Origin of the sequence: Sinisalibacter aestuarii, assembly GCF_027923545.1 — a bacterium.
GTDB lineage: Bacteria > Pseudomonadota > Alphaproteobacteria > Rhodobacterales > Rhodobacteraceae > Sinisalibacter > Sinisalibacter aestuarii.
This window is the reverse complement of sequence record NZ_BROH01000001.1, coordinates 806696-860356: the sequence shown is the minus strand read 5'-3', so window position 1 is coordinate 860356 and position 53661 is coordinate 806696. Positions and strand designations below refer to the sequence as shown.

Below are 53661 nucleotides of genomic sequence, written 5' to 3'. Positions count from 1 at the left end.
TTCATCGCTCCCGTGCGCCCCGGCGACGTGGTGCGCGCCGAGGTGACGGTGATGGAAATCGACTATTCCAAACGCCGGGTGCAGCTGAAAACCGAAGCCTTCGTCGGCCACAAGCTGGTGCTGAAAGGCGAGGCCACGGTGCTGGCGCCCTCGGGCAAGTTCGACTGACTGGCGAGCGGCGGCAAGGCTGAGCCGCTCCTGCACTGGCTGGAAACGCACACCGGCACGGCAAAGCAGCATCGCTCTCCTTAAAGGCGAATCTTCGTTCGGAAGGCGCCGATTGAGTTGCGCCTGAATTCCCAGAAAATTCTTGATTTATTAATGTTGTAGTGATCTTTTCATTGCACAACCTTGTGTGGAGTAAAACATGTTGCGTACCCGTTTGGCTGCTTTGGCCGTGCCAGTTCTTCTTGCGTCGTGCGGTGTCTCCGTCGACAACCTTCAACCGGTCGTTTCTCAGTTCAACGGCGACAGTGTCAGCATTCAGTTGAACGGCAACGTGTTCGAGTTCTTGGCAGCGGAAGACAAGCAGGTGGCGCTGAACAAGGCAGATGCAGAAGCGGCACGCATTTGCGCCAAAGGCCCAAAAAAGAAAGCGGAGTTTGCGAGTTTTCGCAACGTTCCCACCGGCCAGTATTCCTACGTGATAGAACGCCTGTATCTTTGCCTGCACTAGCCATCGGCACGCAAAGCGCACCGGCGGGCGCGACTGTGGCTTGCACGCGGGCGGGGGCCGGGCTAACTCGCTTGTCATGCGGATTATTCGAGACTGGCAATTCGTCGAAGATCAGGACCGGGGCGCGTCGGCGGCCATCGGCAATTTCGACGGTGTGCATCGCGGCCATCAATATGTGATCGACATCGCCCGGACCGAGGCGGAGCGCCTTGGCGCCCCGCTCGGGGTGATGACCTTCGAGCCGCATCCGCGCCAGTATTTCGCGCCCAAGGCCCCGCCCTTCCGGCTGATGAACGCCGAGGCCCGGGCCCACCGGCTGGACTGGCTCGGCGTCGACAAGCTCTATGAGCTGTCGTTCAACGACACGCTTTCAACGCTCTCGCCCGACGAGTTTGCCGGGCGGGTGATCGTCGACGGGCTCGGGCTGCGCCACGTGGTCGTCGGCGAGGATTTCCATTTCGGCAAGGGCCGTGCGGGCAATCCCGAAACGTTGCAGGCGCTCGGTGAGGAGCTTGGCTTCGGCGTGACCGTCGCGCCGCTCATGCATGACACCGGCGAAGAAATCAGCTCCACCGCCATCCGCCAGGCGCTGACCGAGGGCCGCCCGCGCGATGCCGCGCGGATGCTCGGCCACTGGCACCGGATCGACGGCAAGGTGATCCGCGGCGACCAGCGCGGCCGCGATCTTGGCTTTCCCACAGCCAATATGTCGATCAGCGGGCTGCACCCGCCAAAATTCGGCGTCTATGTGGTGAAGGTCGATGTGCTCACCGGCCCCCATGCCGGCGCATATGGCGGGGCGGCGAGCATGGGCGTGCGGCCGATGTTCGGGGAAAACCTGCCGAACCTCGAAAGCTTCCTGTTCGACTTCAAGGGCGATCTCTACGGTGAACACCTCTCGGTGGCGCTGATCGACTATCTGCGCCCCGAAGCGAAATTCGAGAGCCTCGACGCGCTGATTACCCAGATGAACGCCGATTGCGAACAGGCGCGCGGCGTGCTGGCCGCCCTCTGATGGCCCGGCTGCGCCACCGCTTCTGGGAGCTTCCCCTGCGCCAGCTCACGCCCGAGGAATGGGAGGCGCTCTGCGACGGCTGCGGCAAATGCTGCCTCAACAAGCTCGAAGACGAAGAAACCGGCGAAATCGCTTTTACCCGCGTCGCCTGCCGCCTGCTCGACGGCGCGACCTGCCGCTGCGCCCAATACGATATCCGCCTGCAATTCGTGCCCGAATGCATCGTGCTCACGCCCGAGACGATGGACAAGGTCGCCTATTTCATGCCCTCTACCTGCGCCTACCGGCTGCGCCACGAAGGCGAGCCGCTGCCCGACTGGCACCCGTTGCTGACCGGCGACCCCGACAGCGTGCACGAGGGCCATTCGGTGCGCGGCTGGACCGTGCCCGAATTCGAGGTGGATGAGGAAGATTGGGAAGATTACGTGATCGAGGACCAATAATCATGCATTTCGCTTCCGACAATTCCGGCCCGGTCCATCCGAAGGTGATGGCCGCCCTCACCGCCGCCAATGACGGCTATGCCATGCCCTACGGGGCCGACGATCTGATGAATGCGCTGCGCAGGCAGATGCGTGAGCTGTTCGAGGCGCCCGAAGCGGCGATCTACCTCGTCGCCACCGGCACCGCCGCCAATTCTCTGGCGCTGGCCACGTTGAGCCAGCCCTTTGAAACGGTGTTCTGCTCGCCCGTCGCCCATATCCATGAAGACGAGTGCAATGCACCGGAATTCTACACCGGCGGGGCCAAGCTCACGCTGGTGGGCGACAGCGAGAAGATGCTGCCCGGCGCGCTGCGCGCCGCGATCGAGGCGGAAGAAAGCCGTGGCGTGCACGGGCCGCAGCGCGGGCCGGTGTCGATCACCAACGTCACCGAGCGTGGCACGGTCTACACGGCAGCCGAGATCGGCGCGCTGGCGGCAGTGGCGAAGGAATATGGCCTGCCCGTGCATCTCGACGGCGCGCGTTTCGCCAACGCCTTGGTAGCAACCGGCGCAAGCCCGGCGGAGATGACCTGGAAAGCCGGCGTGGATGCGCTGAGCTTTGGCGGCACCAAGAACGGGCTGATGGGCGTGGAAGCGGTGATCCTGTTCGACCCGGCGAAAGCCTGGGAATTCGAACTGCGCCGCAAGCGTGGCGCGCATCTCTTCTCCAAGCACCGCTTCCTCTCGGCACAGATGCTCGCCTATCTCGAAGACGGGCTCTGGCTGGAAATGGCCCGCGCCGCCAATGCCGCCAATGCCCGGTTGGTGCGCGGGTTGAGGCAACTGCCCGGTGTGAGCTTTGCCCATGAACCGCAGGCGAATATGAGCTTCGCCGGCTGGTCGCGGGCAGGCCACCGGCGGCTGCACGAGGCCGGGGCGCAATATTACCTCTGGGCAGGGCATCTGGAGGGCAACGACCCGGACGAGATGCTGACCGCCCGGATGGTCTGCGACTGGTCGGCCAACGACGAGGATATCGACCGTTTCGTCGCGCTCGTGCGCGGCTAAAGGCCGAGAAACCGCGCGATCTCGCCGGCCACCGCCTGCGGGTGGGTGACGGGTGACATATGCCCTGCCCCCGCGATCACCGCACGCCGCGCAGCCGGCAACCGGGCGGCGAGCGCCGACATGACCTCGTCCATGATCGGCGGCGAAAGATCTCCCCCGATCAGAAGGACGGGCCGGTCAACCGCGTCAAGTCCGCCCGGCGCGAGCAGGCCGGCAATATCGTCCAGCGTCACCGGGTTTTCATCGGCGATAAGGTGAATGCGCCGCGCCAGCCCGGCGCGGGCGGCTTGCGTCATCTCGCTCCACGGGCTTTCCGGGCTGAGCGCGGCGTTGAAGATTTCAGCGGCCTTCATCCGGTCGCCTGCCGCTAGGGCGGCTTCAAACCGCTCCATCGCCCCTGCATGGGCGGCAAAGCGCGGGCCGCCCCGGATCGCGGCGAAGAGCGGCGGCTCGATCAGGGTCAGGCTGCGCACGAGGTCGGGCCGTGTGAGCGCCAGCCGCAGCGCCGCGATGCCGCCGAAGCTGTGGCCCACGATATCCGCCCCCTCGCCCGCAAGCGCCCCCGCGATCCGCGCGGTCAGATCGAGCAGCCCCGCCGCGCCACCCTCTCCATCCCAAGCGCCGCTGCGCCCGTGACTGGGCCGGTCGAAGCAGACCATGTCGAGCCTCTCGGCCAGCACCGCCTGCGCCGGCGCCCAGGCCCCGCTATGGGCGAGCGAGCAATGCAGGAACACCGCCCGCCGCGCCCCGGAACCGGAGCGCGTGACATGGGTGGGAAAGCCTGCAACCAGCGGAACCGGCATCAGCCCTGCGCAAGATGGTCGGCGAGATCGTCGAGCCGGTCCTGCCCCCAGAACAGCGCCCCGTCGCCGGTAACGAAGCTCGGCGCGCCAAACACACCGGCCTGCACCGCATCTTCCAGGTTGCGGCCATAGATCTCGGCGCCGGTGAACAGCCCGGTATCGGCCAGCGCCGGATCGAAGCCCGCACCGGCCAGCGCCGCCTTCACCACCTCGTCTTCGGCGATGTTCTTCTCCCCCGCCCAGCAGGCGGCCAGCACCGCCTCGACAAGCGCGAACATATCGCCGCCGCCCGCCTGCTGCGCGGCGATGATTGCGTAAGAGGCCGGGGCCGGGTTGGTGGGGAAGAACGCAGGCTCCACATTGATCGGCATCCCCGCGCGCTTCGCCTGCCGGGCGAGGTCGGCCAGCCGGTAGGCCTGCCGGGAGGGGTGGCGCTCAGCCGGCAGCGTGCCGCCCGTGCGCCCGTAGAGCGCGACGATATCGAAGGGCTTCCACACCACATCGAGCCCGTATTCCGCCACCACTGCCCGAAAGCGCGGCAGCGACAGGTAGGTGTAAGGGGAAATCGTGCTGAAATAGACGTCGATCCGTGGCATTTTGTGTCTCCCCGCGCGCCTTGTGGTGGTCATGACCCTAGCCCGGTGCTAAGCGGTGTCAACGACGCGCCGTCGCGATTCTGTTACATGAAACGACCCGCCAGGGATGCCAGAATGCCAGCCATCAACGAACCCAAGCTCATCTCGGGCAATGCGAACCTGACCCTCTCGACCGCCGTTGCCCGGCGGATGTCGATCCATCGCGGTGCGAAGGTCGACCTCGTGAATGCCCGGGTCGAACGGTTCAACGATCAGGAGATCTTCGTCGAGATCCACGAGAACGTGCGCGGCGAAGACATGTTCATCATCCAGCCGACCTCGAACCCGGCGAATGACAACCTGATGGAACTCCTGATCATCGCCGATACGCTGCGCCGCTCCTCGGCCGCGCGCATCACCGCCGTGATCCCGTATTTCGGCTATGCCCGGCAGGACCGCCGCACCAAGGCCCGCACGCCGATCAGCGCCAAGCTGGTGGCCAACATGATCGCCCATGCCGGCATCGAGCGGGTGCTGACGATGGATCTTCACGCCGCCCAGATCCAGGGCTTCTTCGATATCCCGGTGGATAACCTCTATGCCAGCCCGATCTTCGCCCTCGACATCAAGCATCACTTCAGGGACTGCCTCGACGAAGTGATGGTGGTCAGCCCCGACGTTGGCGGCGTGGCCCGGGCGCGAGAGCTTGCCAAGCGGATCAACGCGCCGCTCTCCATCGTCGACAAACGCCGCGAAAAGCCCGGTGAAATCGCCGAGATGACCGTGATCGGCGAGGTCAAGGACAAGCGCTGCATCATCATCGACGACATTGCCGACACCGCCGGCACACTGGTGAAGGCCGCCGAGCTTCTGATGGAATACGGCGCCAAGGAAGTGCATGCCTATATCACCCATGGCGTCATGTCGGGCCCGGCGGTGGAACGGGTAACCGGCTCGGTGATGAAGAGCCTGGTGATCACCGACACGATCGAGCCGACCGCCGCGGTGCGCTCTGCGGCGAACATCCGCGTGGTGCCCACCGCGCCGATCTTTGCCCAGGCGATCCTCAATATCTGGGGCGGCACCAGTGTTTCGTCGCTGTTCGAAGACGCCACGCTCGAACCGCTGTACGAAACGCATTACTCCTGAAGCCGGTCGGGCCGCTCAGGACGACAATTCCCAATCGTCCTCATGGGGCACCTCGCCCAGCGCGATCCAGTCGGCGCGCACGCGGGCGATGCGGGAATCGCCCCAGGTGCGGAACACCAGGTCGAACCCGTCGGCGCCGACATTCTCGGCACTGATATCCATCCGCTGGTTGGTGCTGTGATCGACATCCCACATCGACAGGCTCACCTTTACCGCCGGTGCGGTCAGGAAGGGTTCGGAAAAATCCACCGCCATCCGGAACTCGCGCTCGCCCTCGCCCGACCACATCCTGCCATTGTGCTTATAGTCGGAAAACAGGACCTGGCTGCCCTGGTCGATCCCCATCCGATGGGTTCTGATCTTCCACATCCGCTCATCTGCTCGTTTGAATAATCGGGGCGACAATGCCCAAGACTCGCAGGGGCTGCAAGCCTCAGGGGGCGGCCCGCTTTCGCTGCGGGTTCAGCGCGAGGAAGGCGGGAAAGACAAGGATCAGCAGCAGGCCCGAGGCTATGAAGGGCGCCCCCGGCATGTAGAGCCGGGCATCCTCCGCCGCGAAGGCATGAAACAGCGGCGTCACCAGCAGCGGCGCCACCACGGCGGCGATCGAACCGAGCGAGGCGATCACCCCCTGCAAGAGCCCCTGCCGGTCTTCCGGCACCTGGTTCGACATCATCGCCGTTGCCGTCGGCGGCACCATATCCGACAGACAGGCGAGCGGGATCAGCGCGAAGACGACCCAGGCGAAGGGCGCAACGCCAAGCCCGATCAGCGCGGCAATGGCCGCGATGGCACCGAAGATGAGAGTGCGGAACTCACCGATGCGGGGGATCAGGACGGGCAGCACCGCGCCCTGCGTGACGGCCACGCCGATGCCATAGACGGCGAAGGACGTGCCGATCACCGCCGCGCTCCAGCCAAAGGTTTCGCGCGACCAGAAGGCCCAGAGCGTGGGGTAGACCATGTTGGCGAACTCGAAGGTAAACAACACCATCAACGGCAGTGCGAGCCCCGGCAGCCGAAACGCGGCGCCGATCGCGCCGAACGGGTTGAGATCGGCCCGGGTGAAGCGGCGGCGGCGCTGCGGCGGCAGGCTCTCGGGCAGCACCAGCAGCCCAAGCGCCACATTGGCCGCCGCGAAACAGGCCGCAACCCAGAACGGCGCGGTGAGGTGCCACGCCGCCAACAGCCCGCCCAGCGCCGGCCCCATGACGAAGCCGATCCCATAGGTCGCGCCGATCAGGCCGAAATTCGCCGCGCGTTTCTCCGGCGGCGAAATATCGGCGAGATAGGCGGTGGCGGTAATATAGGTCGCCCCGGCAATGCCCGCGAGCACCCGGCCGACCAGCAACAGCCAGAAGCCCTGAGCCAGCGCCATGATCACGTAATCCACCGCCAGCGTGGCCAGCGCGATCAGCAGCACCGGCTTGCGCCCCAGCGCATCGGACAGCCCGCCAATCAGCGGTGCAAACAGAAACTGCATCGCCGCATAGGCGGCCATCAATATCCCGCCGAGCAGCGCACCCGACGCCGCATCGGCTGCACCCACCCGTTGCATCAGGTCGGGCATCAGCGGAAAGATCAGGCCGACCCCGATCGCATCGAGCAGGATCGTGGCCAGGATGAACAAGAGAGCATGGCGCGGCGTTTCCATGCCGCGACTTAGCGTGCGTAAAGTGCAGGCGGCAAGGTAAAGGTTTGATCTGACGCAAGGCCGGGGTCCATCATCGCGGTAATGTTGGAGCGTTCACCGAAGGAGGATCCGCTCATGAGAGTCTTCACCGTTTTGGGACCGTCCCACTCCGGCAAATCAACACTCGTCGAGGCCCTGGTCGGTCTCGACGGGTCTCCCGGCAAGGCATTCGACATCCCCGGCGTCGCACAGGTTCGCTCCTTCGGGTTCATGGGCGAGGACTGGGCAGCGATAGATATCGCCGGCGGATCGGAAAACCTTGCGCCGGTGGGCGGCGCTCTGGCGGCCTCTGACGCCGCCGTGCTCTGCGTACCCGCCGATGCCGAAGGCGCGGTGCTGGCCGCGCCCTATCTGCGGATGATCGAGGAGGCGGGCGTGCCCGCCCTCATCTTCATCAACAAGACCGATATGCCGGTGAGCCGGATGTCGCAAACCGTTTCGGCGCTGCAGACCTATTCGCGCCATCATATCGTGCTGCGCGAAGTGCCGATCCGGCAGGGCGAAGAGATCGTCGGCATGGTCGATCTGGTATCGGAACGGGCCTGGAAGTTTCATGACGGATCGCCCTCGACGCTGATGGAGATCCCCGAAGCCGTGCGCCCGCGCGAAGAGGAGGCGCGCGCGGAACTGCTCGAAAGCTACGCAGATTTCGACGATGCGCTGCTGGAAGAGATCATCGAAGACAAGGCGGTGATGGCCGAAGAGGTCTATGAAGTCGCCACCCGTACCCTTCAACACCATGACCTCGTGCCCGCCTTCCTCGGCAGCGCCGAGCACCGCAACGGGATCACCCGGCTGATGAAATCGCTGCGCCACGAGGCCCCCGGCGTCGAGGTCGCGGCGGCACGGCTGGCGGGCGGCGCGCTCGGTGTGGGCGCGATGGCGGATGTGGTGAAACACCTGGGCAAGACCGTGCTGGTGCGCGCACTGGGCGGTGAGATTGCCGGCGGCCAGCCGCTTGGCGGGGCCAATGTCGGATCGCTCACCGATCTGGACGCGAAATCCGGCCTCGCCACGCTCGCGGCGGGTGGTCTCGGGCTGACGGTGAAATCCGATCACCTGGCGGCCGGCCGCGCCTTCACCGCGACGGCGGCGGACAGCCTGCCGGACTGGGCACGCCCCCATGCCTCGGCCTTCCGCCGCCTGATAAGCCCGGTCCATGACAAGGATGACAGCCGCCTCTCCACCGCGCTGGAACGGCTCGATGAGATCGACGCGGGCCTGTCCGTCAGCCAGGACGAAAAGACCGGCAGCCCGGTGCTTGCCACCCAGGGGCCGCTGCATCTGCGCCGTGTCATCCAGAAACTCGCCGACGATTTCGGCGTCGAGGTCGAGGAAGCGCCGGTGCCGCCCGCCCTGCGCGAGACGATCCAACGCGGAACCGAAATCCATCACCGCCACCGCAAGCAATCCGGCGGCGCGGGGCAATTCGCCGATGTAGTGGTGGCGCTGAAACCGGAACAGCGCGGCTCGGGCTTCGCCTTCACCGAAACCGTGAAAGGCGGCGCGGTGCCGCGCAACTACATCCCCTCCGTCGAGGCGGGCGCGGTGGATGCGCTGACCGAGGGGCCGAACGGCTTTCCGGTGGTCGATGTGTCGGTCGAGCTGAAGGACGGCAAGGCGCATTCGGTCGACTCGTCGGACTACGCCTTCCGCACCGCCGGCAAGAACGCGATCAAGGAGGCGCTGGCGGAGGTCGGCACGGTGTTGCTGCAGCCGATCATGAAGGTCGACATCCATGTGCCGAGCCTGTTCTCGGGCGGGCTGGTGCCGATCGTCTCGGGGCTGAAGGGCCAGGTGCTCGGCTTTGAGGCTCATGACAGCGCGGCGGGCTGGGATGTGTTCCAGGCGCTGCTGCCGATGGCGGCGGAGGACGAATTGTTCAACGCTCTCGCCGGGGCGACGCGCGGTACGGCCTGGTTCTCGTCATCCTTCGATCACTATCAGGAAGCGCGTAAGGAGGAGCTGGCCGCGTATCTCTAGCCGGTCAGAACGCGCTCCAAAGGCGGGCCGGTGGCCGCGTCGGGACCACCACCCGACCGGCATACCGGCCCGTTTTCTTTGAGTGAAGGGCGGCCTGGTTCAATCGCGCGGCCACGCCGTTTTACAGGGTAGCAATATCTCCAGAAATCCGGTTTTCCGGTTTTCCGGTTTTCCGGTTTTCCGGTTTTCCGGTTTTCCGGTTTTCCGGTTTTCCGGTTTTCCGGTTTTCCGGTTTTCCGGTGAATGTTTGCCTGACACCCTATTGGTCAATAGTTTTTTGGCAAAGTCGCAGCCCATCCCACAGAACCAGCGAGGGCAAAACTCCCCACCAAACACGAAAAAGCCCCGCGCTATGTCAGCACGGGGCTTTTCCTGATTCATCTCGCGGTCGCTGGTATCAGCTCGCCTTGGCCTGCAGCCCGAGCTCAGCCGCCACCTGGGCGATATCGCCGACCTGCTTGGCAAGCTGATCGAGCATCTCCGGCTGAGCGTTATCGCGGGCGGCAACGGCGGCGGTGACGAACTCGTCCATCACCTCCTGCGTCACTTCCGAAACCGGCATCGCCCGTTCGGCCAGAACCGAGGTGCCCGAGGGCGAAATCTCGGCAAAGCCGCCGGTGACCACGTATTTCTCTTCGCCCGACGCCCCCTGCACGGTGACGATGCCCGGCCGCAGCGTGGCGATGGTCGGCGCATGGTTGGCCATCGCCGTGAAATCGCCGTCAGCGCCGGGAATCTGCACCGCGCTGGCTTCACCCGAAGCGAGCCGCCGCGCGGGCGAGACCAGGTCGAATTGCATCATGTCAGCCATGAATGGCCCTCCTTAGGCAGCCTCCGCCGCCATTTTCTCGGCCTTGGCGATCACCTCTTCGATGCCGCCCACCATGTAGAAGGCGCCTTCCGGCAGGTGGTCGTATTCGCCGGCGACAACCGCCTTGAACGACGAGATCGTGTCTTCCAGCGGCACCTGGACACCGTCCGAGCCGGTGAACACCTTGGCCACGTCGAAGGGCTGCGAGAGGAAACGCTGGATCTTCCGGGCGCGGGCCACGGTCAGCTTGTCCTCTTCGCTGAGTTCGTCCATGCCGAGAATGGCGATGATGTCCTGAAGCGACTTGTAGCGCTGCAGGATGTTCTGCACGTCACGCGCCACCTGGTAGTGCTCTTCACCGACGACCGCCGGGTCGAGGATCCGCGACGACGAGTCGAGCGGGTCCACGGCCGGGTAGATGCCGAGTTCCGAAATCGCCCGGCTCAGAACGGTCGTGGCGTCGAGGTGGGCGAAGGTGGTCGCCGGGGCCGGGTCGGTCAGGTCGTCCGCGGGCACGTAGACGGCCTGGATCGAGGTGATCGAGCCGGCTTTCGTCGAGGTGATGCGTTCCTGCATCGCGCCCATGTCGGTGGCCAGCGTCGGCTGGTAGCCCACGGCCGAGGGGATACGGCCGAGAAGGGCCGACACTTCCGAACCGGCTTGCGTGAAGCGGAAGATGTTGTCGACGAAGAAGAGCACGTCGGTGCCCGACTGGTCGCGGAACTGCTCGGCCAGGGTCAGGCCGGTGAGCGCGACGCGGGCACGGGCCCCCGGAGGCTCGTTCATCTGGCCGTAGACGAGGGCCACCTGGCTCTCTTCGAGGTTATCGGGCTTGATAACGTTGGATTCGATCATCTCGTGGTAAAGGTCGTTGCCCTCACGGGTCCGCTCACCCACGCCGGCGAACACGGAATAGCCCGAGTGCACCTTGGCGATGTTGTTGATGAGTTCCATGATGAGAACGGTCTTGCCCACGCCGGCGCCGCCGAACAGGCCGATCTTGCCGCCCTTCGAGTAGGGGGCGAGAAGGTCGATCACCTTGATGCCGGTGACGAGGATCGCGGTTTCGGTCGCCTGCTCGTCGAATTCGGGGGCGGGCTGGTGGATCGCGCGGCGCTCGGTCGCGACGACCGGACCTTTCTCGTCAACCGGCTCGCCGATGACATTGAGGATGCGGCCCAGGGTGGCGTTGCCGACGGGCACGAGGATCGGCTCGCCCACATCGGTCACTTCCTGACCACGCACGAGGCCCTCGGTGGCGTCCATCGCGATGGTGCGCACGGTGTTCTCGCCAAGGTGCTGAGCCACTTCGAGCACCAGACGCTTGCCGTTGTTATCGGTTTCGAGGGCGTTCAGAATCGCCGGCAGGTGATCCTCGAACTGAACGTCGACAACGGCGCCGATGACCTGGGTCACTTTGCCTTTTGCATTTGCCATGTGTTTCGTCTCCGGTTCCGGTTAGAGCGCCTCGGCGCCCGAAATGATTTCAATCAGCTCGTTGGTGATGACGGCCTGACGCGAACGGTTGAATTCGATGGTCAGCCGGTCGATCATATCGCCAGCGTTGCGCGTCGCGTTGTCCATCGCGGACATCCGCGCGCCTTGTTCCGAGGCAGCATTTTCCAGCAGTGCCGCAAAGATCGCGGTGGCCACGCCCGAGGGCAGCAGGGTCGCGAGGATCTGCTCTTCCGAGGGCTCGTAATCGTAGACCAGGCCGGTGTGCTCGGCTTCGGTCTCGACCTCGTCGAACTTGGCCGGAATCACCTGCTGCGCCGTCGGGATCTGGCTGATCACGCTCTGGAACTCGTTGAAGAAGATCGTCGCCACATCGAATTCGCCGGCATCGAACCGGGCGATCAGATCGGCCGCGATCTTCTGGGCGTTGTCATAGCCGATATTGCGCACGTCGCTGAGATCGACATGGGCGATGAAGCGGTCGGCATGGTCACGCTTGAGCTGCTCACGGCCCTTTTTGCCGACGGTGAGGATCTTCACCGTCTTGCCCTGGGCGATCAGCCGGTCGGCATGCGAGCGCGCGAGTTTCACGATCGACGAGTTGAAGCCGCCGCACAGGCCCCGCTCGGCGGTCATGACCACCAGGAGGTGCACCTTGTCGTCACCCGTGCCCCGCAGCAGCTTCGGCGCGGCTTCGGACCCTGCGGCAGCCTTGGCCAGCCCCGCCAGAACGGCGTTGAACCGTTCGGTGTAGGGGCGCGAGGCCTCGGCTGCATCCTGGGCGCGGCGGAGCTTGGCCGCCGCGACCATCTGCATGGCCTTGGTGATCTTGCGCGTCGACTTGACGCTCTCGATCCGGTTTTTCAGGTCCTTAAGACTTGGCATTGCCAGCCTCCTCTCCGGTCACCACCAAACTTACGCGAAGCCGTTGGCGTAAGCGTCGAGCGCGGCTTTGATCTTGTCGGCCAGCTCGTCTTTCACCTTGCGGTCGTTGTTGGTGATGTCGTCGAGAAGCGCCTTCTCGTTGGTGCGCAGATGCGTCAGCAGACCCTGCTCGAAGCGGCCCACATCCTTCACGTCGATCTTGTCGAGGTAGCCGTTCACGCCGGCATAGATGACGCAGACGATCTCGGCGTTGGTCAGCGGCGAGTATTGCGGCTGCTTCATCAGCTCGGTCAGGCGCGCACCGCGGTTCAGCAGCTTCTGGGTCGCGGCGTCGAGGTCGGAACCGAACTGAGCGAAGGCCGCCATCTCGCGGTACTGGGCGAGCGACAGTTTCACCGGACCGGCGACCGAGGACATCGCTTTCGTCTGGGCCGAGGAGCCCACGCGCGACACCGACAGGCCGGTGTTCACGGCCGGGCGGATGCCCTGGTAGAACAGCTCGGTTTCGAGGAAGATCTGGCCGTCGGTGATCGAGATCACGTTGGTCGGGATAAAGGCCGACACGTCGCCGCCCTGGGTTTCGATGATCGGCAGCGCCGTCAGCGAGCCCGCGCCGTGATCTTCGTTCAGCTTGGCCGAACGTTCGAGCAGGCGGGAATGCAGGTAGAACACGTCGCCCGGATAGGCTTCACGCCCCGGCGGACGGCGCAGCAGCAGCGACATCTGACGATAGGCGACGGCCTGTTTGGACAGGTCATCGTAGATCATCAGCGCGTGGCGGCCATTGTCGCGGAAGAATTCGCCCATCGCGGTGGCGGTGTAGGGGGCGAGATATTGCATCGGCGCCGGGTCCGAGGCGGTGGCGGCCACGACGATGGAATATTCCATCGCACCCGCTTCCTCGAGCTTCTTCACCAGCTGGGCCACGGTCGAGCGCTTCTGGCCGACAGCGACGTAGACGCAGTAGAGCTTTTTCGATTCGTCGTCGCCGGCGGCTTCGTTGTAGCTCTTCTGGTTGAGGATCGTGTCGAGCGCCACGGCGGTCTTGCCGGTCTGGCGGTCGCCGATGATGAGTTCCCGCTGGCCACGGCCGATCGGGATCATGGCGTCAACCGACTTGAGGCCGGTCGCCATCGGCTCGTGCACCGATTTACGCGGGATGATGCCGGGCGCCTTCACGTCGGCAACCGAGCGCTCTTTCGACTTGATCGGGCCTTTGCCGTCGATCGGGTTGCCGAGCGCGTCGACGACGCGGCCAAGCAGTTCGTTGCCCACCGGCACGTCCACGATCGAGTTGGTGCGCTTGACGGTGTCGCCTTCCTTGATGTCGCGGTCGGAGCCGAAGATCACGACGCCGACATTGTCGGCTTCGAGGTTCAGCGCCATGCCACGGATGCCACCGGGGAATTCGACCATCTCGCCAGCCTGGCAGCTGTCGAGGCCATGCACGCGCGCAATACCGTCACCGACGGACAGCACGCGGCCCACTTCGGCCACCTGGGCCTCCTGGCCAAAGTTCTTGATCTGCTCCTTCAGGATCGCAGAGATTTCGGCTGCTTGGATACCCATTGTCTTATCCGACCTCTTTCATGGAATTCTGCAGTGCATTCAGGCGCGAGCGGATCGAGCTGTCGATCATCTTCGAGCCCACTTTCACGACAAGACCGCCGATGAGGCTTTCATCGACGGCCAGATTGATTTTCACGTCTTTGCCCACCGACGCCTTGAGCGCCTTGGCGAGCTTGTCTTGCTGCGCCTTGGTCATCGCCTTGGCGGCGGTGACATCGGCGGTGACTTCGCCCTTGTCTTCGGCAATCTGGGCGCGCAGCGCGGCGAGCAGTTGCGGCAGCACGAAAAGGCGGCGCTTCTCGGCCATCACACCCAGCGCGCCCGAGAGCGCGGGCGAGAGTTTCATCTTGGCCGACAGGGCGGCAACCGCCTTGGCCATGTCTTGACGGGAATAGACCGGCGAGCCGATCATCGCCGAAAGCTCGGCACTGTCGGCCAGAGCCGCTTCAAGCGCGTCGAGGTCTTTTTCCACGGCGGCAAGCGACTTGCCTTCCTTGGCCAGTTCGAAAACAGCCGTTGCGTAACGCTGGGCGATGCCAGTCGAGATCGAAGCTTCGGACACGTCCACCCTTCCGATGTCTTTAGCCCCATCGTGCTCTGCCTTTGCAGAACGGGGCGGCCTCTTCGATGCCGCGCGGTTGCGAGCCATCTGAAATCGGCGTGGGTCTAGCAGAGGCTTCCCCGTCCCGCAACACTGTTGCGCAGGTTTAACGCCAACATACGCTTTCTGATCCCAAGGGGTTGCGGGCACAGCGCCAAACTGCGCGTTTTTGCCGCTCGCCCCTGCCCGGATTTTGGGCGGATTCGCTGGCGATTCCCTGCCCGTCCGGGCTCAGGTCTTGCGCGACGGTTCCGGCAGGCCGAGGCCCTCCAGCACGCTCAGCGGCCGTTTCACCCGCTCGCCCAGACCCGGGCGCCTGGGAGCGGGCACCTGCTTGGTCGCCTCGACCATCAGAACGCCACCCGCAAGCGCCATCGACAGCCGGCGCCCGGTGCGTTCCCAGACCGGCCCGGTCTTGAGCCAGAATCGCTTGTCCGATGGCGGCTGGAACAACGCGGCCGTGTGGCGTTCGACCGAAAAGCCATGCAGCCGCAATTGCGCTTCGAGCTGGCCGATGCTGAACGGGCGGCCGAAGCCGAACGGCGTGGTGTCGGAGCGCGACCAGAGACCGGCCCGGTTCGGCACGATAAACACGCCCCGCCCGCCCGGCCCCAGCGCCCGGTAGGTTTCGGCCAGCAGGGCATCGGGGCCGGTCGAGCCCTCCAGCCCATGCATCATCACCAGCTTGTCGACGGCGCCGGTGTCGACCGGCCAGAGCGCCTCTTCCGACAGCACCGACACATTGGGCATCCCCGCCGGCCAGGGCATCACCCCCTGCGGCGCGGGCATCAGCCCGATCACCCGGCGCGCTTCGCCCAGAAAGGGGCGCAGGAGCGGCACGGCAAAGCCGAAGCCCACCACCGTCTGCCCCTTCGCATCGGGCCACCAGGCGCGCAACTGCTCGCGCACGGCACGCTGCGCCGCGCGGCCCAGTGCGGAGCGGTAGTAAAAGGCTTTCAGGTCGCGCACATCGAGATGCATGGCGCGACAGTAACCCATCGCGGGGGATTCGCCAGAGACCAGATCGGCCCGTGGCCTGCCGGGCGGGTCAGCCCCGCACCAGCGCCACGATCAGGTTGTTCGCCGGCATCTCGATCACGGCCCGGCGGCGCAGCCCGGCGGCGGCGGCAATCTCCTCGATCCATTCGAGGTCTTTGTACCCCATCCCGGAATCCGCCGCCGCGAGGCGGGCGTGGAACGCCGCATCGCTTTCCGAGCGAAACCCGCCGCCGGTGCGAAACGGGCCATAGGCGAAGAACATGCCGCCCGGCACCAGCACCCGCGCCGCCCCCCGGATCACATTCGCCGCCGCCGCAGCGGGCAGCAGGTGGAACAGGTTGGCGAGATAGACAATATCGACCGGCAAGACCGCCCAGTCGGGCGTCGTCGCGTCGAGCCATTGCGCCACGCGCATATTGGCAATCCCCTCGGCAGCGCGCCAGGCATCGACGCTCGCAAGCCGCTCGGGCGCGATGTCGCTGGGCTGCCAGTCGAGGCCGGGGAAGGCCCGCGCGAGCGCCACCGCATGCTCGCCGGTGCCCGCCGCGATCTCCAGCACCCGGCCCCGTTCGGGCACCAGCGGCGCAAGCGCGGCGACGATGGCAGGCGCATTGCGCACGGCGGCGGGGGCGGAGAGCCGCCCGTCTTCCAGCACATCGGCATTGCTATGCACTGGCGTCATGCCCGTTTTGTTTACCATGTCATCATGTTGCACCTGCCGCCCGGTTTCGGCAACATCCGATCAATCGCAAGGAGCCCCGCATGACCCTTGAAGTCGAAACCGTCCCCTGCCTCGCAGACAATTACGCTTTTCTCGTTCACGACCGGAAGACCGGCGCCACCGCTCTGTTCGATGCGCCCGAAGCCTGGCCGATCCAGCGCGAGCTGGAAAAGCAGAACTGGCAGCTCACGCACATCTTCATCACCCACCATCACGGCGACCATATCGACGGTGTGGGCGAGCTTGTGGCCGCCTTCCACCCGGAAGTGATCGGCGCCGCGCGCGACGCTCACCGCCTGCCGCCGCTCGACACTGCGGTGGAGCCCGGCCAGATCTACGACATGTGGGGCCGCGAGGTGCATGTAATGGAGGCCTCCGGCCATACTGTCGGCCATGTCGCCTATTACCTGCCGCGCGCCGGCGCGGTGTTTACCGGCGACAGCCTGATGGCGCTGGGCTGTGGGCGGCTGTTCGAGGGCACGCCCGCACAGATGTGGCAAACGCTCTCCGGCCTCGCCGCCCTGCCCGACGATACGCTGGTCTGCTCCGGCCATGAATACACCACCGCCAATGGCCGCTTTGCCGCAACCATCGAGCCGGACAACGCCGCCCTCGCCCGCCGCAACGACGAGACCGCGCGCGCCCGCGCGATGAACGTGCCCACCGTGCCCTCGGCCCTGGCGCTGGAAAAGGCCACCAACCCGTTCCTGCGCGCCGCGCTGCCCGAGGTGAAGGCCGGGCTGGGTATGGCGGACGCGGCGGATGTGGACGTCTTCGCCCATATCCGCGCGGCAAAGGACAAATTCTGAGCGGCGCAGCCTAAATTTGCGGCCACTCGCATTCACGTGACGGCCTTTTTCACACAAAAGGCTTGAAGACGCGCCGAGAAACCCGAAGTCTGGTAGTATCGGAACAGGGTCGAATTCGCCCAATCCTTGGGCGACTTCCCAACGCGAACCAGGAGGGAACAAGGTGCCAGCCTTTTCCAATACGCTAGAACAGGCCATCCACGCAGCGCTCGCACAGGCCAACGAGCGGCGGCACGAGCTCGCCACGCTCGAACACCTGTTGCTCGCGCTCATCGACGAGCCCGACGCGGCGCGCGTGATGAAGGCCTGTAGCGTGAACCTCGAAGAGCTTCGCGCGACACTGGTGAAATATATCGACGAAGATCTGACCACGCTGGAAACCAATATCGAAGGCTCCGAAGCGGTGCCCACCGCCGCCTTCCAGCGGGTGATCCAGCGCGCCGCGATCCATGTGCAAAGCTCCGGCCGCACCGAGGTGACCGGCGCCAATGTGCTGGTGGCGATCTTCGCCGAGCGCGAATCCAACGCCGCCTATTTCCTGCAGGAACAGGACATGACGCGCTACGACGCGGTCAACTTCATCGCCCACGGCGTCGCCAAGGATCCGTCCTACGGCGAAACCCGGCCAGTGAGCGGCACACCGGAATTCGAGGAATCCGGCAGCGACGCCTCGGGCGGCGACGACGAACAGCAGGGCGACACGGCGCTCGGCAAATATTGCGTCGATCTCAACACCAAGGCCCAGAAGGGCGATATCGACCCGCTGATCGGCCGCGATTTCGAGGTCGAGCGCTGCATCCAGGTGCTCTGCCGCCGCCGCAAGAACAACCCGCTGCTGGTCGGCGATCCCGGCGTCGGCAAAACCGCCATCGCCGAGGGCCTCGCCTTCAAGATCATCAAGGGCGATGTGCCGGAAGTGCTGTCGAAAACCACGATCTACTCGCTCGACATGGGCGCGCTTCTGGCCGGCACGCGCTACCGCGGCGATTTCGAGGAGCGGCTGAAGGCCGTGGTGAACGAGCTTGAGGCCCACCCGGACGCGGTGCTGTTCATCGACGAAATCCACACCGTGATCGGCGCCGGCGCCACCTCGGGCGGCGCGATGGATGCGTCCAACCTGCTCAAACCGGCGCTGCAGGGCGGCAAGCTGCGCACGATGGGTTCGACCACCTACAAGGAGTTCCGCCAGCACTTCGAGAAGGACCGCGCGCTCAGCCGCCGGTTCCAGAAGATCGACGTGAACGAGCCCTCGGTGGAAGACACGATCAAGATCCTCAAGGGGCTCAAGCCCCATTTCGAGGAGCATCACCACATCAAATACACCAATGATGCGATCAAGACGGCGGTGGAACTGTCCGACCGCTACATCAACGACCGCAAGCTGCCCGACAAGGCCATCGACGTGATCGACGAGGCCGGCGCGGCGCAGCACCTGCTGGTGGCCTCCAAGCGCAAGAAATCCATCGGCGTGAAGGATATCGAGGAGATCGTCGCGAAGATCGCCCGCATCCCCCCGAAAAACGTCTCGAAGGACGATGCCGAAACGCTGCGCGACCTTGAGAAGAAGCTCAAGCGCGTGGTCTTCGGCCAGAACGATGCGATCGACGCGCTCGCCAGCGCCATCAAGCTGGCCCGCGCGGGCCTGCGCGAACCTGAGAAGCCCATTGGCAACTACCTGTTTGCCGGGCCGACGGGCGTTGGCAAGACCGAAGTGGCGCGGCAACTGGCCGACAATCTCGGGGTGGAACTGCTGCGCTTCGACATGTCGGAATACATGGAGAAGCACGCGGTTTCGCGGCTGATCGGCGCGCCGCCGGGCTATGTCGGCTTCGATCAGGGCGGGCTGCTCACCGATGGCGTCGACCAGCACCCGCATTGCGTGCTGCTGCTCGACGAGATCGAGAAGGCGCATCCGGATGTCTACAACATCCTGTTGCAGGTGATGGATCACGGCGAGCTGACCGACCATAACGGGCGGACGGTGAACTTCCGCAATGTGGTGGTGATCATGACCTCCAACGCCGGCGCGCAGGAACAGGCGAAAGAGGCCATCGGCTTCGGCCGCTCCCGCCGCGAAGGCGAAGACACCGCCGCCATCGAGCGCACCTTCAGCCCGGAATTCCGCAACCGCCTCGACGCGGTGATCAACTTCGCGCCGCTCGGCAAGGAGGTGATCCTGCAGGTGGTCGAGAAATTCGTGCTGCAGCTCGAAGCCCAGTTGATGGACCGCAACGTGACCATCGAACTCACCAAGAAGGCCGCCGAATGGCTGGCCGACAAGGGCTACGACGACAAGATGGGCGCCAGGCCTCTGGCCCGTGTGATCCAGGAGCACATCAAGAAGCCGCTGGCGGAAGAGCTGCTGTTCGGCAAGCTCACCAAGGGCGGGATCGTCAAGGTGGGCGTGAAGGACGGCAAGATCGACCTGCGTGTCGAAGAGCCGGAAAAAGCCCGCATCACCTCGAAGAAAAAACCGCCGCTGCTCACCGCCGATTGAGTGCGGCGCGGCAAACAGGAACGGGCCGGCCTCCGGGCTGGCCCGTTTTCGTTTCTGGTGACGGGAACTCCACCGGCTGCCGCCTGGTGGAATGCCCGGCGCCATATCCATGTCACCACCCCCGTCCCCCGCCGGACCATTCCGGCCCGATGCGCGATTTCGCACCGCGATGAAATGTGCTAGGCTGACCCGGTCAAAACGGAGCTTTGATGCTTGTCGCCTGAACCATAGGGGCGCGGCCATACCGGCCATCGCCCCACCGAACGGCGCCTATGGGCGCTTTCAACGTGGTTCTCACGAGGCTGAAGTATTGACACAACATTCCCTCTCTTCTTTGGGCTGGTCCGCCGATTTCCTGCGCCAGCTCGCGATTGACGAAATCGGCGTCCTGCCGCCCGCCCGCGTCAGCGCCGTTCACCGAGACCGGCTCGACGTGCTCACCGAAACCGGGTCCATGAGCCTGCATCTGCCGCCCGGCCTCACCACCGGCGAGGTCGCGGTGGGCGATTGGGTGCTCGTCGATCCCGACCGGGCCCGCGTCGCGCGCGTGCTCGACCGCAAAAGCCTGCTTCACCGCCGCGCCGCCGGGGTGGACGCGCGCGACCAGCTCATTGCCGCCAATGTCGACACGCTGTTCATCGCCACCTCGATGAATGCCGATTTCAACCCGGCCCGGCTGGAGCGCTATCTGGCGCTGGCCTATGACGGCGGGGTCGCGCCGGTATTCGTGCTGACCAAGGCCGATCTCTGCGACGATCCCGCGCCGTTCCATGCGGCGCTCCGGCAGATCGCAGCCGCCGTGCCGGTCGTCACCCTCGATGCGCGCGACGGAACGACGGTGCTGGCGCTGGCCGATTGGTGCGGGCCGGGGCAGACGGTGGCGCTGCTTGGCTCGTCTGGCGTGGGCAAGTCCACCCTGGCCACCACGCTCACCGGCGCGGAGATCGCCACGCAGGGTATCCGCGAAGACGATGCGAAGGGCCGCCACACCACCACCTCGCGGGAATTTCACCCGCTCGCGCAGGGCGGCTGGCTGATCGACACGCCGGGGATGCGCGCCTTGCGGCTCGCGGGCGTCGAGGCCGGGATCGACGCGGTGTTCGACGATATCGCGGAACTGGCCGGGCAATGCCGCTTTTCCGATTGCCAGCACGAAAGCGAACCGGGCTGCGCGGTGCAGGCGGCGATCACCACGGGTGCACTCGATCCCGACCGGCTTGGGCGCTGGCAAAAGCTGCGGCGCGAAGATGCGCGCAACGCCCGCTCCATCGCCGAAGCCCATGCCCATGACCGCGCCTTCGGGCGCATGATAAAACAGGTGATGAAGGACAAGCGGCGCTAGCTTGTACAAAACGGCTCCATACGCTATCGTATCTCTACGCATACGTATGGAGCCGTCATGCCTGACCCCAAACGCCGCCTCAGCGCCGATGACTGGCTGCGCGCCGGACTTTCGGCCCTGGCCAAAACCGGCCCCGAGGCGCTGAAAGCCGAGCCGCTGGCCCGCGCCCTCGGCGCAACGAAGGGCAGTTTCTATTGGCATTTCAAAGATGTACCGGAGTACCGCGCCCGCCTTGCCACGCATTGGGAAAAAACCGCAATCGCCGCGCTGTCGCAGGCCGCTGAAGCAAGAGCCACACCCGCCGAGCGGCTTCACGGCCTCGCCGCGATCAGTGGCGACAGAGCGCAGGAAGCCGCAATGCGTGCCTGGGCGCAGTTTGACCATACGGTGACGAATGCCGTTGCCGAAGTGGACCTTGCCCGCCTCGCCTATATCGGATCGGTGCTGCATGCGCTCGGCCTCACCAACCCCGATTTTCCCCGGCTGCTTTACAGCGCCTTTCTCGGCATGCAGGTGCTGCCGGGCGATGCCGCGGCGAATGACAGCGCATTGTCCACCCTCACCGCCGCGCTGCTGGCCTTGCAGGACGCCTGAGCGCCGCCCTGCTCAGCGCTTTCGGCTCAGCCGGTCCACCAGCCGGGCGCGGGCATCGGGCAAGGGCCGGTCGCCCAGCGAATGGGCCAGCCCGGTTTCAAGGAAGAAGCCCGTGGTGCGCAGCCCGTCGGCAAGCCCCGCGAGGTCGTCCGTCACCACCCCCAACAGCTCCGGCGGCAGCGGCAGCAGCCGGTCGGCCCATTCCCCCGCCCCTTCGGCGCTCACCGCGCGGCCCGATTTCGGGCTGACATAGGCAAGGTCGTCCGCCATGCCCGTGACCGCGCAGGCGGAAAGATCGAGGCCAAAGCCCAGCTCTTCCAGCAAGGCGAGTTCCCATTGCAGATACGCCACCGGCCAGGCCCCGGTTTGCCCCAGCAGATCGAACATCTGCACGCTTTGGGCATAGAGCCGGGGATGCGGCTCGCGCTCGGGCAGCGCGAAGGCGAGCAGCGCCGTCATCGCATTGAGCCCGGCCAGCGCCGCGCGGTCGCCCATCACCGCCGCCGCACGGCTTTTCAACGGCTCCACGGTGAAGGCACCGATATGTTCCTCGAGCCGCGCGCGCCAGCTCACGTCAAGCTGCGCGCCGGGCTGGAGCACGGGAGCGATCTTGCGCGAGGTGCCGCCGCGCACCACGCCCGCATGCCGCCCGTGAGCGGCGGTAAACACCTCGATGATCGCCGAGGTCTCGCCATGCCGTCGCACGCTCAGAAGCGTGCCTTCGTCGCGCCAGTCCATGCCCGCATCTTCCATGCCCCCGGCCGGCGCGCAAGGGATTGTACGGGGGCCGCAGCGCCACGATACTCGCGGCGATGACTCGCGCCCTCGCCACCCCCGCCCGCCTTGCCGCGGGCCTCGTCGCCCTCACCGGGCTGGCCGCGCTTGCGGCGCAATGCGCCGTGAGTCACGCCCTCACCGGCGGCATCGGCGCAACGCTCTGGCTGCTCGCGGGGTATTTCACCGTACTGACCAATGTGCTGGCCACGCTCAGCTTTTTCGTGATCGCCTGGCGCGGCGCGAGTCTCGGCCCATCCTGGCTCGCGGGCCTCGCCCTCTGGATCGCCATCGTCGGCGTGGTCTACCACCTGTTGCTGGCGCGGCTCTGGGCGCCCGAGGGGCTGGCCTGGTGGGCCGATCAGGGGTTGCACAGCGCCATGCCGCTGCTCACCCTCCTCTGGTGGCTCGCTTTCGCGCCAAAGGCCGGGCTGGGCCTGCGCGACGCTCTGCTGTGGCTGATCTGGCCGCTTGGCTACACGGCTTACGCGCTGATCCGCGGTGCCATCACCGGGCAATACCCCTATCCGTTCCTCGATGTCACCACGCTCGGCTATGGCGGGGTGGCGTTGAACGGGGCGGGGTTGGCCCTGGCCTTCTTCCTCGCCGGGCTGGCAGTGCTGGGCCTCGCCCGCGCGCTCACTCGCTGAGGCCGGGTTCGTCCAGCATATGCCGCCCGCGGGCATCCTCCACCTCGATCACCCACAGGTCGGGATCGAACCCGCGCTGTCGGGCGATAGCGGCGTCGACCTCGCACTCCGCGCCTTCGGCCAGCACATCCCATTTCCGCGTGCCCGCCAACAGATCGACGACGCGCTGATAAGCCACCGCCTGCCCGTCCATCGTGGCCAGCTTGACCAGAACGGCGCCTGCCGTTTCGTCGCCCCGCGCGACGACGTAGACCGGGATCCCCTCCGCCTGCAGCCGGGCGAGGTAGGCCCCGACCCAGATACCGGCGGCGAGCCGGCTCACGAATTGCCGTCCTTGAAATCCAGCCCCATCTCGGAATAGCGCTCGGCCTCTTCAAGCCAGCCGGGCCGCACCTTCACCTGCAAAAACAGATGCACCTTGCGGCCAAGAAACTCTTCCAGTTCGGCCCGCGCCGCCTGGCTCACCGCTTTCACCGTCTCGCCCTTCTTGCCCAGCACGATCCCCTTGTGGCCGTCGCGGGCGACGTAGATCAGCTGGTCGATCCGCACCGAACCATCCTTGCGCTCCTCCCAGTTCTCGGTCTCGACCGTGAGCTGATACGGGAGTTCCTGATGCAGCCGCAGCGTGAGCTTCTCGCGGGTGATCTCGGCGGCAATCATGTAAAGCGGCACGTCGGCGATCTGGTCTTCGGGGTAGAGCCACGGCCCTTCCGGCATCCGCTCTGCCAGCCAGGTCCTGAGCGCGCCCACGCCATGCCCCTTCTCGGCCGAGATCATGAAGGTCTCGGCAAAGGGGTAGCGGTCATTCATCGCCTTGGCGAGTGCAAGCAACTCCTCGGCTTTCACCTTGTCGATCTTGTTGATCGCCAACGCCACAACCTGCCCTCTGGCAAGTTCCCCCAAGCCTTCGAGGATGCGCTCGACGCCCTCGGTCATGCCGCGATGCGCCTCGATCATCAGCACCACCACATCCGCATCCGTCACCCCCGCCCAGGCGGCGGCCACCATCGCCCGGTCGAGCCGACGGCGCGGGCGGAACAGACCGGGCGTATCCACCAGCACGATCTGGCTCTCGCCTTCGAGAGCAACGCCACGAATGCGCGCCCGTGTGGTCTGCACCTTGTGCGTGACGATGGAAACCTTGGCCCCCACCAGCGTGTTGGTAAGGGTGGATTTGCCCGCATTGGGCTCTCCGATCAGGGCGACGAAGCCCGCGCGCGTGGTCATGTGGCGTTTTCCTTGGGTTCTCCGCCCGCGCCATATCCCATTTCCGCCAGCCGGGCCAGCACCTCCGCTGCAAGCCGGTCAGGCGGCTGGCGGGCATCGAGCCGGAGCACCGGCACGGTTTGCTCGGCCAGCCAGGTCTCATGCCGCAGCCGCGAGCGGCCGGGAAAGCCGGTATCGTCATATTGCGAGGCCCAGACGAGAAAGTTCGCGTGCACCCCCTCCATGTCGCCCCCCGGCGCGATCCGTTCGCCGAAGCGCCGCCGCTCCCGGGCCTTCAGCCGGGCCAGGCGCATCGCGGTCGGCGCGGTGAGGAAGACGATCAGATCGGCCCCGACCAGCAGCGGATCGCCCCAGCCGTCGATCGAGCCCGAAATGATCCAGCCGTCCTCGCCCATCGCCTCCTGCATCAGCGCGATCCGTGCCGCTGCCGGGCGTTTGTCGGTGAAGGGCGGATCGGTGGGCCGCCAGTAGAAATCGTCGGTATCGAGCAGCGGCACGCCCAGCGCCTCGGCCAGATGGCGGCCAAGCGTTGTCGCCCCCGTGCAGGCGGCGCCGGTGATGTGGAGTTTCGGGCCCGCCACGTCGAGCTCTCCCGTCCTACCCTGCGCCGATTATGCTGCATGTGCGAAAGAGCGCAAGGTGCGTTCCGCCGCAAGGCGCGCGCAACCGACGGGGCGGTCAGCGCAACACCGGCGGCGCGCCGCGAACCTGGCCGCGCTGGGTCACGCCATAACGCAGCCCCTGCCCGATCCTCTCGGCCAGCGCCGACATATTCGCGGCCTTCTCCGGGCTCAGCACTTCTGCTGCCGTGATGTGGAACAGATCGAGCCAGGTTGAAAACATGCCGGGCCGCACGTCCGGGTTTTCGACATGCACGCGCATCGGGTTGCCGTCATAGGCACGGTCCAGCCCCACGGCATTGCGCCAGAACGCGGCGATCTTGGCCTCATGCGCGCGCCATTCCGGCCCGTCTTCCTCGGCGATCGCGCGGGCGAAGATCGGCCCCAGCATCGGGTGCCAGCGGATGCGCTTGTAGAACAGCGCAACGAGCTGGTCGATCTCCTCAGCGGTGATGTCGAATTTCGGCAGCGGCGTCGCGGTGCTCATGGGGCCCCTTCCAGGCTGGCGGCGCGGGCAAGATCACGCGCCCGGCCAGTGCGCTTGAGAAGCGAGATAAGCTCGGCACGGTCCGGTGTGAAGACCTGGCGGCCATCGCCGAGGTCGATCGCCACCCGGGTTTTCGGCTGCATCGGCACCCAGCGCCCGCCCAGATGCTGCTCGGCCCAGACCATCAGCCGCGCCTCGATCCCGCCAAGCGGAAGCGACAGCGACTTGCGGGCGCGCTGGAGCGCCGTCGCCGGGCCGCGCGCCAGGTCAAGGCCCCGCGCCTCGGCCAGCCGCCGGGCATCGCCGGGCGAAACGATGACCTCGAACCGCGTGTAGCTCCCCGCCTCGCCACCAAGCAGCGCCACCGCCGCCGGGCCGATCAGCCACCACGGCTGATGCGCCTCGGCCAACAGGCCGCTCAAAAGCTTCAGTGCCGCCCGTTCGCCCGGTTCCATCGCCTATCCGCCCAGCCGATCCAGAAGCGCTTTCGCGGCCGCCTGTTCGGCAACGCGCTTCGAAGGCGCCCGGGCCGTCTCGGCCTCGCCATTGTCCAGACGCGCCTCGATGGTGAAAACGGGCGCATGGTCCGGCCCCTCGCGGCCCTTCTCGATATAGCGCGGCGGCTGCATCCCGCGCGCCTGCGCCCATTCCTGCAGACTGGTCTTGGCATCGCGGGCATCGGCCTCGACGGTCTCGACCCGCTTGCCCCAGAGCCGCAGCACCATGTCGCGCGCCGCATCGAAACCGGCATCGAGGTAGACGGCGGCGATCACCGCTTCCATCGCGTCGCCGAGCAGTGCCTGCTTGCGCCGCCCGCCCGAAAGCATCTCCGACCGCCCCAGCTTCAGCACCCCGCCCAGATCGACCTCACGGGCCACGTCGGCGCAGGTTTCCTTGCGCACCAGCGCGTTGTAGCGCGGCGCAAGCTGGCCCTCGGAGGCGGATTTGTCGGAGGCCAGCAGCGCCTCGGCCATCACCAGCCCCAGCACCCGGTCGCCCAGAAATTCGAGCCGCTGGTTATCGGGCCGCGTATCCGAGCCGAAGGAGCCGTGCGTGAGGGCGCGGATCAGGAGGTCGGGGCGCGCGAAATCGTGCCCGATCCGGCCCGAGAAGGCTTTGAGATCGGCCGAGAGCTTCATTCGACCTTTTTGAAGAAGCGGTCCGAACGCCAGGTCCAGAAATAGACCATCCGCTTGCCCGCCGCCGAGAACATCACCCGGTCGACCCGGCCGAGCAGATAGTCGAACGGCACCATGCCGACGCCGCCGGCGCGCTGGTCGAAGCGCGAGTCGGTGGAATTGTCGCGGTTGTCGCCCATGAAGAAGAAATGGCCCGCCGGCACGGTGTAAACATCGGTGTTGTCGGGCATGCCGGGATAGGTCTCGACGTTCAGCACGTCATGCGACACGCCGTCCGGCAAGGTCTCGGTAAAGCGGTCCTTCACGCAGATGCCGCCCTCGCCCACCGGCGCGTTGGCGCATTTCGGCACGGTCCCGAAACTGCCCTGACGCTCGAACACTTCCTCAAACGTGCCCGCGGGCACCTGCGCCGCGGCCTCGCCGTTGAGATAGAGGATGCCCTCTTTCATCTGGACGCGGTCGCCCGGCAGGCCGATCACGCGCTTGACGTAGTCGGTGTTGAGCGTCGGATGGCGGAACACGACGATATCGCCGCGCTCAGGCTCGCTGCCGAGGATGCGGCCCGGAATCGGGCACATCGAGAACGGGCAGGAATACTTGGAATAGCCATAGGCCATCTTGTTGACGAAGACGAAATCACCGATCAGCAGCGTGTCTTTCATCGAGCCGGTAGGGATGAAGAAGGGCTGGAAGAAAACCGAGCGGAACACACCCGCGATCAGCAGCGCCCAGAAGATCGTCTTGACCGTTTCCATGATACCGTCGTTCTTCTCGGCCATGATGCCCGCTGCCTCGTCCTTGTGTCAGGTCTCCGCGATATGGTCGGACGGCGGAGGGGAGTCAAGCGCAGGCAGGGCCGGGGCGGTGACGCCCGCCGCAAGATTGCGTCGATCTGACGCTGCGGAAGGCGCTGCTCTGGCGACGGATTCCCGGCCCGCCCGCGTTTTACGCATGTCAAGAATGCTTATATGCGCATGAGAGTGGAATTATGACCGACCGCCGTTCCGAAATCGAAGCAACCCTCACGAAAGCGGGGCACAGGCGCCATTGGGGGCGGTGGGGTGTGGTTGTGCTCGTCCTCGCGCTGGCCGCCGGCGGCTGGTGGTATCTGCAGGGCGGCGGGCAGGATGCCTCCGCTAGCGTGAGCTACCGCACCGATACGGTCACCCGCGAAGACCTTGAGGTGACGATCACCGCCACCGGCACGATCGAACCGCTCAACCTGGTCGAGATTTCCTCCGAACTTTCCGGCACGCTCATCGAGGTGCTCGTGGATTTCAACGATACGGTGAACGAGGGCGAGGTTCTGGCCCGGCTGGATACCACCGAGATCGACGCCCAGCTCGCCGTGCTGAACGCCAGCCATGCCGCCGCCGAAGCGCAGCTTGCCTCGGCACAGGCCACGCTCGACGAGGCGCGCGAGAGCCATGCCACCAGCCAGAGCCTGTTCGACCGGGGCGTGGTCACTCAATCCACCCTCGACAGCAACCGCGCGACCCTTGCCCGCGCCGAAGCCGCCTATCACGTGGCCGAAGCCAATGTCGCACTGGCGGAGGCGAATTTCGAGGCCGAGATCGCCCGCCGCGACAAGACCGAGATCACCAGCCCGATCACCGGCGTGGTGCTCGACGTGGCGGCCGAGCCGGGGCAGATCGTGGCCGCCTCGCTGTCGGCGCCGACGCTGTTCACCATTGCCGAAGACCTCAGCCAGATGGAACTGCAGGCCGATATCGCCGAGGCGGATATCGGCCAGGTCTCGGCGGGCGACAATGCCACCTTCACCGTCGAAGCCTATGACACCGCGGTTTTCACCGCGCAGGTGACGCAGGTGCGCTTCGCATCAGAGGAAAGCGACGGGCTGGTGATCTACAAGGCCATCCTGTCGGTCGAGAACCCCGATCTGCGGCTGCGGCCGGGGATGACGGCGGTGGCCGATATCGTCGTCGCGGAAGCGACTGACGCGCTGACCGTGCCCAATGCCGCGCTGCGCTACGTCCACCCACAACCGGCGGCACCGGAAGCCAACGCCCAAAGCGAGAATGACGGCGGCGGTGGACTGATCGGTATGCTGATGCCACGCCGCCCCGGCAGCAACAGCACCGGCGCGCGGGCCGACGGCAAGAGCCTGTGGGTGATGCGCGACGGGGTGCCGGTGCAGCTCGCCGTGGAAACCGGCGCAACCGATGGCAGCCGCACGGTTGTGGTCTCGGATATGCTGGCCGAGGGCGATCTGGTAATCACTGCCCGGCTTCTGTCGGATTAGGAACGGATCATGGCCGACACCGCCCCGCTCATCGAATTCCGCAACATCGCCAAGCGCTACGGCGAAGGCGAGGCCGAGATATTTGCGCTGGCCGGGATCGACTTTGCGATCGAGCGGGGCGAATTCGTCGCCATCATGGGGCCGTCCGGCTCGGGCAAATCGACGGCGATGAACATTCTCGGTTGCCTCGATACGCCCTCCGCCGGGCACTATCTGTTCGATGGGGTCGATGTGGCCGGGCTCACCCGCGATCAGCGGGCGCTGATCCGGCGCAACTATATCGGTTTCGTGTTCCAGGGCTTCAACCTGCTGGCGCGCGCCTCGGCGCTGGAAAACGTCGAGCTGCCGCTGATCTATCAGGGCTTGCCGCGCGACGAGCGCCGGGCGCTGGCCCGCGAAGCGCTGGCCCGCGTCGGGCTGAACGGGCGTGAGCATCACGATCCGTCCGAACTGTCGGGCGGCCAGCAGCAGCGCGTGGCCATCGCCCGCGCCCTGGTGGGCCAGCCCGAAGTGATCCTCGCCGACGAACCCACCGGCAACCTCGACCAGAAGCGAAGCCACGAGATCATGAAGGTGCTGGCCGAGCTGAACGATCAGGGCATGACCATCGTCATGGTCACCCATGAAGACGACATGGCCGCCTATGCCCCGCGCCACATCTGGCTGACCGATGGCAAGATCACCTCCGATGGCGCGCCCACCGGCCAGAGCCAGCACGCGGCGCCGGGCGATCTGACGGAGGCGGCGCAATGATCTGGGAAACCTTCCTGCTCGCGCTTCAGGCGATCTTCCGCAACACCCTGCGTTCGGTGCTGACGGTGCTGGGCGTGGTGATCGGCGTGGCCGCCGTGATCGCGCTGGTCACGCTCGGGCAAGGCTCGACCGCGCAGGTCACCTCCGATGTCGAAAGCCTGGGCACCTCGATCCTCACCCTGCGCCCGGGCGCGCCGGGCATGGGCCCGGGGCGCAGCGGCTCCGCTCCCGCCTTCACGCTCGCCGATGTCGACGCGCTGGCCGACGAACTGCCCTCGGTCGCCACCGCCGCCCCCTATGGCACCCAGAACGTGACGGCGCTCTATGGCAGCGAAACCATCACCACTCAGGCCGTGGGCACCGACAGCCGCTATCTCGACGCGACGGACTGGGAGATCGTCGCCGGACGGGCCTTCACCTCGGCCGAGGAAAGCGGCGCGCAATCGGTCTGCCTGCTGGGTAACACGGTGCTCGAAGATCTCTTTGGCGACGCCGATCCGCTGGACCAACGCATCCGCCTCGGCGCGCTCTCCTGCAAGGTGATCGGCGTGCTGGCCGAAAAGGGCGCGGGCAGCTTCGGGATGGACCAGGACTCGGTCGTGCTGATCCCGATGCGCACGCTGCAGACCCGGCTGATCGGCAGCACCGGCGTAAACTCGATCACCGTGGCCGTGGCCGATGGCTATTCGACCGACACCGCCACCGCCGAGATCGAAGCGCTGATGCGCGAACGGCGGAGCATCTCGGCCACCGAAACCGACAATTTCAACGTAATGGACATGGCGCAGATGGCCTCGATGCTGACCGCGGTCACCTCGACCCTGACCGGCCTGCTCTCCGCCGTCGCCGCCGTCAGCCTGCTGGTGGGCGGCATCGGGATCATGAACATTATGCTCGTCTCCGTCACCGAACGCACGCGCGAGATCGGTATCCGCCTCGCCGTGGGCGCGACCGCCGGGCAGGTGATGCTGCAATTCCTCGTCGAAGCGGTTGTGCTGTCGATCATGGGCGGCGTGATCGGCATCGCGCTCGGCCTCGCCATCGCCTTCTTCGCCTCGATGCAACTGGGCACACCCTTCGTGCCCAGCACCGTGGTCGTGGTGGGCGCCTTCGTCTTTTCAGGGCTGGTGGGTGTGATCTTCGGCTATTTCCCGGCCCGCCGCGCGGCCCGGCTCGATCCGATCGAGGCGCTCAGGTATCAGTGACGGGCGGGCACGCGCCGCACGATCAGGCGGCGAGGCCCTTGGTGCCCATATTCAGAAATTTGTCGCGGCGCTCCTTGCGCAGCGTGTCGGGCTTCTTCTTCATCAGCGCCTTCAGCTCGGTCTCGATGGCATGGCCCACCGACGAGACCGTCTGGCCCGCGCCGCGATGCGCGCCGCCGAGCGGTTCCGAGATGATCCGGTCGATCACGCCCAGCGCCTTGAGGTCCTGCGCGGTCAGGCGCAGCGCTTCCGCCGCCTCGCGCATCTTTTCGGCGTCTTTCCACAGGATCGAGGCGCAGCCCTCGGGGCTGATCACCGAGTAGATCGAGTGCTCCAGCATCATCACCGTGTTGCCGGCGGCAAAGGCCACCGCCCCGCCGGACCCGCCCTCGCCGATGATCACGCTCACCAGCGGCACCTTCAGGCTGAGGCATTTCTCGGTCGAGCGCGCAATGGCTTCCGACTGGCCCCGCTCCTCGGCGCCCTTGCCGGGATAGGCCCCGGCGGTGTCGATCAGCGTCACCACCGGCAGGCCGAACCGGTCGGCCAGATCCATCAGCCGGATCGCCTTGCGGTAACCCTCGGGCCGGGCCATGCCGAAATTGCGCTCGATCCGGCTCTTGGTGTCGTGCCCCTTCTCATGGCCGATCACCACCACCGGCATATCGCCCAGCCGGGCAAGCCCGCCCATCACCGCGTGATCGTCGGCAAAGTTCCGGTCCCCCGCAAGCGGGGTATATTCGGTGAACAGCGCCTCGATGTAATCCTTGCAATGGGGCCGGTCGGGGTGGCGGGCCACCTGCGTCTTGCGCCAGGGCGTGAGGTTCTTGTACAGGTCGGCCAGAATCTGCTCGGCCTTGCGGTCGAGCCCGGCAGCCTCCTTCTCGACATCCATTTCCTCGTTCGCCCGCGCCATCGCGCGCAGTTCTTCGGCCTTGCCTTCGATCTCGGCAAGCGGCTTTTCGAATTCGAGGTAATTGGTCATCGGCAACCCCATTACTGTCTGGGGCCGATATAAGGGGCGCACGGGGCCAATTGCAACTCGGCAAGATTTGTCGCGCCAATGCGAAGGGTTTAGGATCACCGCGCAGGGGCGCCCCGCGTGGCGCCGGAGGGTGGCAAATGACCAAGCTCGATCTGAAGAAGGCCGACCGCGCCTATTACACCGGCAAACAAGGCCGGTGGGACAGGCTGACCCTGCCCGCGCTCCCCTTCCTCGCCATCGACGGCAAGGGCGATCCGTCCGGCCCCGCCTGGGCCGATGCGGTGAGCGCGCTCTACGGCGTCGCCTATGCGGTGAAGTTCAGCGAAAAGGGTGCGGGGCGCGACTTTGGCGTGCCGCCGCTGGAAGGGCTCTGGTGGGCCGACGATCCTGCCGCCTTCACCGCCGGCGCGCGTGACGACTGGCGCTGGCGGGCGCTGATCCGGATGCCGGAGAGTGTGACCGAGGGTACGGTGACGGCGGCGAAGGAGAAGAAGGGCGTGGTCGCTCCGGTATCGCTGATCCGGCTTACCGAGGGCGACTGCCTTCAAACCCTGCACCTCGGCAGCTATGCCGATGAAGCCCCGGTTCTGGCCGATCTGCACAACCGGGTGATGCCGGACGCCGGGCTGACCTTTGCCGGTCCGCATCACGAGATTTACCTGTCAGACCCGCGCCGGACCGCGCCGGAAAACCTCAAGACCATCCTGCGCCAGCCGATCAGGCCGCTCTGACGAAAACGCCCGGGAATCCATCCCGGGCGTTTCCGATGCAGAACGGTGACGGGAGGTCAGCCGCCGACCAACTCGGCCATCCGCACGATCACCTCAGCCTGTTTCATCGAGGCGATGTCGATCAGCTTGCCCTTGTAGGTGGTGGCGCCGAGGCCGTTCTTCTTCGCCTCTTCCATCGCGGCGAGGATCTCGCGCGCTTCGGCCACCGCTTCGGCGGAGGGGGTGAAGACCTCGTTGGCGAGCTTCACCTGTTTGGGGTGGATCGCCCATTTGCCGACCATACCCAGCGTCGCCACCCGGCGGGAATGGGCGATATAGGCGGCATCGTCGGAGAAATCGCCAAACGGCCCGTCCACCGGCAGCACGCCATGGGTGCGGCAGGCGGCAACGATGGCCGACACCGCATAATGCCACGGATCGGGGTAGTTGGTCTGGCCCTCGTGGATCATGTAGTAGTTTTCCTGCGTGCCGCCGATGCCGGTGGTGGCCATGCCCATCGAGGCGGCAAAATCGGCATAGCCGAGGCTCATCGCCTGCAGGCGCGGCGAGGCGGCGGCGATGGCTTCCACATGAGCCAGGCCCGCCGCCGTCTCGATGATCACCTCGAAGCTGATCGGCCTGGTGCGGCCCTTGGCCCGTTCGATGGCGGTCACCAGCGCATCGACGGCGTAGATATCTTCGGCGCAGCCCACCATCGGGATCATGATCTGGTCGAGCCGGTCGGAGGCGTTTTCGAGCAGCTCCACCACGTCCTTGTACCAATGCGGCGTGTCGAGCCCGTTGATCCGCACCGAGAGATACTTGTTGCCCCAGTCGATCTCGTGGGTGGCGGCGATGATATTGGCGCGCGCCTTGTCCTTGTCGTCGGGGGCGACGCTGTCTTCAAGATCGAGGTTGACCACATCCGCCGCCGATGCGGCCATCTTCTCGAACAGCTCAGGGCGCGAGCCGGGGCCGAAAAGCTGGCAGCGATTGGGGCGGGCGGGGGCCGGGGGCTGGCGGCGGAACGACATGGGAAACCTCCGTATCGAATGGCTTTGAAAGTTTGTTTCGTCAGTTGCTCGGTGAGAGGTAGATTATTGCCCAACACACAGCAAGGCGATTCTCGCATCCGCAGCAAAAACGCGCCGCACCGCGGCGAATTCGGGGGCAGCATCCCGCATATTTGCCAAAATACGCAAGATTCTTCGAAGATGATTAATTCATGCGCATAACTACGCGATCTTCTTGCTCAGATGCTGGGCGATTCTCCCATCCAACTGTGGAGGCACATATGATTCAGACCCCCTATCTTCTCTTCCTCGGCGATGCGCCGGACCAACTCGCCGCCAAGGTGGCGCAGGGTATTCGCGACTGGCGCCCCGAAAACGCCATCGGGCAGTTCCGCATGGAGGGCTGCAAGGCCGATATGAAACTGCCCGACATGACCCTTGCCGAAGCCAGGGCCGCCGGCGCGAAAACGCTGGTGATCGGCGTCGCCAACCGGGGCGGCGTGATCAGCCCGGCCTGGAAAAAGGTGCTGGTGCAGGCCCTGGAAGAGGGGTTCGACCTCGCCTCCGGCCTGCACAACCTGCTTGCCGACGAACCCGATCTCGTCGCCGTGGCCGCGGCCACCGGACAGGCGCTGCACGATGTGCGGGTGCCGGAGGTGGACTACCCCATCGCCAACGGCGTGAAGCGCTCGGGCAAGCGCTGCCTGGCCGTGGGCACCGATTGCTCGGTCGGCAAGATGTACACCGCGCTGGCGATGGACCGCGAGATGCAGGCGCGGGGGATGAAATCGACCTTCCGCGCCACCGGTCAGACCGGCATCCTGATCACCGGCGACGGCGTGCCGCTCGATGCGGTGGTGGCCGATTTCATGGCCGGCGCCGTCGAGTGGCTCTCTCCCGACAACGACCCCGATCACTGGGATCTGATCGAGGGCCAGGGCAGCCTGTTCCACGTTTCCTATTCCGGCGTGACGATGGCGCTGATCCATGGCGGCCAGCCCGATGCGCTGATCCTCGCCCACGAACCCACCCGCGACCATATGCGAGGCCTGCCCGGCTACACCCTGCCCGGCCTTGAAGACCTGCGCGACATGGCGCTCACGCTGGCGCGGGTGGCCAACCCGGCCTGCGAGGTGGTGGCGATCTCGGTCAACACCCAGCATATGTCGGAGGACGAAGCCGCCGCCTATCTCGCCGATGTCGAGGCGCGCATGGGCCTGCCGGCGACCGACCCGTTCCGCTTCGGCGCCGGCAAGCTGGTGGATGCGCTGGCGGCGATCGGGTAGATGGGGGGCGCTGCCCCCCAAACCCCCCGGGATATTTGCGGCAAGATGAAAGGGTGAAAGATGCGCCTGACGGTGACCGAAGAGCGATTCCCTCTGGCGGAGGTGTTCACCATCTCGCGGGGGTCGAAGACCGAGGCCGCCGTGCTGACGGTGCGCGCCGGGGATGGCGGTGTGCAAGGCCGGGGCGAATGCGTGCCCTATGCGCGCTACGGTGAAACACTGGCGAGCGTGGCGGCTGAAATCGCCGGACTGCCGGAGCAATTCACGCGCGACGAATTGCAGGGGCTGCTGCCCGCGGGGGCCGCGCGCAACGCGGTGGATTGTGCTTTGTGGGATCTTGAAGCGAAGCGGGCCGGCAAGCGGGCCTGGCAGCTGGCCGGGCTCGCCGCGCCGGGGCCCGAGATCACCGCCTATACGCTCAGCCTGGGCACGGCAGAGCAGATGCGCGCCAAGGCGGCGGCGAATGCCCACCGCCCGCTTCTGAAAATCAAGCTCGGCACCCCCGACGACATGCCCCGCCTCGAAGCCGTGCGCGAGGGTGCGCCGGCATCGCGCATCATCGTCGACGCCAACGAGGGCTGGACGGCGCAGGTCTATGCCGATCTCGCGCCGCATCTGGTCCGGCTCGGGGTGGAACTGGTCGAGCAGCCGCTGCCGGCGGGCGAGGACGAGGCGCTGATCGGCATGGCCCGCCCGGTGCCGGTCTGCGCCGACGAAAGCTGCCATGACCGCGCCTCCCTGCCCGGCCTCAAGGGCAAGTATGACGTGATCAACATCAAGCTCGACAAGACCGGCGGGCTGACCGAGGCGCTCGCCCTGCGCGATGCGGCGCGGGCGGAGGGCTACAAGGTGATGGTCGGCTGCATGGTCGGCTCGTCGCTGGCGATGGCGCCCGCCGTGCTGGTGGCGCAGGGCGCGATGGTGACGGACCTTGACGGGCCGCTTCTTCTCGCCCAAGACCGGGCGGACCCTTTGCACTATGACGAGGCGGGCGTGCATCCATCCACGCCGGACCTCTGGGGATGACGAAGGCCCGACAGAGACAACAGAGAGGACGCGCAATGAGCCGCATCGTTTACGTGAACGGGGCCTATCTGCCCGAGGAAGAGGCCACCGTCTCGGTCTTCGACCGGGGCTTTCTGATGGCCGATGGTGTCTATGAGGTGACGAGCGTGCTCGGCGGCAAACTCGTCGATTTCGATGGCCATGCCGCACGCCTCGCCCGTTCGCTCGCCGAGCTCGACATGGTGCAGCCGATCAGCCACGAGGCGCTTCTGGCCGCCCATCGTGAGCTGGTGGCGCGCAACGGGATCGAAGAGGGGCTGGTCTATCTCCAGATCACCCGCGGCAATCCCGGCGACCGCGATTTCGCCTTCCCCGATCCCGAGACCACCACGGGCACGGTGGTGATGTTCACCCAGAACAAGCCCGGCCTCGCCGACAGCCCTGCGGCCAAGGTGGGCATGAAGGTGATCTCGATCCCCGATCTGCGCTGGCGCCGCCGCGACATCAAGACGGTGCAATTGCTCTACCCCTCGATGGGCAAGATGGCCGCCAAGGCCGAGGGCGCGGATGACGCCTGGTTCGTCGAAGACGGCAAGGTGACCGAGGGCACCTCGAACAACGCCTATATCGTCAAGAACGGCCGGATCATCACCCGCGAGCTCAGCCAGGACATCCTGCACGGGATCACCCGCGCCGCCGTGCTGCGCTTCGCCGCCGAGGCGCAGATGGAGGTGGAGGAGCGCAGCTTCACCATCGACGAGGCGAAGGAGGCCGATGAAGCCTTCGTGACCTCGGCCACCGCCTTCGTGATGCCGGTGGTCGAGATCGACGGTGCAAAGATCGGCGCGGGCACGCCCGGCCGGGTGGCCGCGCGTCTGCGCGAAATCTACCTTGAGGAAAGCCTGAAAGCGGCGATCTGAAACACACGCCCCCCGTGACAAAAACACGCGCCGTTTCCCCCTTGCGTTGTACCCGGGGCTGATGCCTGCTGTCCTGCAGACAGGGAGACCTGAAAGGGGGGAGGATGAGCAAGGCTCTGGGCGCGCTGGTTCTGGTCGCGGGCATAGCCGGGCTTGGCTATTGGGGCGCGCAGTCTCACGCCGTCTCGATGCAGGCCCGGATCGCCACCGCGGCGCAGCAGGCCGTGACCGGCACCGTGCATCCGATGGCGGTGCGGGTCTCTGGGCGAGACATCACCCTGACCGGCCTCGCCGACACCCGGACCGAGCTTGACCGCGTCATCGCCGGGCTCGATGCGATTCGCGGCCGCCGGGTGGTGAACGCGGGCGATGTCGAGGTGCTGCCCGACATCGCACCCTATGAGACGGCGCTTGCCAAGGGGGCCGACGGATCGCTCGCCGCCACCGGCTATGCGCCGAGCGCGGTGGCGCGGGCCGGCCTCGCGGCGGCGGTGCCGGGGGCGGAGGCCCTGCCCCTCGGCCATGGCGCGCCGGAGGGTTGGGGCGCGGCACTGGCGGCCGGCGGCGCGGCGCTCGGCCCGCTCGACGCGGGCAGCTTCGCGCTCACGGGCGGCACGCTCACCCTCAGCGGCACCGCCGCAACCCCGGCGGAAGACGCCGCCGCGCGCGGCGCGCTTGGCGATCTCGCCGGGTTCGACGCGGTGATCGCCATCGACGTGACCGATCCGGGCCAGATCGGCTTCACCCTGAGTTACGAGGCCGAAACCGGCTACAAGCTTGCCGGGATCGTACCGCAAGCGTTCGGCATGGAGGGGATAGCCAGCGCGCTCGGGCGCGATGCCATCGCGGGCGAGGTGGCAACCACCTTCGCCGATCTGCCCGGCCTGGCCGGGCGGCTCGACGGAATGGGCCGCTTCGCCGCGCTGCTGGAGAGCTATACGCTCACCGCCACGAACGATGGCGTCGCGATCGCCGGCGCGGCGCTGCCGGGGCTCGACGCGGATATTGTCTTCGGCCAGATCGCCGAGGCGTTCGGCACCATCGAGGGGCTGACGATCAGTGCGGGCGCGATGCCGCCGGAGGGGGCTGAACGGATGAATGCGGCAACCGGGTTGCGGCAGGTGGCCCATGGCGGCACCTGGATCACGATCCCCGGTTTCGAACCGACCAGGGCGCGCTGCACCGAGGCGGCGATGGCGCGGGTCGCGGCGCAACCGATCCGGTTCATGACCGGCTCGGCGGCGCTCGATCCCTATTCGCTCGCCACCGTCAACGATGTGGCGGGGATCGTCATGCTGTGCACCCGCGATCCGGGGATGCGGGTGGTGATCGGCGGCCATACCGATGCTGAAGGCGACGATACGGCGAATTACTCGCTCTCGGTCGCGCGGGCGCGGGCGGTGCGCGACGCGCTGATCGCGCGCGGCGTCGCGCCGGAGCGGATGACCGCCATGGGCTATGGCGAGACCGAACCGATCGCCGACAACGACACCGAAGAAGGCCGGGCCAGGAACCGGCGCACCACCTTCGACTGGCCCGGCTGAGCCGGACCGAGACCAGGAGTAGATCGCATGTTTCACGAATGGGGCTTCCTGATCACCGAAATGGTGATGCTCATCATTCTCGCCGCGCTCCTCGGGCTGATCGCGGGCTGGATCATCTGGGGCCGCTCGGGCGATGCCGGCAGCGCCAGGGCGGAGCTGGACGCCTGCCGCGCCGGTCTGCGCGACCGTGACGCCCGGATCGGCAAGCTGGAAAGCACGCTGGAGGCGGCCCGGGCCGAGGCGCAGGCGGCCGAAAAGGCGGCGATGGAGGCGGCGGCGGAGGTTGTCGCCGTGGCAGAAGCCGTCGAGGCCGACCACGGGGCGCACCCGGTTCACGGCGGCGGCGCGGGCGAAGGCCGCAAGCCCGCCACGCTCGCTGCCCCGCGCGATGGCAAGGCCGACGATCTCAAGCAGATCAAGGGCATCGGGCCGAAGCTGGAAGCGCTGTGCCACCGTCTCGGCTTTTATCACTTCGACCAGATCGCCGGCTGGAGCGCCGACGAGATCGCCTGGGTGGATGCGAATCTTGAGGGGTTCAAAGGCCGGGTGAGCCGCGATGGCTGGGTCGGGCAGGCCAGGGTTCTGGCGGCAGGCGACAGCACCGCCTTTGCCCGGCGGGTGCGGGATGGAGAGGTTTACGAGTGACCTGAACGCAGGTTTGGGTAACGAGTGCGAAAGACCCCGGCCGTGTCCGGGATCTTTTTTTGTCAGTCGAACCGCCAGGACGAAGCGGTCACGCCGCCAAAGATCATCTCCTGATGATAGGTGCGCGTGGCCTTGCCGGTTTCCGCCGCGCCGAGCGCGGCGAAGAGCGGCACAAGGTGATCCTCCTGAGCATGGCAGGCACGGGCATGAGGCGCGCTTTCCCAGTCAAGGAGCGCCGCGGTGCGGGCCTCGGGCGCGCGGTCGAGCACGTCATTGAGCCAGGTGTCGAAGGCTTCCGACGGCACCCGGGCCTGCGGCCCGAAATCGCGCAGATTGTGGTAGCTGAGGCCCGATCCGAGGATCACCACGCCCTCGTCGCGCAGCGGTGCGAGCGCGCGGCCAAGGCGGAAATGGTCTTCCGGGTCGTAGCTTTCGAGCATCGAAACCTGAAACACCGGCACATCCGCCTGCGGATACATCACATAGGCGGGCACGAACGTGCCATGGTCGAAGCCCTGCGCCTCGTCCAGCGCCACCGGCAGGCCCGCCGCGCCGATCAACTCGGCGGCCCGTTCCGCCAGAGCGGGTGCGCCGGGGGCGGGATAGGTGATGTCATAGGTATGCTTCGGAAAGCCGTAATAATCATAGACCATCGGCGGCTGCGCATTGTGCATCACCCGCACCTCGCGCGCCTCCCAATGGCCCGAGATCATCAGCACCGCCTTGGGCGGTTCGGGCAATTCAGACGGGATCGCGGCGAGCGATTTTTCCAGCGGGCCGAATGCGCCGCGCATATCGTCGATCCACGGCCAGGGGCCGCCGCCATGGGAAATGAAATAAGTCGGTTGCCGGGTCATGTGGGCCTCCATATCTGCGTTGGTTCAGACATAGTGCCGCGAGGCAGCGCACAGAACTCCCCGAATTCACACAGGTTAGGTGCGGCGGCGCACATCAACAGGCTGGAACGCCTCTCAGCCCTTGTCTTTCAACACATTCTCTTTGAACGCCACCTCGAACGCGGCCTGTTTCTCGGCGCTCGCCTCGGTCTGGTTCTGCGCGCGCCATGCGTCATAAGGCATCCCGTAGAACACCTCGCGCCCCTCCTCCTTGGTCATCGGGATACCCCGCTCGTTGGCGGCTTCCTGATACCAGCGCGAGAGGCAGTTGCGGCAGAAGCCCGCAAGGTTCATCAGGTCGATATTCTGCACATCGGGCCGGTCTTCCATCAGGTGCTTCTGCAGCCGGCGGAAGGCGGCGGCTTCGAGTTCAATCCGGGTTTGCGGGTCAATGTCATGGGGCATGGGCGCGTCTCCGTTTGTTCACAATTGGGAAGCGTCCAGCACCTCTTCAAGGATCGGTGCAAGGCGCTGGGCCCAGTCGTATTGCTGCTGATCGGTACGGATGAGATCGTTGCGCAGCTCGATCAGCACGTTCACCCGGTGCGGCTGGATCGCGTGCCGGTCGACGCTGTCGCCGTCGAGATGGCCGCCATAGGGCTCGTTCTCGCCCACGCAGAGGTCCGGCTCGTCATGCAGCCGCCGCAGCAGCGGCAGGGCGAAGCGGTCATCCTTGCCGTAGAGAACGCCGATATGCCAGGGGCGCGGATCGCGGCCCCGCAACTGGCGGGTGAAGGAATGGATGGCGACATAAACGGTATCGTCCCGCCGCGCCGCCAGCCGGGCCACGGCGCCGTGGTAGGGCCGGTAATAGGCGTTCAGCCGGCGCTCAAGTTCGGCCTCATCCACATGCCGGTTGGCGGGCACGATGGTGCCGTCATACAGCTTCATCACCAGCGTCGGGTCGTCCTCGCCCCGGTTCGGGTCGATCACCAGCCGCGAGAAATTGCCCATCACCACCGGCGCGCTCATAAGCTCGCCCAGCGCCAGAGACACGCCCGCCGCCCCCGGATCGAAGGCGATATGGCGGGCCATGTCGTCATCCGAAATCCCGAGCGAGCCACCGTTCACCTCAGGCGGCACGGCGTTGGAAGCGTGGTCGCAGGTGATGAGCCAGCGGCTCTCGCGGTCCTCGCCGACGATGTGAAAAGGCAGGTATGTCATGCGTATGTCGTCTTGGTCGTCCACAGGGTTTTAGGCGAGCGCGCCGGAAAGCGCCAGTTGCGACTGGCAATGAATTGGGGCATAGAGCGCCTGACATGCCGTGACCGCTAACACGGCCCGTATTCGAAGGAATTGGCACTATGCAACGCCACCGGAACGTGAAGATCGTGGCCACCCTCGGTCCCGCGTCGAACGATTACGACATGATCCGCAAACTGTTCGAGGCCGGTGCCGACGTGTTCCGCATCAACATGTCGCACGGCACCCATGAAGAACACCGCGCCCGCCACGAGATGATCCGCCGGGTGGAGCGCGATCTGGGCCGCCCGATCGCGGTGCTGGCCGACCTGCAGGGGCCGAAACTGCGCTGCGGCGTCTTTGCCAACGGCGCGGTCGAGCTGGAAGAGGGCAACGAGTTCCGCTTCGACCTCGACAAGACGCCGGGCGACGCCACCCGCGTGCAACTGCCGCACAAGGAGATTTTCGCCGCGCTGGAAAAGGGCACGTCGCTGCTCGTCAACGATGGCAAGATCCGGTTGCGGGTGAAGGAATTTGGCGCCGACTATGCCAATTGTGAAGTAATGGTCGGCGGCACGATCTCCGACCGCAAGGGCGTGAACGTGCCCGAGGTGGTGCTGCCGCTCGCCGCGCTCACCGAGAAGGACCGCAAGGATCTCGAATTCGCCTGCGAGCTGGGCGTCGACTGGCTGGCGCTCTCTTTCGTGCAGCGCGCCTCGGATGTGGAAGAGGCGCGCCGCCTCGCCAATGGCCGCGCCGCCGTGCTGTCGAAGATCGAGAAGCCCTCGGCGGTGAAGGATTTCGAGGCGATCCTCAAGGTTTCCGACGGGATCATGATCGCGCGCGGCGACCTTGGGGTCGAGCTGCCGGTGCAGGCCGTGCCGCCGATCCAGAAGCGGCTCGTCCATGCCTGCCGCGCCGCCGCCAAGCCGGTGATCGTGGCCACGCAGATGCTCGAAAGCATGATCGAAAGCCCGGTGCCCACGCGCGCCGAAGTGTCGGACGTGGCCGCCGCGATCTACGAAGGCACCGACGCGGTGATGCTCTCGGCGGAATCGGCGGCGGGCAATTACCCCGTCGAGGCGGTAAAAACGATGGATGCGGTGGCGACCGAGGTGAATCTCGACCCGACCTATCGCCGGGTGATCGAGGCCAGCCGCCTGATCGAACGGCGCACCGTCGCCGACGGCATCGTCTCGGCGGCGCGCGAGATCGCCGAAGCCACCGACATCAAGGCAATCTGCTGCTTCACCCAGTCGGGCACCACCGCCGTGCTCACCGCCCGCGAGCGGCCCCGTGTACCGATCCTTGCGCTCACCCCGCTGGAGGGCACGGCGCGGCGGCTCTGCCTGTCATGGGGCATCTCCTGCCACATGACCCATGGCGAGGTGGACCGCTTCAAGATCGCCGTCGTGTCGGCGGCACGGGCGGCGCGGGCCTCGGGCATCGCCGGCGACGAAGATCAGATCGTGGTGATCGCCGGCGTGCCCTTCAACGTGCCGGGCACCACCAATATCCTGCGCGTCGCGCCCTGCGCGGAACGGTTGATTTTCGCCACCGACCCCGAATAATGGCAAGACGGTCCGTGTTCCGGGCCGGTCAGCCGCCGGCGGGAGAAGGCGCGATGCAAAATGATCTGTTCCTGGTGGTTGGTGTCATCATCCTCGTTTTCACCGTTCCCGCCATCGTCTCGGCGTTCTCCGAGGGCCGGCCGCCGCGCATTGCGGCGATCATGCTGCTGATCAGCGGCGGGCTGATCGCCATTGCCCTGACCCAGAAGCCGGGCGGCTATAGCTTCGAGGATATCCCGCAAGCCTTCGTGCGGGTGATCGGGCATTACCTGCGCTGAACGCGGCGCGGCTGCGATGCCCTCAGCCTAGCCTCAGCCTTCCGATACGTGACCGAAAGACGGAGGTGGAAACACCCTCCATCTCTTTGAATTCACTGCGCCTTATCCCTCATCTCGCAACTCTACTCCGCTAGAATCCTGAAGGACTGGGGCCCCTCGCCCGGAGCGCGGCAAACCATCCTCACAGGGTACAGACAACGCAAAAGCAGCCCGGCCCCGAAACCCGGCCCGGCCCCGCGCCGCAGCTAACCCACCAGCCAGAGCATTGCATAAAGCGTCAGCGCCCCACCGATGATCGCGATCAGCGTGTTGCGGGTGGCGACACCAAGCACCACCGTGGCCACCGCCGCGACAAGGCGGGCCGGATCCGTCACGCCATCGGTGGCTTGCGGCCAGAGCACCAGCGGGGCGACCAGCCCCGGCAGTACCGCCACCGGGGTGTAGCGCAGCACCCGCAGCAGCCAGGCAGGCAAGGGCCTGTCGCCCACCAGCCCGAGAAACGAAAAGCGGATCAGAAATGTGCCGATCCCGAGCCCGACGATCACGGTCCAGATTTCAACGCTCGACATGCTCATGGCGCACGCCGCCCCATAGCCACTTCCACCCCTGCCCCCACCGCCATCGCACAGGCCGCTGCCACCAGCAGGCCAGTGCCATAGGGCAATCCCGCGAATAGCAACGCCAGGACCACCGATGTGACCGCAGCCGCCAGATGCGCGAGCGACTTCACCATCGGTGCGATCATCGCAAGAAAGGTGATCGGCACCGCGAAATCCAGGGCAAATTCCGGCGGAATCGCCTTGCCCGCCAACGCCCCCACATAGCTGGCGGCATACCAGACCGGCGCGATCAGGGTCATTATGCCGAAGTAATAGCTGAGGCGCTGCGACAGCGTCAGATCCGGCTCGCGTTCGAATTTTGCGTGCCCCAGCATATAGGACTGATCGACCATCAGATAGGCCGCCACCGCCCGCTTCCACAGCGGCGCCTTGCCAAGCCATGGCGTGAGAGAGGCGGAATACATCGCCATGCGCAGGTTCACCGCCAGCGCGGTGATCAGGATCATCACCAGCGGCGTATCGGCCACCATCTGCTGAAGCGCGGCAAATTGCGCGGCCCCGGCGATGACGAGGATCGACATTCCCATCGTCTCGGCCACGTTCAGCCCCGCCTCCGTCGCCACCACGCCAAAGAGCAGCGCGAAGGGCACGACGACGAGCACGAAAGGCGTGCCATCATAAAAGCCTCGCAGAGCGAGAGATTTCGGGTTGGAGCGGGTCATGGCTGGTCCTAGGGTTAAGGCACTATCGGTAGGGGGAAACCGGCGGAGATGCAATTGCCTGAGCGCGGAGAAAAGCTGGCACCCCTCGGCGTGATCCTCGCGGGCGGGCAGGCCACGCGGATGGGCGGGGGCGACAAGGCGCTGCTCGATCTCGGCGGCACGCCGATGCTGGCCCATGTGATCCGCCGCCTGCGCCCGCAGGTGGCGGGGCTGGCGCTGAACGCCAATGACGACCCTGCCCGCTTCGCCGGCTTCGGCCTGCCGGTGCTGCCCGACAGCCTGCCCGGCTTTCCCGGCCCCCTCGCAGGCGTGCTTGCCGGGCTCGACTGGGCTGCGCGGGAAGGGGCGAGCCATATCGTCACCGCCGCCGCCGACACGCCCTTCCTGCCCACAGGTCTCGTCAGCACCCTCGGCGCCGCCGCCAAACGGGAGCACGCGCCGATTGCGCTGGCGGCCACATCCTCCGGCCTGCATCCCACCTTCGGGCTCTGGCCGGTCAGCCTGCGCGACGATCTGCGCCTCGCGCTGGAGGCGGGCGCGCGCAAGGTGGCCGCCTGGGCGCTTGGGCAAGGCGCGGCGCGCGCGGATTTCCCCGACACACCGCAGGATCCGTTTTTCAACGTCAACACGCCCGAAGACCTTGCACTTGCCCGCGCCCGTCTGGCAGGAGGCAGGGCATGAAGATCTATGGCGTCATCGGCTGGAAGAACGCAGGCAAGACCGGGCTGATGGAGCGGCTCGTGGCCGAGATCTGCGCCCGTGGCTTCACCGTCTCGACGGTCAAGCACGCCCATCACGCCTTCGATCTCGACCGTCCCGGCAAGGACAGCCACCGCCACCGGCAGGCGGGCGCGCGCGAGGTGCTGCTGGCCTCGCACGAACGCTGGGCCCTGCTGCACGAATTGGCAGACGCGCCGGAGCCGCCGATGGGCGAGATGCTCGACAAGCTGGCGCCCGTCGACCTCGTGCTGGTCGAAGGCTACAAGCGCGACGCCCATGCCAAAATCGAAGTGTTTCGCGAGCCGGCCGGCCACGAGCTGATCCAGCCCGACGATCCGACGGTGCGCGCGGTGGCCTCCGACGTGGCGCTCGCGGACCTGCCCGTGCCGGTCTTCGATCTGAACGACACCGCCGCGATCGCCGATTTCATCCTCGCCGAAACCGGGCTGGTGGCCGAAACGCCGGGCGATCTGCCCGATGCCTGCTTCCTGCCGCAAAGCGCGCCGGGCATGGCCAGCGTGGCCGAGGCGCAGGCAATGCTGCGCGGCTCGCTCGGGCCGGTGACGGCTGTCGAGCGGATCGCGCTGGCCGAAGCGCAGGGCCGCCTTCTCGCCGACGACGCCATCGCCTCCCGCGCCAACCCGCCGGGCACCAATTCGGCGATGGATGGCTACGGCTTCGCCCATGCCAGCCTTGCCGGCGGCAATGTGCTGCTGCTTGACGAGGGCCGGTCGGCGGCGGGCGCCCCGCATCGCTCGGCCGTCGCGCCCGGCCACGCCGTCAAGGTGCTCACCGGCGCGCTGCTGCCCGAGGGGGTGGACAGTGTGGCGATGCAGGAAGAGGTGGTGATCGCCGACGGCCGCATCACCCTGCCCGATGGCCTCTCGCCAGGCGCCAATACCCGCGCCGCCGGCGAGGATGTGGCCGAGGGCGCGCTGGCGCTCGCGGCGGGCTGTGTGCTGGGGCCGGCGGAGCTTGGCCTGCTCGCCGCGCTGGGGCTTGCCGAGGTGAGGGTGCGCAAACAGCTCCGCGTCGGCGTGCTCTCCACCGGCGACGAGCTGGCCGCCCCCGGCACCACCCGCGATCCGGCCCGCACCTATGACGCCAACCGCCCGATGCTGCTGAGCCTCGCCGCGCGCTGGGGTCACCGGGCGGTGGATCTCGGCCATGTGCCCGACGACCGCGACGCGCTGCGCCGGGCGCTGAACGCCGCGCGCGGCGCGGTGGACGTGGTGCTCACCTCCGGCGGCGCTTCGGCGGGGGATGAAGACCACGTATCGGCCCTGCTCGGGCAGGAAGGCCATCTCACCCAATGGCGCGTGGCACTGAAACCGGGCAAACCGCTGGTGCTGGCGCAATGGCAACGGATGCCGATCTTCGGCCTGCCGGGCAACCCCGTCTCGGCTTTCGTCACCGCCCTGCTGTTTGCCCGCCCGGCGCTGTCGCTGCTCGCCGGCGGGCGCTGGCCGGAGCCGCGCGGCTTCACCGTGCCCGCCGCCTTCGCCAAGCGCAAACGGACCGGACGGCGCGAACTCCTCCGCGCCCGGCTCGATGGCGAGGGCCGCGCGGTGCTGTTCCGGTCGGACAGTTCGGGCATGATCTCAAGCCTCGCCTGGGCCGAAGGGCTGGTGGAGGTCAGCGAAGACGCCCAACAGATCGAGCCGGGCGATCCGGTGCGGTTCATTCCGTTCGGCAGCTTCGGGCTTTAGGTTCGCGCGGGCCTCGAATGCGCGGGTTACAACTCCGGAAATCCGGATTTCCGGAGTCCCCAGCGCGCCGGAAATCCAAAACATACCAAAGTTTTTCAATAGGATAGAAAAATCACGGCGCCAGCGCAGATCGGAACGCCATCGTAAATGCCGGTCAGTCGAATGTATGCGTCACCCGGCCGAGCAACATGAAGGCGCAGGCGGTGCGGGTCATCCCGAAGCGCGACATCTGCTCATCGCTCAGGCGCGGCTCCACCGAGGTGAGCATTTCGTCGAACCGCCGCAGGAAGTGGTGGGCGGCGTCGCGAAAAATCGGATCCTGCCGCATCCGGCCCGCCGACAGCGCGAGCGAAGACCGGTCGCGGATGCCGCCGAGTCCGGCCACCGCGCGGCCGCGCTCGCCCCCGGCGAAACGGCGCCAGACTTCCGGGCGCGCCCGGTCGGGCCGCAGATCGTCCATATAGATCCCGTCCTGCGACAGCAGCGTCAGCACATCCTGCGCCGCCTGGATCAGCGTTGCCACCTTGCGGTCGGCCAGCGCCCGGCGCAGGGCGGCAAACCCCGCCTCGTCCTCGGCATTTTCAGGAAAGTTGATCGCGCGGATCAAATCTTCCGGATCGACGGGCGGCGCCAGCTCTTCAGCGGAGGTGCCCAGCGCGAGCCGGGTCTGGCCGGTATCGTCCTCCACCTCCACGCCCACCGTCCTGATCGGCGGCGGCGGCGCAAGGCGGTGCTCCATCTGCGGGCGCGACGAGACAAACATCGCCAGTGTATCCTCGGTCTGGCGCTGCTTCTCGGCGATCTCTTCGAGCTTGCGGGTCAGATCCACCGGGCGCGGGCCGAACACATGCGCGTGCTGCGCCTCGACAAAGCTCTGGCGCATCGCGTTCAGCGCCGATTGCAGCCGGGCGCTCTCGTCGCGCATCACCTTGGCCGAGCGGGCGGCGGAGGCGGCAAGCCAGATCACCGCCACCGGCAGGGCCACCGCGATCAGCGTCATGATGAAGCGCAGCGCGCCGGAGGCATCGGGTGAGGCGCCGCCGAGCACCACGAAAAACACGATGCAGGCCAGCACCCAGATCACCGACAGCGACAGCGCAATCACTTCGCTGGCGCCCAGATGCCGGCCCGTCGCCCGGCCGAATACGCCAAGTTCGGCCTGTCTGTCCTGTTTATCTCGCGCCATGCGCCTCTCCGTGCCGCGGTATCAGACGAAATCAATCCCCAGGATCTCGTAGCTCTTCTCGCCACCCGGCGTCTTCACCTCCACGCTGTCGCCCACATCCTTGCCGATCAGGGCACGCGCAAGGGGCGATTTGATATTGAGCTTGCCCTTTTCCAGATCGGCCTCCGGTTCGCCCACGATCTGATAGCTGCGCTCTTCATCGGTATCCTCGTCGACGAGCCGCACCGTCGCACCGAATTTCACCGCGCCAGACAGCGTCGCCGGGTCGATCACATCGGCAAGCGAGAGGATGCCTTCAAGCTCTTTCACCCTTCCCTCGATGAAGCTCTGCTTCTCGCGGGCAGCATGATACTCCGCATTCTCCGACAAGTCGCCATGTTCGCGCGCTTCAGCAATGGCCGCGATCACGGCAGGCCGTTCCACCGACTTCAGGGTTTTCAACTCGTCATTCAGCGCGGTGTGACCCGCGCGGGTAATCAATATCTTTTCCATCTGGCGGTATTCCTGCTCGTCGTGAGGCGGCGCGGGCCCGGCCCGGCTTGCCCCGTTGGGTCGTCTTCGTCGTGAAGAGCGCCCCGGAAGGGGCGCAAGGTCACCCTGAAAGAAAAGCAAAACCGCTGGGTTTGCAATGCCCTTGTTTCGCCCGGGCACAGGGGAAAACCGCCGTTTCCGCCTCGCACCGGCCAGAAATGCCGCGTTGCGGCAATGTTATCCTGACAAGCGATTGACCCGTCTCGGGCGGCCCGCTATCGAGTGGTGAGCCAATGAGGAGGGTAGCGATGTCCGAGATCGAACGGGAAGCGATGGAAGTCGACGTTGTCATCGTCGGCGCAGGTCCGGCGGGGCTTTCGGCTGCGATCCGGCTGAAGCAGATCAACGCGGATCTCAATGTTGTCCTGCTCGAAAAGGGCTCCGAGGTGGGCGCGCATATCCTGTCCGGCGCCGTGCTCGACCCGGTCGGGCTCGACACGCTGATCCCCGACTGGAAGGACAAGGGCGCGCCGGTGACCGTCGAGGTCACCGATGACGAGTTTCTGATGCTCACCGAAAAGGGCGGCTGGCGCATTCCCAACTGGCCGATGCCGCCGCTGATGTCGAACCACGGCAAATACATCGTCTCGATGGGCCAGCTCACCCGCTGGATGGCCGAACAGGCCGAGGCGCTCGGCGTCGAGATCTATCCCGGCATGGCCTGCTCGGAGCTGGTCTACCGAGACGACGGCTCGGTCAAGGGCGTCGTGGCCGGCGAATTCGGCAAGAACGCCGATGGCACCCCCGGCCCGGCCTATGAGCCCGGCATGGAGCTGCACGGCAAATACGTGCTGATCGCCGAAGGCGTGCGCGGCTCGCTCGCCAAGCACATCGCCAGCCAGTTCGAGCTGTGCAAGGGCCGCGATCTGCCGAAATTCGGCATCGGCATGAAGGAGATCTGGGAGATCGACCCGGCCCGGCACGAGCAAGGCAAGGTCAGCCACCTGATGGGCTGGCCGCTTGGCAAGAACGCCCATGGCGGCGGCTTCGTCTACCATGCCGAGAACAACCAGCTCTTCCTCGGGCTGATCGTGCACCTCAACTACGAAAACCCGCACCTCTACCCCTACATGGAATTCCAGCGGATGAAGCATCATCCGAAGGTCGCGGCGCTGCTCGAAGGCGGCAAGCGCGTGAGCTACGGCGCACGGGCGGTGAGCGCGGGCGGCTGGCAGTCGATGCCGAAAGCCGTGTTCCCCGGCGGCGCGCTTCTGGGCGACAGCGTCGGGCTGGTGAACTACGCCCGGATCAAGGGCAACCATAATGCGATGCTCTCGGGCATCGCCGCCGCCGAAGCCGCGGCGGAAGCGATCGCGGCGGGCCGCGAGGCTGACGAGCTTACGGCCTATGAGGCCGAACTGCGCTCCGGCGCGGTGGCGCGCGATCTCAAGCCGGTGCGCAACGTCAAGCCGCTCACCACGCGCTTTGGCGATAAATTCGGCCTGATGCTGGCGGGCTTCGACATGTGGACGAATTCGCTCCTTGGCTTCTCCGTCTTTGGTACGATGAAGCACGGCAAATCCGACGCGGCGGCCACGGGCAAGGCAAAGGATTTCCCGAAGATCGACTATCCGAAACCGGATGGAAAGATCAGCTTCGACCGGCTCACCAACGTGTCGTTCTCGGCCACGAACCACGAAGAAAGCCAGCCCTGCCATTTGCAGCTGAAAGACCCGGAGATCCCGATCCGGCTCAACCTGCCGGAATATGACGAACCGGCGCAGCGCTACTGCCCGGCCGGGGTTTACGAGGTGGTCGAGGGCGACGAGGGGCCGCGGTTCCAGATCAATTTCCAGAACTGCGTGCACTGCAAGACCTGCGACATCAAGGACCCGTCGCAGAACATCACCTGGACGGTGCCGCAGGGCGGCGACGGGCCGAATTACGGCAACATGTGATATACCGGCTGGCGGCACGGACAGCGCTCCGGCCGCCGCACCCCGGCTAGCCCTGCCGCACCTGCCGCTCGCGCCAGGCGGTGAACAGGCCCGCGCCGATCACGATGGCCGCGCCGAGGGCGACGTTGGGTTCCAGCACCTCACCGAAAACCGGGATTGCCAGCAGGGTAACGAAGACGAGCTGGAAATAGGCGAAGGGCTGCACCGTCGAGGCTTCGACCACCTCATAGCACCTGATCAGCAGCCAGTGCCCCAGCGCGCCGGTCACGCAGAGCGCAGCCATCCAGCCCCAGTCCGGCGCGGTCATCGGCTCCCAGAACCACAGGCCCACCACCGTCATCCCGACCGCGCCGACCGTGCCCGTCCAGAAGAACGAGGTGGCCGCGCTGTCGCGCCGGGCCGCGTAGCGTGTCATCAGCCCATAAGCGGCCCAGAGCAGTGCTGCGAGCAACGCCACCAGCGCCTCGGGCGCGAAGACCGCAAAGCCCGGGCGCAGAATGATCAGGATGCCGACGAAGCCGACAAAGATCGCCGCCCAGCGGCGCGGGCCGACCTTTTCGCCCAGCACCGGGCCGGAGAGCGCGGCAATGATCAGCGGGTAGGAGGCAAAGATCGCATGGGTCGGGATCAGCCCGAGCAGCACGAAGGCGAGCACGGTCGCGCAGATCTCGGTGATGAGCAGCAGCCCGCGTGCGATCTGCAGCAGCGGCTGAGAGGTACGTGCCGCCGCGCGGATACCGCCCGCCTTGCGCGCGGCCACCGCCATCACGAAGGCGGCGAAGAACCAGTAGCGGATCATCACCACCATCAGCACGTTGTACTCGGCGGCAAGATGGCGCGAGATGCCGTCCTGCATGGCAAAGACGAAGGTGGCCGCGATCATCAGCACGATGCCGAGGCGGGTATTGCTCTCGGTCATTCCACCAGTCTCGCCACGCTCATATGCCGTTTGCGGCCATAGCCGGGCCGGCGCTCCACCGCAAAGCCCGCGGCTTCCAGCCCCCGGCGCACGAAGCCGGCGGCGGTATAGGTGGCGGCGGTGCCGCCCGGCGCGGTGTGGGCGGCAACGGCGCGCATCAGATCTTCGCCCCAAAGCTCGGGGTTCTTCGCCGGCGAAAACCCGTCGAGATACCAGGCATCGGCCTGCCCCGGCCAGGCCGGCAGCGTCGCGCGCGCATCGCCCAGCACCACCTCGACCTCCAGCAGGCCAAGGGTGAAGCGGGTCTCGCCCGCGCCCCAGGCGGAGAGAAACGGCCCGGCCAGCGCCTCGGCCTCGGGAAAGGCGCTCAGCGCACGGGCGATCTCGTCGGCCGTCATCGGGAAGGCTTCAAAGCTGGTATAGCGGATCGGGCCGGTTTCGGCGGCGCGCGCGGTGGCCAGCATGTTGAGGCCGGTGCCAAAGCCAAGCTCGGCCACCCGGAAGCCGGGCCGGAACCGGGCGGGCAGATCGTTGCCCGCAAGGAAGGTATGGCGCGTTTCGGCCAGCCCGTTGTCGAGGCTGAAATAGGGATCGTCGAACCGGGTCGAGACGGGCGTGCCCCGCTCGTTCCATGCGACTTCGGCATGCTGGCTCCCGCCCATGACTTCCCCTAAAACCCGGACAACGGCGCGAGGATGCGCGAGGCCGGAGGGCTTGGCAATGGTAGACGTGACGGTGCGCGGCGCGGGGGCTTTCGGGCTTGCGGTGGCCTATGCCTGCGCGATCAAGGGGGCGAAGGTGCGCGTGGTCGATCCCGCCGGGCCGGGGGCGGGCGCCTCTGGCGGGCTCGTCGGCGCGCTGGCCCCGCATGTGCCGGAAATGTGGAACGAGAAAAAGGCCTTCCAGTTTGCCTCGCTGGCCATGGCCGAAGAATTCTGGGCCGAGGTCGCGGCCACCGGCGGCGTCGATCCCGGCTATGCCCGCACCGGCCGGCTGCAACCGATTGCCGACGATCGCGCGCTGGACCTTGCCCGCGCGCGCGCGCAGACGGCGGCGGAGCTTTGGCAGGGGCGCTTTGTCTGGGAGATCGTCGAGGCGACGGGCGACTGGGCGCCGGTCAGCCCAACCGGATTATTGATCCACGACACGCTCACCGCCCGCGCCGCCCCATGCCGGGCGGTGGCCGCACTGAAAGCCGCCATCGAGGCGCGGGGCGGGGTCATTGCCAGTGACGCGCCCGACGAAGGCCGGGTGGTCTGGGCCACCGGCGCGGCGGGGCTGGTGGAGCTGTCGGGCATTTTCGGCAAGAGTGTCGGCGTGCCGGTGAAGGGCCAGTCGGCGGCGCTGGCCCATGACGCGCGCCACCTGCCGCAGCTCTTCGCCGGCGGCGTGCATATCGTGCCCCATGCCGATGGCACCGTCGCGATAGGCTCGACCACCGAGCGGGACTATGACGACCCGAGCGGCTGCGACGCGCAGCTTGACGATGTGATCGCCGCTGCCCGCGCCGCCTGCCCGGCTCTGGCCGATGCACCGGTGATCGACCGCTGGGCCGGGCTGCGCCCGCGCTCGAAAACCCGCGCGCCGATGCTGGGCCGCTGGCCCGGGCGCGCGGGGCATTACATCGCCAATGGCGGCTTCAAGATCGGCTTCGGCATGGCTCCGAAAGTGGGGCTGGTGATGGCCGATCTGGTGCTGGACGGCGAAGATGCGATCCCGGCGGCATTCCGGGTTGAGGCCAATCTCTGACCATGCCGGGCCGGGGCGTGCCGACGCGCTGAAAATGACACGCAAGAAATCCAGTTCTCCGGATAACTGGATATCGCAACCCCGCCGAAACACCGGAAAACCAGCGCCTGCACCCGTCGTGGTAACATCCTGTTAAGGGTAAGCGCCTCTAGGCAGCCCGGCTCAGCGCAATGTTGCCGGGGTCACCCACCAATCGGGATGGGCCTGCGCCAGCGCATCGGCGGCCATGTCGGCCTCGGCGCGCTCTTCGAACAGGGCAAAGCAGGTCGCCCCCGAGCCGGACACCCGTGCGAACCGTGCGCCGGGCAGCGCCGCAAGCGCATCGAGCACCTCGCCGATCACCGGGGCGATCCTGCGGGCCGGTTCCTCAAGGTCGTTGCGCTGCTTCGAGAGCCAGTCGAGCGCCGACCAGGCGCCGCGCCAGCGCGGGATGCGTTTGGGCAGGCCGGTATTGGTCTTGTTTTCGAGCGCGGCATAAACCTCGGGCGTCGAGACATCCACACCCGGATTGGCAAGCACCGCATAAAGCTCCGGCATCCCCTCGACCGGCGTCACGTCGTCACCGATCCCGCGCATCCGCGAAGCCTGCCGCGCCAGGCAGACGCGCAGATCCGCGCCGAGATCGGTTGCACCTTCGGGCAGCGTGGTGGTGCCGGCGAGATCGGCCATGGCAAAGAGCGTGGCCGCCGCATCGGACGAGCCGCCGCCAAGCCCCGCCGCCGTGGGCAGATGCTTGTCGAGCGTGATCGCCACCGGGATGTCGAAAAGCTGCGCGGCTTTCCAGACCAGGTTGCGCTCGTCGGCGGGCACGCCCCCGGCCATCGGCCCGGTGACCTCCAGCGAGA

The 53661-nt window shown here is 66.5% G+C and carries 59 protein-coding genes (2 of these 59 only partly in view); 27 read left to right on the top strand and 32 right to left on the bottom strand.

From position 1 onward, the window contains the following. The 5 genes from QMG28_RS04370 to QMG28_RS04350 form a co-directional block, all read left to right on the top strand. A protein-coding gene (locus QMG28_RS04370) for a MaoC family dehydratase (RefSeq protein WP_281840931.1) crosses the window boundary here: on the top strand, positions 1-168 show its end. Its footprint begins 276 nt before the window's first position; the window shows 168 of its 444 coding nt (coding positions 277-444); its start codon lies off the left edge, out of view; its stop codon occupies positions 166-168. 199 nt (positions 169-367) lie between these two features. After that, positions 368-676, top strand: coding sequence for a hypothetical protein (locus QMG28_RS04365; RefSeq protein ID WP_281840930.1), 309 nt, complete (start codon positions 368-370; stop codon positions 674-676). A gap of 76 nt (positions 677-752) precedes the next feature. Next, complete coding sequence (locus tag QMG28_RS04360) at positions 753-1691, top strand: bifunctional riboflavin kinase/FAD synthetase (RefSeq protein WP_281840929.1); 939 nt, start codon at positions 753-755, stop codon at positions 1689-1691. Next, positions 1691-2134 carry a YcgN family cysteine cluster protein gene (locus QMG28_RS04355; protein ID WP_281840928.1) on the top strand — a complete coding sequence of 148 codons (444 nt, stop codon included), beginning with the start codon at positions 1691-1693 and terminating at the stop codon, positions 2132-2134. Before QMG28_RS04360 ends, QMG28_RS04355 begins: the two co-directional genes overlap by 1 nt. Positions 2135-2136: 2 nt before the next feature. Then, the gene (locus tag QMG28_RS04350) at positions 2137-3183 is read left to right on the top strand and encodes a threonine aldolase family protein (protein ID WP_281840927.1); all 1047 of its coding nucleotides are present in this window, start codon (positions 2137-2139) and stop codon (positions 3181-3183) included. Here QMG28_RS04350 and QMG28_RS04345 read toward each other — a convergent pair. After that, positions 3180-3986 (bottom strand): alpha/beta fold hydrolase, encoded by an 807-nt coding sequence (locus QMG28_RS04345; protein ID WP_281840926.1) that lies wholly within the window; start codon positions 3984-3986, stop codon positions 3180-3182. The two genes, QMG28_RS04350 and QMG28_RS04345, sit on opposite strands and share 4 nt — an antisense overlap. Then, positions 3986-4582 carry a 2-hydroxychromene-2-carboxylate isomerase gene (locus tag QMG28_RS04340; protein ID WP_281840925.1) on the bottom strand — a complete coding sequence of 199 codons (597 nt, stop codon included), beginning with the start codon at positions 4580-4582 and terminating at the stop codon, positions 3986-3988. The genes QMG28_RS04345 and QMG28_RS04340 overlap by 1 nt, the downstream gene beginning before the upstream one ends. A gap of 114 nt (positions 4583-4696) precedes the next feature. On the opposite strand from QMG28_RS04340, the gene QMG28_RS04335 reads away from it, so the two are divergent. Further along, a complete protein-coding gene (locus tag QMG28_RS04335; RefSeq protein WP_281840924.1) occupies positions 4697-5710 on the top strand; it encodes a ribose-phosphate pyrophosphokinase in 1014 nt (337 codons plus the stop codon). A 15-nt stretch (positions 5711-5725) separates the two neighbouring features. Here the strand turns inward: QMG28_RS04335 and QMG28_RS04330 are convergent, their stop codons facing one another. Further along, positions 5726-6079, bottom strand: a complete 354-nt coding sequence (locus QMG28_RS04330; protein WP_281840923.1) for an H-type lectin domain-containing protein — start codon at positions 6077-6079, stop codon at positions 5726-5728. 64 nt (positions 6080-6143) lie between these two features. Continuing rightward, positions 6144-7364 carry an MFS transporter gene (locus QMG28_RS04325; protein ID WP_281840922.1) on the bottom strand — a complete coding sequence of 407 codons (1221 nt, stop codon included), beginning with the start codon at positions 7362-7364 and terminating at the stop codon, positions 6144-6146. Between the two features lie 114 nt (positions 7365-7478). On the opposite strand from QMG28_RS04325, the gene QMG28_RS04320 reads away from it, so the two are divergent. Then, positions 7479-9386, top strand: a complete 1908-nt coding sequence (locus QMG28_RS04320) for an elongation factor G (RefSeq protein ID WP_281840921.1) — start codon at positions 7479-7481, stop codon at positions 9384-9386. A 99-nt stretch (positions 9387-9485) separates the two neighbouring features. Here the strand turns inward: QMG28_RS04320 and QMG28_RS04315 are convergent, their stop codons facing one another. The 8 genes from QMG28_RS04315 to QMG28_RS04280 all read right to left on the bottom strand — a co-directional run bounded on the left by QMG28_RS04315 (position 9486) and on the right by QMG28_RS04280 (position 16406). After that, the gene (locus QMG28_RS04315) at positions 9486-9767 is read right to left on the bottom strand and encodes a hypothetical protein (RefSeq protein ID WP_281840920.1); all 282 of its coding nucleotides are present in this window, start codon (positions 9765-9767) and stop codon (positions 9486-9488) included. A gap of 16 nt (positions 9768-9783) precedes the next feature. Next, a complete protein-coding gene (locus QMG28_RS04310; protein WP_281840919.1) occupies positions 9784-10197 on the bottom strand; it encodes a F0F1 ATP synthase subunit epsilon in 414 nt (137 codons plus the stop codon). A 12-nt stretch (positions 10198-10209) separates the two neighbouring features. Further along, complete coding sequence (gene atpD / locus QMG28_RS04305) at positions 10210-11634, bottom strand: F0F1 ATP synthase subunit beta (protein WP_281840918.1); 1425 nt, start codon at positions 11632-11634, stop codon at positions 10210-10212. 21 nt (positions 11635-11655) lie between these two features. Then, positions 11656-12537 carry a F0F1 ATP synthase subunit gamma gene (locus QMG28_RS04300; RefSeq protein ID WP_281840917.1) on the bottom strand — a complete coding sequence of 294 codons (882 nt, stop codon included), beginning with the start codon at positions 12535-12537 and terminating at the stop codon, positions 11656-11658. 30 nt (positions 12538-12567) lie between these two features. Further along, a complete protein-coding gene (gene atpA / locus QMG28_RS04295; protein ID WP_281840916.1) occupies positions 12568-14106 on the bottom strand; it encodes a F0F1 ATP synthase subunit alpha in 1539 nt (512 codons plus the stop codon). 4 nt (positions 14107-14110) lie between these two features. Next, on the bottom strand, positions 14111-14668 hold the full coding sequence (locus QMG28_RS04290; RefSeq protein WP_281840915.1) for a F0F1 ATP synthase subunit delta: 558 nt from the start codon (positions 14666-14668) through the stop codon (positions 14111-14113). A 270-nt stretch (positions 14669-14938) separates the two neighbouring features. Beyond that, positions 14939-15688: a class I SAM-dependent methyltransferase gene (locus QMG28_RS04285; protein ID WP_281841066.1), complete on the bottom strand. Its 750-nt coding sequence runs from the start codon at positions 15686-15688 to the stop codon at positions 14939-14941. A gap of 67 nt (positions 15689-15755) precedes the next feature. Beyond that, positions 15756-16406, bottom strand: coding sequence for a DUF938 domain-containing protein (locus QMG28_RS04280; RefSeq protein WP_281840914.1), 651 nt, complete (start codon positions 16404-16406; stop codon positions 15756-15758). Between the two features lie 62 nt (positions 16407-16468). Between QMG28_RS04280 and gloB the strand changes: the two genes are divergently transcribed. From gloB to QMG28_RS04260, 4 genes are all read left to right on the top strand, one after another. Further along, positions 16469-17236, top strand: coding sequence for a hydroxyacylglutathione hydrolase (gloB, locus tag QMG28_RS04275; RefSeq protein ID WP_281840913.1), 768 nt, complete (start codon positions 16469-16471; stop codon positions 17234-17236). A gap of 163 nt (positions 17237-17399) precedes the next feature. Beyond that, positions 17400-19733: an ATP-dependent Clp protease ATP-binding subunit ClpA gene (gene clpA, locus QMG28_RS04270; protein WP_281840912.1), complete on the top strand. Its 2334-nt coding sequence runs from the start codon at positions 17400-17402 to the stop codon at positions 19731-19733. 310 nt (positions 19734-20043) lie between these two features. Then, positions 20044-21075, top strand: a complete 1032-nt coding sequence (gene rsgA, locus QMG28_RS04265) for a ribosome small subunit-dependent GTPase A (RefSeq protein ID WP_281840911.1) — start codon at positions 20044-20046, stop codon at positions 21073-21075. 57 nt (positions 21076-21132) lie between these two features. Then, positions 21133-21669, top strand: coding sequence for a TetR/AcrR family transcriptional regulator (locus QMG28_RS04260; RefSeq protein ID WP_281840910.1), 537 nt, complete (start codon positions 21133-21135; stop codon positions 21667-21669). Between the two features lie 12 nt (positions 21670-21681). Here the strand turns inward: QMG28_RS04260 and recO are convergent, their stop codons facing one another. Further along, complete coding sequence (gene recO / locus QMG28_RS04255; RefSeq protein WP_281841065.1) at positions 21682-22407, bottom strand: DNA repair protein RecO; 726 nt, start codon at positions 22405-22407, stop codon at positions 21682-21684. Between the two features lie 74 nt (positions 22408-22481). Here recO and QMG28_RS04250 point away from each other — a divergent pair, with 74 nt between their 5' ends. Next, positions 22482-23093, top strand: a complete 612-nt coding sequence (locus QMG28_RS04250) for a Pr6Pr family membrane protein (protein WP_281840909.1) — start codon at positions 22482-22484, stop codon at positions 23091-23093. On the opposite strand, the gene QMG28_RS04245 is transcribed toward QMG28_RS04250, so the two are convergent. From QMG28_RS04245 to lepB, 7 genes are all read right to left on the bottom strand, one after another. After that, positions 23083-23415, bottom strand: coding sequence for a DUF1491 family protein (locus tag QMG28_RS04245; protein ID WP_281840908.1), 333 nt, complete (start codon positions 23413-23415; stop codon positions 23083-23085). The two genes, QMG28_RS04250 and QMG28_RS04245, sit on opposite strands and share 11 nt — an antisense overlap. Continuing rightward, positions 23412-24320 carry a GTPase Era gene (era, locus tag QMG28_RS04240; RefSeq protein ID WP_281840907.1) on the bottom strand — a complete coding sequence of 303 codons (909 nt, stop codon included), beginning with the start codon at positions 24318-24320 and terminating at the stop codon, positions 23412-23414. The genes QMG28_RS04245 and era overlap by 4 nt, the downstream gene beginning before the upstream one ends. Then, positions 24317-24901, bottom strand: a complete 585-nt coding sequence (locus tag QMG28_RS04235) for a P-loop NTPase family protein (protein WP_281840906.1) — start codon at positions 24899-24901, stop codon at positions 24317-24319. Before QMG28_RS04235 ends, era begins: the two co-directional genes overlap by 4 nt. 97 nt (positions 24902-24998) lie before the next feature. Beyond that, positions 24999-25427, bottom strand: coding sequence for a group III truncated hemoglobin (locus QMG28_RS04230; protein WP_281840905.1), 429 nt, complete (start codon positions 25425-25427; stop codon positions 24999-25001). Further along, entirely contained in the window at positions 25424-25882 is a 459-nt protein-coding gene (locus QMG28_RS04225; protein WP_281840904.1) for a hypothetical protein, read from the bottom strand. Before QMG28_RS04225 ends, QMG28_RS04230 begins: the two co-directional genes overlap by 4 nt. Before the next feature lie 3 nt (positions 25883-25885). Continuing rightward, positions 25886-26566, bottom strand: a complete 681-nt coding sequence (gene rnc / locus QMG28_RS04220) for a ribonuclease III (protein WP_281840903.1) — start codon at positions 26564-26566, stop codon at positions 25886-25888. Next, positions 26563-27345 (bottom strand): signal peptidase I, encoded by a 783-nt coding sequence (gene lepB, locus QMG28_RS04215; RefSeq protein ID WP_281840902.1) that lies wholly within the window; start codon positions 27343-27345, stop codon positions 26563-26565. Before lepB ends, rnc begins: the two co-directional genes overlap by 4 nt. Positions 27346-27629: 284 nt before the next feature. Here lepB and QMG28_RS04210 point away from each other — a divergent pair, with 284 nt between their 5' ends. Genes QMG28_RS04210 through QMG28_RS04200 form a run of 3 tightly spaced genes read left to right on the top strand, consistent with a single transcriptional unit; the run spans position 27630 to position 30787 of the window. After that, positions 27630-28829: an efflux RND transporter periplasmic adaptor subunit gene (locus QMG28_RS04210; RefSeq protein WP_281840901.1), complete on the top strand. Its 1200-nt coding sequence runs from the start codon at positions 27630-27632 to the stop codon at positions 28827-28829. A 9-nt stretch (positions 28830-28838) separates the two neighbouring features. Then, entirely contained in the window at positions 28839-29582 is a 744-nt protein-coding gene (locus QMG28_RS04205) for an ABC transporter ATP-binding protein (protein ID WP_281840900.1), read from the top strand. Further along, positions 29579-30787: an ABC transporter permease gene (locus tag QMG28_RS04200; RefSeq protein WP_281840899.1), complete on the top strand. Its 1209-nt coding sequence runs from the start codon at positions 29579-29581 to the stop codon at positions 30785-30787. Before QMG28_RS04205 ends, QMG28_RS04200 begins: the two co-directional genes overlap by 4 nt. Positions 30788-30809: 22 nt before the next feature. Here the strand turns inward: QMG28_RS04200 and QMG28_RS04195 are convergent, their stop codons facing one another. Then, positions 30810-31772 (bottom strand): acetyl-CoA carboxylase carboxyltransferase subunit alpha, encoded by a 963-nt coding sequence (locus tag QMG28_RS04195; RefSeq protein WP_281840898.1) that lies wholly within the window; start codon positions 31770-31772, stop codon positions 30810-30812. A gap of 137 nt (positions 31773-31909) precedes the next feature. Here QMG28_RS04195 and QMG28_RS04190 point away from each other — a divergent pair, with 137 nt between their 5' ends. Continuing rightward, positions 31910-32503, top strand: coding sequence for a GyrI-like domain-containing protein (locus QMG28_RS04190; protein ID WP_281840897.1), 594 nt, complete (start codon positions 31910-31912; stop codon positions 32501-32503). 56 nt (positions 32504-32559) lie between these two features. Here the strand turns inward: QMG28_RS04190 and QMG28_RS04185 are convergent, their stop codons facing one another. Then, positions 32560-33516, bottom strand: a complete 957-nt coding sequence (locus QMG28_RS04185) for an L-malyl-CoA/beta-methylmalyl-CoA lyase (protein ID WP_281840896.1) — start codon at positions 33514-33516, stop codon at positions 32560-32562. Positions 33517-33776: 260 nt separating this feature from the next. Here QMG28_RS04185 and dgcN point away from each other — a divergent pair, with 260 nt between their 5' ends. The 5 genes from dgcN (at position 33777) to QMG28_RS04160 (ending at position 38895) form a co-directional block, all read left to right on the top strand. Next, positions 33777-34781, top strand: coding sequence for an N-acetyltransferase DgcN (gene dgcN, locus QMG28_RS04180; RefSeq protein ID WP_281840895.1), 1005 nt, complete (start codon positions 33777-33779; stop codon positions 34779-34781). A 60-nt stretch (positions 34782-34841) separates the two neighbouring features. Continuing rightward, positions 34842-35807: an N-acetyl-D-Glu racemase DgcA gene (dgcA, locus tag QMG28_RS04175; RefSeq protein WP_281840894.1), complete on the top strand. Its 966-nt coding sequence runs from the start codon at positions 34842-34844 to the stop codon at positions 35805-35807. A gap of 35 nt (positions 35808-35842) precedes the next feature. Then, positions 35843-36706 (top strand): D-amino-acid transaminase, encoded by an 864-nt coding sequence (locus tag QMG28_RS04170; RefSeq protein WP_281840893.1) that lies wholly within the window; start codon positions 35843-35845, stop codon positions 36704-36706. A gap of 104 nt (positions 36707-36810) precedes the next feature. Continuing rightward, entirely contained in the window at positions 36811-38250 is a 1440-nt protein-coding gene (locus QMG28_RS04165; protein WP_281840892.1) for an OmpA family protein, read from the top strand. A 27-nt stretch (positions 38251-38277) separates the two neighbouring features. Continuing rightward, positions 38278-38895 carry a helix-hairpin-helix domain-containing protein gene (locus tag QMG28_RS04160; RefSeq protein WP_281840891.1) on the top strand — a complete coding sequence of 206 codons (618 nt, stop codon included), beginning with the start codon at positions 38278-38280 and terminating at the stop codon, positions 38893-38895. Positions 38896-38957: 62 nt separating this feature from the next. Here QMG28_RS04160 and QMG28_RS04155 read toward each other — a convergent pair whose 3' ends face one another. The 3 genes from QMG28_RS04155 to QMG28_RS04145 all read right to left on the bottom strand — a co-directional run bounded on the left by QMG28_RS04155 (position 38958) and on the right by QMG28_RS04145 (position 40955). After that, positions 38958-39752 (bottom strand): DODA-type extradiol aromatic ring-opening family dioxygenase, encoded by a 795-nt coding sequence (locus tag QMG28_RS04155; protein ID WP_281840890.1) that lies wholly within the window; start codon positions 39750-39752, stop codon positions 38958-38960. Between the two features lie 114 nt (positions 39753-39866). Beyond that, positions 39867-40184, bottom strand: a complete 318-nt coding sequence (locus tag QMG28_RS04150; protein ID WP_281841064.1) for a DUF1244 domain-containing protein — start codon at positions 40182-40184, stop codon at positions 39867-39869. 30 nt (positions 40185-40214) lie between these two features. Then, on the bottom strand, positions 40215-40955 hold the full coding sequence (locus QMG28_RS04145) for an N-formylglutamate amidohydrolase (protein ID WP_281840889.1): 741 nt from the start codon (positions 40953-40955) through the stop codon (positions 40215-40217). A 140-nt stretch (positions 40956-41095) separates the two neighbouring features. On the opposite strand from QMG28_RS04145, the gene pyk reads away from it, so the two are divergent. Next, positions 41096-42544 carry a pyruvate kinase gene (pyk, locus tag QMG28_RS04140; RefSeq protein ID WP_281840888.1) on the top strand — a complete coding sequence of 483 codons (1449 nt, stop codon included), beginning with the start codon at positions 41096-41098 and terminating at the stop codon, positions 42542-42544. Positions 42545-42597: 53 nt separating this feature from the next. Further along, a complete protein-coding gene (locus tag QMG28_RS04135; protein WP_281840887.1) occupies positions 42598-42822 on the top strand; it encodes a hypothetical protein in 225 nt (74 codons plus the stop codon). Positions 42823-43067: 245 nt separating this feature from the next. On the opposite strand, the gene QMG28_RS04130 is transcribed toward QMG28_RS04135, so the two are convergent. Both QMG28_RS04130 and QMG28_RS04125 read right to left on the bottom strand, forming a co-directional pair. After that, the gene (locus tag QMG28_RS04130) at positions 43068-43397 is read right to left on the bottom strand and encodes an AzlD domain-containing protein (RefSeq protein WP_281840886.1); all 330 of its coding nucleotides are present in this window, start codon (positions 43395-43397) and stop codon (positions 43068-43070) included. After that, positions 43394-44104 carry an AzlC family ABC transporter permease gene (locus QMG28_RS04125; protein WP_281840885.1) on the bottom strand — a complete coding sequence of 237 codons (711 nt, stop codon included), beginning with the start codon at positions 44102-44104 and terminating at the stop codon, positions 43394-43396. Before QMG28_RS04125 ends, QMG28_RS04130 begins: the two co-directional genes overlap by 4 nt. Before the next feature lie 54 nt (positions 44105-44158). On the opposite strand from QMG28_RS04125, the gene mobA reads away from it, so the two are divergent. Then, positions 44159-44785, top strand: a complete 627-nt coding sequence (gene mobA, locus QMG28_RS04120; protein WP_281840884.1) for a molybdenum cofactor guanylyltransferase MobA — start codon at positions 44159-44161, stop codon at positions 44783-44785. After that, complete coding sequence (locus tag QMG28_RS04115; protein ID WP_281840883.1) at positions 44782-46533, top strand: bifunctional molybdopterin-guanine dinucleotide biosynthesis adaptor protein MobB/molybdopterin molybdotransferase MoeA; 1752 nt, start codon at positions 44782-44784, stop codon at positions 46531-46533. The genes mobA and QMG28_RS04115 overlap by 4 nt, the downstream gene beginning before the upstream one ends. Before the next feature lie 154 nt (positions 46534-46687). Here the strand turns inward: QMG28_RS04115 and QMG28_RS04110 are convergent, their stop codons facing one another. Continuing rightward, positions 46688-47719, bottom strand: coding sequence for a hypothetical protein (locus QMG28_RS04110; RefSeq protein ID WP_281840882.1), 1032 nt, complete (start codon positions 47717-47719; stop codon positions 46688-46690). A gap of 21 nt (positions 47720-47740) precedes the next feature. After that, on the bottom strand, positions 47741-48211 hold the full coding sequence (gene greA / locus QMG28_RS04105) for a transcription elongation factor GreA (protein WP_281840881.1): 471 nt from the start codon (positions 48209-48211) through the stop codon (positions 47741-47743). A 287-nt stretch (positions 48212-48498) separates the two neighbouring features. Here greA and QMG28_RS04100 point away from each other — a divergent pair, with 287 nt between their 5' ends. Beyond that, the gene (locus QMG28_RS04100; RefSeq protein ID WP_281840880.1) at positions 48499-50148 is read left to right on the top strand and encodes an electron transfer flavoprotein-ubiquinone oxidoreductase; all 1650 of its coding nucleotides are present in this window, start codon (positions 48499-48501) and stop codon (positions 50146-50148) included. 46 nt (positions 50149-50194) lie between these two features. Here the strand turns inward: QMG28_RS04100 and QMG28_RS04095 are convergent, their stop codons facing one another. Both QMG28_RS04095 and mnmC2 read right to left on the bottom strand, forming a co-directional pair. Then, positions 50195-51067 carry a DMT family transporter gene (locus tag QMG28_RS04095; protein WP_281840879.1) on the bottom strand — a complete coding sequence of 291 codons (873 nt, stop codon included), beginning with the start codon at positions 51065-51067 and terminating at the stop codon, positions 50195-50197. Then, complete coding sequence (gene mnmC2 / locus QMG28_RS04090; RefSeq protein WP_281840878.1) at positions 51064-51729, bottom strand: tRNA (5-methylaminomethyl-2-thiouridine)(34)-methyltransferase MnmC2; 666 nt, start codon at positions 51727-51729, stop codon at positions 51064-51066. Before mnmC2 ends, QMG28_RS04095 begins: the two co-directional genes overlap by 4 nt. A gap of 58 nt (positions 51730-51787) precedes the next feature. Here mnmC2 and QMG28_RS04085 point away from each other — a divergent pair, with 58 nt between their 5' ends. Further along, positions 51788-52816, top strand: a complete 1029-nt coding sequence (locus QMG28_RS04085) for an NAD(P)/FAD-dependent oxidoreductase (RefSeq protein ID WP_281840877.1) — start codon at positions 51788-51790, stop codon at positions 52814-52816. Between the two features lie 162 nt (positions 52817-52978). Here QMG28_RS04085 and QMG28_RS04080 read toward each other — a convergent pair whose 3' ends face one another. After that, positions 52979-53661: the 3' portion of a 4-(cytidine 5'-diphospho)-2-C-methyl-D-erythritol kinase gene (locus tag QMG28_RS04080; protein WP_307726340.1), read on the bottom strand. Its footprint extends 142 nt past the window's final position; only the last 683 of its 825 coding nucleotides appear in the window; its start codon lies beyond the right edge, outside the window; it ends in the stop codon at positions 52979-52981.

Excerpts from the sequence above, each read along its gene's own strand:
- QMG28_RS04185 (WP_281840896.1), bottom strand. The coding sequence starts at position 33,516 with ATGTCGTTCCGCCGCCAGCCCCCGGCCCCCGCCCGCCCCAATCGCTGC.
- dgcA (WP_281840894.1), top strand. The coding sequence starts at position 34,842 with ATGCGCCTGACGGTGACCGAAGAGCGATTCCCTCTGGCGGAGGTGTTC.
- QMG28_RS04110 (WP_281840882.1), bottom strand. The coding sequence starts at position 47,719 with ATGGCGCGAGATAAACAGGACAGACAGGCCGAACTTGGCGTATTCGGC.
- QMG28_RS04165 (WP_281840892.1), top strand. The coding sequence starts at position 36,811 with ATGAGCAAGGCTCTGGGCGCGCTGGTTCTGGTCGCGGGCATAGCCGGG.
- QMG28_RS04230 (WP_281840905.1), bottom strand. The coding sequence starts at position 25,427 with ATGAGCACCGCGACGCCGCTGCCGAAATTCGACATCACCGCTGAGGAG.
- atpD (WP_281840918.1), bottom strand. The coding sequence starts at position 11,634 with ATGGCAAATGCAAAAGGCAAAGTGACCCAGGTCATCGGCGCCGTTGTC.
- gloB (WP_281840913.1), top strand. The coding sequence starts at position 16,469 with ATGACCCTTGAAGTCGAAACCGTCCCCTGCCTCGCAGACAATTACGCT.
- era (WP_281840907.1), bottom strand. The coding sequence starts at position 24,320 with ATGACCACGCGCGCGGGCTTCGTCGCCCTGATCGGAGAGCCCAATGCG.
- QMG28_RS04325 (WP_281840922.1), bottom strand. The coding sequence starts at position 7,364 with ATGGAAACGCCGCGCCATGCTCTCTTGTTCATCCTGGCCACGATCCTG.
- QMG28_RS04315 (WP_281840920.1), bottom strand. The coding sequence starts at position 9,767 with ATGAATCAGGAAAAGCCCCGTGCTGACATAGCGCGGGGCTTTTTCGTG.
- QMG28_RS04190 (WP_281840897.1), top strand. The coding sequence starts at position 31,910 with ATGACCAAGCTCGATCTGAAGAAGGCCGACCGCGCCTATTACACCGGC.
- QMG28_RS04135 (WP_281840887.1), top strand. The coding sequence starts at position 42,598 with ATGCAAAATGATCTGTTCCTGGTGGTTGGTGTCATCATCCTCGTTTTC.
- QMG28_RS04365 (WP_281840930.1), top strand. The coding sequence starts at position 368 with ATGTTGCGTACCCGTTTGGCTGCTTTGGCCGTGCCAGTTCTTCTTGCG.
- QMG28_RS04125 (WP_281840885.1), bottom strand. The coding sequence starts at position 44,104 with ATGACCCGCTCCAACCCGAAATCTCTCGCTCTGCGAGGCTTTTATGAT.
- QMG28_RS04345 (WP_281840926.1), bottom strand. The coding sequence starts at position 3,986 with ATGCCGGTTCCGCTGGTTGCAGGCTTTCCCACCCATGTCACGCGCTCC.
- QMG28_RS04340 (WP_281840925.1), bottom strand. The coding sequence starts at position 4,582 with ATGCCACGGATCGACGTCTATTTCAGCACGATTTCCCCTTACACCTAC.
- QMG28_RS04250 (WP_281840909.1), top strand. The coding sequence starts at position 22,482 with ATGACTCGCGCCCTCGCCACCCCCGCCCGCCTTGCCGCGGGCCTCGTC.
- QMG28_RS04355 (WP_281840928.1), top strand. The coding sequence starts at position 1,691 with ATGGCCCGGCTGCGCCACCGCTTCTGGGAGCTTCCCCTGCGCCAGCTC.
- QMG28_RS04260 (WP_281840910.1), top strand. The coding sequence starts at position 21,133 with ATGCCTGACCCCAAACGCCGCCTCAGCGCCGATGACTGGCTGCGCGCC.
- QMG28_RS04115 (WP_281840883.1), top strand. The coding sequence starts at position 44,782 with ATGAAGATCTATGGCGTCATCGGCTGGAAGAACGCAGGCAAGACCGGG.
- QMG28_RS04145 (WP_281840889.1), bottom strand. The coding sequence starts at position 40,955 with ATGACATACCTGCCTTTTCACATCGTCGGCGAGGACCGCGAGAGCCGC.
- QMG28_RS04100 (WP_281840880.1), top strand. The coding sequence starts at position 48,499 with ATGTCCGAGATCGAACGGGAAGCGATGGAAGTCGACGTTGTCATCGTC.
- rnc (WP_281840903.1), bottom strand. The coding sequence starts at position 26,566 with ATGAAGCTCTCGGCCGATCTCAAAGCCTTCTCGGGCCGGATCGGGCAC.
- greA (WP_281840881.1), bottom strand. The coding sequence starts at position 48,211 with ATGGAAAAGATATTGATTACCCGCGCGGGTCACACCGCGCTGAATGAC.
- QMG28_RS04200 (WP_281840899.1), top strand. The coding sequence starts at position 29,579 with ATGATCTGGGAAACCTTCCTGCTCGCGCTTCAGGCGATCTTCCGCAAC.
- mnmC2 (WP_281840878.1), bottom strand. The coding sequence starts at position 51,729 with ATGGGCGGGAGCCAGCATGCCGAAGTCGCATGGAACGAGCGGGGCACG.
- QMG28_RS04335 (WP_281840924.1), top strand. The coding sequence starts at position 4,697 with ATGCCAGCCATCAACGAACCCAAGCTCATCTCGGGCAATGCGAACCTG.
- atpA (WP_281840916.1), bottom strand. The coding sequence starts at position 14,106 with ATGGGTATCCAAGCAGCCGAAATCTCTGCGATCCTGAAGGAGCAGATC.
- QMG28_RS04320 (WP_281840921.1), top strand. The coding sequence starts at position 7,479 with ATGAGAGTCTTCACCGTTTTGGGACCGTCCCACTCCGGCAAATCAACA.
- QMG28_RS04360 (WP_281840929.1), top strand. The coding sequence starts at position 753 with ATGCGGATTATTCGAGACTGGCAATTCGTCGAAGATCAGGACCGGGGC.
- QMG28_RS04095 (WP_281840879.1), bottom strand. The coding sequence starts at position 51,067 with ATGACCGAGAGCAATACCCGCCTCGGCATCGTGCTGATGATCGCGGCC.
- QMG28_RS04330 (WP_281840923.1), bottom strand. The coding sequence starts at position 6,079 with ATGTGGAAGATCAGAACCCATCGGATGGGGATCGACCAGGGCAGCCAG.
- QMG28_RS04225 (WP_281840904.1), bottom strand. The coding sequence starts at position 25,882 with ATGGAACCGGGCGAACGGGCGGCACTGAAGCTTTTGAGCGGCCTGTTG.
- QMG28_RS04195 (WP_281840898.1), bottom strand. The coding sequence starts at position 31,772 with ATGACCAATTACCTCGAATTCGAAAAGCCGCTTGCCGAGATCGAAGGC.
- recO (WP_281841065.1), bottom strand. The coding sequence starts at position 22,407 with ATGGACTGGCGCGACGAAGGCACGCTTCTGAGCGTGCGACGGCATGGC.
- QMG28_RS04155 (WP_281840890.1), bottom strand. The coding sequence starts at position 39,752 with ATGACCCGGCAACCGACTTATTTCATTTCCCATGGCGGCGGCCCCTGG.
- QMG28_RS04300 (WP_281840917.1), bottom strand. The coding sequence starts at position 12,537 with ATGCCAAGTCTTAAGGACCTGAAAAACCGGATCGAGAGCGTCAAGTCG.
- QMG28_RS04280 (WP_281840914.1), bottom strand. The coding sequence starts at position 16,406 with ATGGTAAACAAAACGGGCATGACGCCAGTGCATAGCAATGCCGATGTG.
- QMG28_RS04130 (WP_281840886.1), bottom strand. The coding sequence starts at position 43,397 with ATGAGCATGTCGAGCGTTGAAATCTGGACCGTGATCGTCGGGCTCGGG.
- QMG28_RS04310 (WP_281840919.1), bottom strand. The coding sequence starts at position 10,197 with ATGGCTGACATGATGCAATTCGACCTGGTCTCGCCCGCGCGGCGGCTC.
- QMG28_RS04285 (WP_281841066.1), bottom strand. The coding sequence starts at position 15,688 with ATGCATCTCGATGTGCGCGACCTGAAAGCCTTTTACTACCGCTCCGCA.
- QMG28_RS04160 (WP_281840891.1), top strand. The coding sequence starts at position 38,278 with ATGTTTCACGAATGGGGCTTCCTGATCACCGAAATGGTGATGCTCATC.
- QMG28_RS04205 (WP_281840900.1), top strand. The coding sequence starts at position 28,839 with ATGGCCGACACCGCCCCGCTCATCGAATTCCGCAACATCGCCAAGCGC.
- dgcN (WP_281840895.1), top strand. The coding sequence starts at position 33,777 with ATGATTCAGACCCCCTATCTTCTCTTCCTCGGCGATGCGCCGGACCAA.
- QMG28_RS04085 (WP_281840877.1), top strand. The coding sequence starts at position 51,788 with ATGGTAGACGTGACGGTGCGCGGCGCGGGGGCTTTCGGGCTTGCGGTG.
- lepB (WP_281840902.1), bottom strand. The coding sequence starts at position 27,345 with ATGGCCGAGAAGAACGACGGTATCATGGAAACGGTCAAGACGATCTTC.
- QMG28_RS04170 (WP_281840893.1), top strand. The coding sequence starts at position 35,843 with ATGAGCCGCATCGTTTACGTGAACGGGGCCTATCTGCCCGAGGAAGAG.
- QMG28_RS04350 (WP_281840927.1), top strand. The coding sequence starts at position 2,137 with ATGCATTTCGCTTCCGACAATTCCGGCCCGGTCCATCCGAAGGTGATG.
- pyk (WP_281840888.1), top strand. The coding sequence starts at position 41,096 with ATGCAACGCCACCGGAACGTGAAGATCGTGGCCACCCTCGGTCCCGCG.